Origin of the sequence: Paracoccus sp. S4493 (assembly GCF_000967735.1) — a bacterium.
GTDB classification, from domain to species: Bacteria; Pseudomonadota; Alphaproteobacteria; order Rhodobacterales; family Rhodobacteraceae; genus Paracoccus; species Paracoccus marcusii.
Window position 1 is genome coordinate 1 of sequence record NZ_JXYF01000067.1, and the last position, 54892, is coordinate 54892.

At 67.7% G+C, this 54892-nt stretch carries 60 protein-coding genes (1 of these 60 cut by a window edge); 32 read left to right on the plus strand and 28 right to left on the minus strand.

Going from position 1 to position 54892, the window contains the following annotated elements; all coding sequences use genetic code 11:
- The 5 genes from tolB to ftsH form a co-directional block, all read left to right on the plus strand.
- Positions 1-1250 (plus strand): Tol-Pal system beta propeller repeat protein TolB (gene tolB, locus TW83_RS11100; RefSeq protein WP_045982842.1); only part of this gene is annotated, 1250 nt, incomplete at its 5' end.
- Between the two features lie 10 nt (positions 1251-1260).
- Entirely contained in the window at positions 1261-1857 is a 597-nt protein-coding gene (gene pal / locus TW83_RS11105) for a peptidoglycan-associated lipoprotein Pal (RefSeq protein WP_084697413.1), read from the plus strand.
- Positions 1857-2759 carry a tetratricopeptide repeat protein gene (locus TW83_RS11110; RefSeq protein ID WP_045982843.1) on the plus strand — a complete coding sequence of 301 codons (903 nt, stop codon included), beginning with the start codon at positions 1857-1859 and terminating at the stop codon, positions 2757-2759. Before pal ends, TW83_RS11110 begins: the two co-directional genes overlap by 1 nt.
- Positions 2756-3982 (plus strand): tRNA lysidine(34) synthetase TilS, encoded by a 1227-nt coding sequence (gene tilS, locus TW83_RS11115; RefSeq protein ID WP_052714845.1) that lies wholly within the window; start codon positions 2756-2758, stop codon positions 3980-3982. The genes TW83_RS11110 and tilS overlap by 4 nt, the downstream gene beginning before the upstream one ends.
- A 57-nt stretch (positions 3983-4039) precedes the next feature.
- Positions 4040-5929, plus strand: coding sequence for an ATP-dependent zinc metalloprotease FtsH (gene ftsH, locus TW83_RS11120; RefSeq protein WP_045982844.1), 1890 nt, complete (start codon positions 4040-4042; stop codon positions 5927-5929).
- A 43-nt stretch (positions 5930-5972) separates the two neighbouring features.
- On the opposite strand, the gene TW83_RS11125 is transcribed toward ftsH, so the two are convergent.
- Positions 5973-6401 carry an organic hydroperoxide resistance protein gene (locus tag TW83_RS11125; protein WP_045982845.1) on the minus strand — a complete coding sequence of 143 codons (429 nt, stop codon included), beginning with the start codon at positions 6399-6401 and terminating at the stop codon, positions 5973-5975.
- Between the two features lie 99 nt (positions 6402-6500).
- Between TW83_RS11125 and TW83_RS11130 the strand changes: the two genes are divergently transcribed.
- Genes TW83_RS11130 through folD form a run of 3 tightly spaced genes read left to right on the plus strand, consistent with a single transcriptional unit; the run spans position 6501 to position 8180 of the window.
- Complete coding sequence (locus TW83_RS11130; protein ID WP_164871452.1) at positions 6501-6959, plus strand: MarR family winged helix-turn-helix transcriptional regulator; 459 nt, start codon at positions 6501-6503, stop codon at positions 6957-6959.
- A gap of 46 nt (positions 6960-7005) precedes the next feature.
- Complete coding sequence (locus TW83_RS11135) at positions 7006-7308, plus strand: chorismate mutase (protein WP_045982896.1); 303 nt, start codon at positions 7006-7008, stop codon at positions 7306-7308.
- Positions 7305-8180 carry a bifunctional methylenetetrahydrofolate dehydrogenase/methenyltetrahydrofolate cyclohydrolase FolD gene (gene folD, locus TW83_RS11140; RefSeq protein WP_045982846.1) on the plus strand — a complete coding sequence of 292 codons (876 nt, stop codon included), beginning with the start codon at positions 7305-7307 and terminating at the stop codon, positions 8178-8180. Before TW83_RS11135 ends, folD begins: the two co-directional genes overlap by 4 nt.
- Here the strand turns inward: folD and TW83_RS11145 are convergent.
- From TW83_RS11145 to tldD, 6 genes are all read right to left on the minus strand, one after another.
- The gene (locus TW83_RS11145) at positions 8177-8749 is read right to left on the minus strand and encodes a hypothetical protein (protein ID WP_045982847.1); all 573 of its coding nucleotides are present in this window, start codon (positions 8747-8749) and stop codon (positions 8177-8179) included. The genes folD and TW83_RS11145 overlap by 4 nt on opposite strands.
- Positions 8750-8814: 65 nt before the next feature.
- Positions 8815-9453 carry a 3-oxoacid CoA-transferase subunit B gene (locus tag TW83_RS11150; protein WP_045982848.1) on the minus strand — a complete coding sequence of 213 codons (639 nt, stop codon included), beginning with the start codon at positions 9451-9453 and terminating at the stop codon, positions 8815-8817.
- On the minus strand, positions 9453-10157 hold the full coding sequence (locus TW83_RS11155; RefSeq protein ID WP_045982849.1) for a CoA transferase subunit A: 705 nt from the start codon (positions 10155-10157) through the stop codon (positions 9453-9455). The genes TW83_RS11150 and TW83_RS11155 overlap by 1 nt, the downstream gene beginning before the upstream one ends.
- 99 nt (positions 10158-10256) lie before the next feature.
- Complete coding sequence (topA, locus tag TW83_RS11160) at positions 10257-12974, minus strand: type I DNA topoisomerase (RefSeq protein WP_045982897.1); 2718 nt, start codon at positions 12972-12974, stop codon at positions 10257-10259.
- A 94-nt stretch (positions 12975-13068) separates the two neighbouring features.
- Complete coding sequence (gene dprA / locus TW83_RS11165) at positions 13069-14211, minus strand: DNA-processing protein DprA (RefSeq protein ID WP_045982850.1); 1143 nt, start codon at positions 14209-14211, stop codon at positions 13069-13071.
- 67 nt (positions 14212-14278) lie between these two features.
- A complete protein-coding gene (gene tldD / locus TW83_RS11170; RefSeq protein ID WP_045982851.1) occupies positions 14279-15700 on the minus strand; it encodes a metalloprotease TldD in 1422 nt (473 codons plus the stop codon).
- 208 nt (positions 15701-15908) lie between these two features.
- Here tldD and coxB point away from each other — a divergent pair, with 208 nt between their 5' ends.
- The 10 genes from coxB to TW83_RS11220 all read left to right on the plus strand — a co-directional run bounded on the left by coxB (position 15909) and on the right by TW83_RS11220 (position 24860).
- A complete protein-coding gene (gene coxB, locus TW83_RS11175; protein ID WP_084697408.1) occupies positions 15909-16814 on the plus strand; it encodes a cytochrome c oxidase subunit II in 906 nt (301 codons plus the stop codon).
- An 80-nt stretch (positions 16815-16894) separates the two neighbouring features.
- Positions 16895-17812: a heme o synthase gene (gene cyoE / locus TW83_RS11180; protein ID WP_045982852.1), complete on the plus strand. Its 918-nt coding sequence runs from the start codon at positions 16895-16897 to the stop codon at positions 17810-17812.
- Positions 17812-18042 (plus strand): hypothetical protein, encoded by a 231-nt coding sequence (locus tag TW83_RS11185; protein WP_045982853.1) that lies wholly within the window; start codon positions 17812-17814, stop codon positions 18040-18042. The genes cyoE and TW83_RS11185 overlap by 1 nt, the downstream gene beginning before the upstream one ends.
- The gene (locus tag TW83_RS11190; protein ID WP_045982854.1) at positions 18039-18611 is read left to right on the plus strand and encodes a cytochrome c oxidase assembly protein; all 573 of its coding nucleotides are present in this window, start codon (positions 18039-18041) and stop codon (positions 18609-18611) included. Before TW83_RS11185 ends, TW83_RS11190 begins: the two co-directional genes overlap by 4 nt.
- 34 nt (positions 18612-18645) lie before the next feature.
- A complete protein-coding gene (locus tag TW83_RS11195) occupies positions 18646-19473 on the plus strand; it encodes a cytochrome c oxidase subunit 3 (RefSeq protein ID WP_045982855.1) in 828 nt (275 codons plus the stop codon).
- Positions 19474-19552: 79 nt separating this feature from the next.
- Positions 19553-20224, plus strand: a complete 672-nt coding sequence (locus TW83_RS11200) for an SURF1 family protein (protein ID WP_045982856.1) — start codon at positions 19553-19555, stop codon at positions 20222-20224.
- A 10-nt stretch (positions 20225-20234) separates the two neighbouring features.
- A complete protein-coding gene (gene thrC, locus TW83_RS11205; RefSeq protein ID WP_045982857.1) occupies positions 20235-21611 on the plus strand; it encodes a threonine synthase in 1377 nt (458 codons plus the stop codon).
- Entirely contained in the window at positions 21608-22882 is a 1275-nt protein-coding gene (locus TW83_RS11210) for a pitrilysin family protein (RefSeq protein ID WP_084693890.1), read from the plus strand. Before thrC ends, TW83_RS11210 begins: the two co-directional genes overlap by 4 nt.
- Positions 22882-23463, plus strand: coding sequence for a GNAT family protein (locus TW83_RS11215; protein ID WP_045982900.1), 582 nt, complete (start codon positions 22882-22884; stop codon positions 23461-23463). Before TW83_RS11210 ends, TW83_RS11215 begins: the two co-directional genes overlap by 1 nt.
- Positions 23463-24860 carry an FAD-binding oxidoreductase gene (locus TW83_RS11220; protein WP_045982858.1) on the plus strand — a complete coding sequence of 466 codons (1398 nt, stop codon included), beginning with the start codon at positions 23463-23465 and terminating at the stop codon, positions 24858-24860. The genes TW83_RS11215 and TW83_RS11220 overlap by 1 nt, the downstream gene beginning before the upstream one ends.
- Here TW83_RS11220 and TW83_RS11225 read toward each other — a convergent pair.
- Both TW83_RS11225 and TW83_RS11230 read right to left on the minus strand, forming a co-directional pair.
- The gene (locus TW83_RS11225; protein ID WP_045982859.1) at positions 24857-25390 is read right to left on the minus strand and encodes an adenine phosphoribosyltransferase; all 534 of its coding nucleotides are present in this window, start codon (positions 25388-25390) and stop codon (positions 24857-24859) included. The genes TW83_RS11220 and TW83_RS11225 overlap by 4 nt on opposite strands.
- Positions 25387-25989, minus strand: coding sequence for a flavin reductase family protein (locus TW83_RS11230; protein WP_045982860.1), 603 nt, complete (start codon positions 25987-25989; stop codon positions 25387-25389). The genes TW83_RS11225 and TW83_RS11230 overlap by 4 nt, the downstream gene beginning before the upstream one ends.
- Positions 25990-26101: 112 nt before the next feature.
- Between TW83_RS11230 and TW83_RS11235 the strand changes: the two genes are divergently transcribed.
- Positions 26102-26698: an N-acetyltransferase gene (locus TW83_RS11235; protein WP_084697410.1), complete on the plus strand. Its 597-nt coding sequence runs from the start codon at positions 26102-26104 to the stop codon at positions 26696-26698.
- The gene (locus tag TW83_RS11240; protein WP_045982861.1) at positions 26658-27449 is read left to right on the plus strand and encodes an EcsC family protein; all 792 of its coding nucleotides are present in this window, start codon (positions 26658-26660) and stop codon (positions 27447-27449) included. The genes TW83_RS11235 and TW83_RS11240 overlap by 41 nt, the downstream gene beginning before the upstream one ends.
- A gap of 48 nt (positions 27450-27497) precedes the next feature.
- Here the strand turns inward: TW83_RS11240 and TW83_RS11245 are convergent, their stop codons facing one another.
- Positions 27498-29030 carry an AAA family ATPase gene (locus TW83_RS11245; protein ID WP_045982862.1) on the minus strand — a complete coding sequence of 511 codons (1533 nt, stop codon included), beginning with the start codon at positions 29028-29030 and terminating at the stop codon, positions 27498-27500.
- A 98-nt stretch (positions 29031-29128) separates the two neighbouring features.
- Here TW83_RS11245 and TW83_RS11250 point away from each other — a divergent pair, with 98 nt between their 5' ends.
- A complete protein-coding gene (locus tag TW83_RS11250; protein ID WP_045982863.1) occupies positions 29129-29335 on the plus strand; it encodes a hypothetical protein in 207 nt (68 codons plus the stop codon).
- Between the two features lie 66 nt (positions 29336-29401).
- Here TW83_RS11250 and ccrA read toward each other — a convergent pair whose 3' ends face one another.
- Positions 29402-30691 carry a crotonyl-CoA carboxylase/reductase gene (gene ccrA, locus TW83_RS11255; protein WP_045982864.1) on the minus strand — a complete coding sequence of 430 codons (1290 nt, stop codon included), beginning with the start codon at positions 30689-30691 and terminating at the stop codon, positions 29402-29404.
- Between the two features lie 208 nt (positions 30692-30899).
- Between ccrA and TW83_RS11260 the strand changes: the two genes are divergently transcribed.
- Both TW83_RS11260 and TW83_RS11265 read left to right on the plus strand, forming a co-directional pair.
- Positions 30900-32858 (plus strand): protein meaA, encoded by a 1959-nt coding sequence (locus tag TW83_RS11260; protein ID WP_045982902.1) that lies wholly within the window; start codon positions 30900-30902, stop codon positions 32856-32858.
- A gap of 85 nt (positions 32859-32943) precedes the next feature.
- Positions 32944-33867 carry an acyltransferase gene (locus TW83_RS11265; RefSeq protein ID WP_045982865.1) on the plus strand — a complete coding sequence of 308 codons (924 nt, stop codon included), beginning with the start codon at positions 32944-32946 and terminating at the stop codon, positions 33865-33867.
- Between the two features lie 60 nt (positions 33868-33927).
- On the opposite strand, the gene rpmE is transcribed toward TW83_RS11265, so the two are convergent.
- The 10 genes from rpmE to TW83_RS11315 all read right to left on the minus strand — a co-directional run bounded on the left by rpmE (position 33928) and on the right by TW83_RS11315 (position 39909).
- Positions 33928-34149, minus strand: a complete 222-nt coding sequence (rpmE, locus tag TW83_RS11270) for a 50S ribosomal protein L31 (protein ID WP_042249018.1) — start codon at positions 34147-34149, stop codon at positions 33928-33930.
- A gap of 14 nt (positions 34150-34163) precedes the next feature.
- On the minus strand, positions 34164-34547 hold the full coding sequence (gene rplS / locus TW83_RS11275) for a 50S ribosomal protein L19 (protein ID WP_045982866.1): 384 nt from the start codon (positions 34545-34547) through the stop codon (positions 34164-34166).
- A complete protein-coding gene (trmD, locus tag TW83_RS11280) occupies positions 34544-35431 on the minus strand; it encodes a tRNA (guanosine(37)-N1)-methyltransferase TrmD (protein ID WP_045982867.1) in 888 nt (295 codons plus the stop codon). The genes rplS and trmD overlap by 4 nt, the downstream gene beginning before the upstream one ends.
- Positions 35428-35928, minus strand: coding sequence for a ribosome maturation factor RimM (gene rimM / locus TW83_RS11285; protein WP_045982868.1), 501 nt, complete (start codon positions 35926-35928; stop codon positions 35428-35430). Before rimM ends, trmD begins: the two co-directional genes overlap by 4 nt.
- Before the next feature lie 51 nt (positions 35929-35979).
- Entirely contained in the window at positions 35980-36336 is a 357-nt protein-coding gene (gene rpsP, locus TW83_RS11290) for a 30S ribosomal protein S16 (protein ID WP_045982869.1), read from the minus strand.
- A 28-nt stretch (positions 36337-36364) separates the two neighbouring features.
- Positions 36365-36661: a chorismate mutase gene (locus TW83_RS11295; RefSeq protein WP_042249024.1), complete on the minus strand. Its 297-nt coding sequence runs from the start codon at positions 36659-36661 to the stop codon at positions 36365-36367.
- Positions 36658-37194 carry a GNAT family N-acetyltransferase gene (locus TW83_RS11300; protein WP_045982870.1) on the minus strand — a complete coding sequence of 179 codons (537 nt, stop codon included), beginning with the start codon at positions 37192-37194 and terminating at the stop codon, positions 36658-36660. Before TW83_RS11300 ends, TW83_RS11295 begins: the two co-directional genes overlap by 4 nt.
- Positions 37191-38687: a signal recognition particle protein gene (gene ffh, locus TW83_RS11305; protein ID WP_045982871.1), complete on the minus strand. Its 1497-nt coding sequence runs from the start codon at positions 38685-38687 to the stop codon at positions 37191-37193. Before ffh ends, TW83_RS11300 begins: the two co-directional genes overlap by 4 nt.
- Positions 38688-38850: 163 nt before the next feature.
- Positions 38851-39249 (minus strand): TonB C-terminal domain-containing protein, encoded by a 399-nt coding sequence (locus TW83_RS11310; protein WP_157001513.1) that lies wholly within the window; start codon positions 39247-39249, stop codon positions 38851-38853.
- 72 nt (positions 39250-39321) lie between these two features.
- On the minus strand, positions 39322-39909 hold the full coding sequence (locus tag TW83_RS11315; protein ID WP_045982873.1) for an NAD(P)H-dependent oxidoreductase: 588 nt from the start codon (positions 39907-39909) through the stop codon (positions 39322-39324).
- A gap of 101 nt (positions 39910-40010) precedes the next feature.
- Here TW83_RS11315 and TW83_RS11320 point away from each other — a divergent pair, with 101 nt between their 5' ends.
- From TW83_RS11320 to TW83_RS11330, 3 genes are all read left to right on the plus strand, one after another.
- The gene (locus tag TW83_RS11320; protein WP_045982903.1) at positions 40011-40856 is read left to right on the plus strand and encodes a LysR family transcriptional regulator; all 846 of its coding nucleotides are present in this window, start codon (positions 40011-40013) and stop codon (positions 40854-40856) included.
- 88 nt (positions 40857-40944) lie between these two features.
- On the plus strand, positions 40945-41838 hold the full coding sequence (locus TW83_RS11325) for a DMT family transporter (RefSeq protein ID WP_045982874.1): 894 nt from the start codon (positions 40945-40947) through the stop codon (positions 41836-41838).
- Between the two features lie 73 nt (positions 41839-41911).
- Positions 41912-42682 carry a division plane positioning ATPase MipZ gene (locus tag TW83_RS11330; protein WP_045982875.1) on the plus strand — a complete coding sequence of 257 codons (771 nt, stop codon included), beginning with the start codon at positions 41912-41914 and terminating at the stop codon, positions 42680-42682.
- Positions 42683-42735: 53 nt separating this feature from the next.
- Here TW83_RS11330 and TW83_RS11335 read toward each other — a convergent pair whose 3' ends face one another.
- The 7 genes from TW83_RS11335 to TW83_RS11365 all read right to left on the minus strand — a co-directional run bounded on the left by TW83_RS11335 (position 42736) and on the right by TW83_RS11365 (position 48828).
- Positions 42736-44070, minus strand: coding sequence for a pyruvate dehydrogenase complex dihydrolipoamide acetyltransferase (locus TW83_RS11335; protein ID WP_045982876.1), 1335 nt, complete (start codon positions 44068-44070; stop codon positions 42736-42738).
- A 12-nt stretch (positions 44071-44082) separates the two neighbouring features.
- A complete protein-coding gene (locus TW83_RS11340) occupies positions 44083-45462 on the minus strand; it encodes a pyruvate dehydrogenase complex E1 component subunit beta (protein ID WP_045982877.1) in 1380 nt (459 codons plus the stop codon).
- Between the two features lie 13 nt (positions 45463-45475).
- Entirely contained in the window at positions 45476-46510 is a 1035-nt protein-coding gene (gene pdhA, locus TW83_RS11345; RefSeq protein WP_045982878.1) for a pyruvate dehydrogenase (acetyl-transferring) E1 component subunit alpha, read from the minus strand.
- An 84-nt stretch (positions 46511-46594) separates the two neighbouring features.
- On the minus strand, positions 46595-46888 hold the full coding sequence (locus tag TW83_RS11350) for a septum formation initiator family protein (protein ID WP_045982879.1): 294 nt from the start codon (positions 46886-46888) through the stop codon (positions 46595-46597).
- A 61-nt stretch (positions 46889-46949) separates the two neighbouring features.
- Positions 46950-47729, minus strand: coding sequence for a 23S rRNA (adenine(2030)-N(6))-methyltransferase RlmJ (rlmJ, locus tag TW83_RS11355; RefSeq protein ID WP_045982880.1), 780 nt, complete (start codon positions 47727-47729; stop codon positions 46950-46952).
- A 39-nt stretch (positions 47730-47768) separates the two neighbouring features.
- On the minus strand, positions 47769-47984 hold the full coding sequence (locus TW83_RS11360; RefSeq protein WP_045982881.1) for a DUF2945 domain-containing protein: 216 nt from the start codon (positions 47982-47984) through the stop codon (positions 47769-47771).
- Positions 47985-48600: 616 nt separating this feature from the next.
- Positions 48601-48828, minus strand: coding sequence for a DUF1127 domain-containing protein (locus TW83_RS11365; RefSeq protein WP_045982882.1), 228 nt, complete (start codon positions 48826-48828; stop codon positions 48601-48603).
- Positions 48829-49166: 338 nt separating this feature from the next.
- Here TW83_RS11365 and TW83_RS11370 point away from each other — a divergent pair, with 338 nt between their 5' ends.
- From TW83_RS11370 to TW83_RS11395, 6 genes are all read left to right on the plus strand, one after another.
- Positions 49167-50258 carry an Mrp/NBP35 family ATP-binding protein gene (locus TW83_RS11370; protein ID WP_045982883.1) on the plus strand — a complete coding sequence of 364 codons (1092 nt, stop codon included), beginning with the start codon at positions 49167-49169 and terminating at the stop codon, positions 50256-50258.
- Between the two features lie 630 nt (positions 50259-50888).
- Positions 50889-51401 carry a division/cell wall cluster transcriptional repressor MraZ gene (locus TW83_RS11375; RefSeq protein ID WP_045982884.1) on the plus strand — a complete coding sequence of 171 codons (513 nt, stop codon included), beginning with the start codon at positions 50889-50891 and terminating at the stop codon, positions 51399-51401.
- A 3-nt stretch (positions 51402-51404) separates the two neighbouring features.
- Entirely contained in the window at positions 51405-52367 is a 963-nt protein-coding gene (rsmH, locus tag TW83_RS11380) for a 16S rRNA (cytosine(1402)-N(4))-methyltransferase RsmH (protein WP_045982885.1), read from the plus strand.
- On the plus strand, positions 52367-52726 hold the full coding sequence (locus TW83_RS11385; RefSeq protein ID WP_045982886.1) for a cell division protein FtsL: 360 nt from the start codon (positions 52367-52369) through the stop codon (positions 52724-52726). Before rsmH ends, TW83_RS11385 begins: the two co-directional genes overlap by 1 nt.
- Positions 52723-54552 carry a penicillin-binding protein 2 gene (locus TW83_RS11390; RefSeq protein WP_045982887.1) on the plus strand — a complete coding sequence of 610 codons (1830 nt, stop codon included), beginning with the start codon at positions 52723-52725 and terminating at the stop codon, positions 54550-54552. The genes TW83_RS11385 and TW83_RS11390 overlap by 4 nt, the downstream gene beginning before the upstream one ends.
- Positions 54549-54892: the beginning of a UDP-N-acetylmuramoyl-L-alanyl-D-glutamate--2,6-diaminopimelate ligase gene (locus TW83_RS11395; protein WP_204245745.1), read on the plus strand. It continues 1156 nt past the right edge of the window; 344 of the gene's 1500 nt are visible here — the first part of the coding sequence; the start codon lies at positions 54549-54551; the stop codon falls past the right edge of the window. Before TW83_RS11390 ends, TW83_RS11395 begins: the two co-directional genes overlap by 4 nt.

The following is a 54892-nucleotide window of genomic DNA, read 5'->3' on the forward strand; positions in this document are numbered from 1 at the left end:
TGGCGCAGGACACCCCCCTGCGCATCGAGATCACCGACGGCGTGATAGAGCCGATGTCGATCGCCATCCCGGCCTTTCATGGCGATGCCGAGATCGCGGCCCGCATCCGTCAGGTCGTGGCGGACGACCTGACCGGCACCGGCCTGTTCAGCGAGATCCCCGTCGAGACGCATGTCGCCCGCCCCGCCAGCTTTACCGAGGCCGTCAGCTATGACGACTGGCGGGCGGTGAACGCGCAGGCGCTGGTCTCGGCCGAGGTGCGGCAGATGGGCGACAACATCAGCGTGGGCTTTCGGCTGTTCGACGTCGTGTCGGGCCAGCCGCAGGGCGACGGGATGCAGTTCGACGCCCGTGCCGCCGACTGGCGCCGCGCGGCCCACAAGATCGCCGACCAGATCTATTCCCGGCTGACCGGCGAAAAGCCCTATTTCGACAGCCGCGTGGCCTTCGTCCAGGAAACCGGCCCCAAAAGCGCACGGATCAAGCGGATCGGCGTGATGGATTACGACGGCGCGAACATCCTGTGGATGACCGACAGCTCGTCTCTGGTGCTGGCGCCGAAATTCTCGCCCGACGGGCGGCGGCTGCTGTTCACCAGCTATGACAGCGGCTTTCCCCAGATCCAGCTGATGGACGTGGCCACCGTCAGCGCCCGGCCGCTGACCCGCGATGCCAGCACGATGGCGTTTGCGCCGACCTTCAGCCCGGACGGGCGGTGGGTCGCGTATTCGCGCGAACAGGGCGGCAATACCGACATCTGGCTGATGGACGTGGCCACCGGCGCCCAACGCGCGCTGACCAATTCGCCGGCCATCGACACCTCTCCGGGGTTCAGCCCGGACGGGCAGCGCATCGTGTTCGAAAGCGACCGGTCCGGCGCGCCGCAGCTGTACATCATGGGGCTGGACGGGGCCGAGCCGTCGCGCATCAGCTTTGGGGACGGGCGTTACGGCACGCCCACTTGGTCGCCCAAGGGGGACCTGATCGCGTTCACCAAGCAGATCGGCGAACGCTTTCACATCGGCACCATGCGCACCGACGGATCGTCCGAACGCATGCTGACCGAAAGCTTCCTGGACGAGGGCCCGACCTGGGCCCCGAACGGTCGGGTGGTGATGTTCACGCGCGCCACCCCCGGCGGAAACGGCCAGCCGCGTCTGCATTCGGTGGACATCACCGGGCGCAACATGCGACCGATGAATCTTGACTTTGCCGCCTCGGACCCGTCCTGGGGTCCCCTGTTGCCATGAGGATGAGATGATGAACGCCGCGACCAAGCCTGTCCTGCTGGCCGCCCTTCTGGGGCTGGCGGCCTGTGCCCAGCCCGCGCCGACGGTGGCGCCGCCCGTGGTCGACCCCTATGCCAGCACGGGCGGGGGCGCGGTGTTCCAGGGCGATCTGGCCGGCGGCGTCCTGGGCGCCGAGGCGACGGCCCAGTATTTCCGCGGCACGGTCGGCGACACGGTCCTGTTTCCCGCCGACCAGACGACCCTGACCCCCGAGGCGCGGACCATCCTGGCGGCGCAGGCCGCCTGGCTGACGCGCCACACCGCCTTTACCGCCGTGGTCCAGGGCCATGCCGAGGAGACGGGCACCCGCGAATACAACCTTGCGCTTGGCGCACGGCGGGCCAGTGCGGTGCAGGAATACCTGGTCGCGCAGGGCGTGGCCCCGGGCCGCATCCGTACGCTGTCCTTCGGCAAGGAGCGTCCCGCAGCGACCTGTTCGGACGAGGGCTGCTATGCCCAGAACCGCCGTGCCGTCACCGTCGTGACCGAAGCCGCACCCCCCGCCGTGGCGATGGCCCCCGTGGCAAGCGCCGCCCCTGCCGGGGGCGTTGTCGGGGCAGGCATGTGATGCGGCTGATCCCCGCGCTGATCCTGGCCCTGACGCTTGGGGCGCCTGTTCAGGCCGCCCCCGACGCCGCGACGCTGGCCGACATGCGTCAGCAGGTCACGCAGCTGCGCAGTCAGCTGCAGGGATTGCGGGGCGAACTGGTCGCGTCGGGCGCCGCCGGGTTCCAGGCGGCGGGCGGGGCCAGCGCCATCGACCGCATGAACGCGATGGAGGCGCAGCTGATGCGCCTGACGAACCAGGCCGAACAGCTGCAAAATCGCATCAACCGCATCGCGGGCGACAGCGAACGGCGCCTGTCCGACCTGGAATTCCGCCTGTGCGAGGCCGAACCCGGCTGCGATCTGTCGGCGCTGACCGTGCCGCAGGCGCAGGCGGGGCTCAGCCCGCAGCTGGCGCCCTCGGCCCCGGCGGATGGCGGGGCGGGGCAGCCGGCCTCCACCGCGGCCGAGCAGACCGATTTCGACGCGGCTCGCGCCGCGATGGACGCCGGCGATCACGCCCGCGCGGCGCAGATGTTCGCCGATGTCGCGGAAACCCATGCCGGCGGTCCCCTGACCGCCGAGGCGCTGTTCCTGCGCGGTCAGGCGCTGGATCTGGCCGGCCAGCCGCGCGATGCTGCAGCCGCTTGGCTGGAGGGGTTCGCCGCCGATCCGGACGGCGCACGGGCGGGCGAGAGCCTGCTGGGCATCGCTCGCGTGATCGAGGCGCAGGGTGACGCGACCGCCGCCTGCCTGTACCTGGCAGAGATTCCCGCCCGATTTCCCGGCAGCCCGCAGGCCGTCGAGGCCGAGGGCCACGTGACCCGCCTTGGCTGCGGCGTCAGCGATCTGGGCGTTCTGGACCCGCTGCTCGATCCGTCTATGGACCCCGAAGCGGCGGCCGATCTGGCCGAATATCCGTGATCCGCGACCCCGGCGCCCGCATCAGGTCCGTCCTGGACCGGCTGGCGGGGGACCTGCCGGCGCTTGGACTGGCGGTGTCGGGGGGCGGTGATTCCATAGCCCTGATGCATGTGGCCGCCGAATGGGCGCAGGGGCGGCGCGTCATGGTCGCCACCGTCGATCACGGCCTGCGCGAGGGCAGCGCGGCCGAGGCCGAGGAGGTCGCCCGCGCCGCGCGTGCCCTGGGCCTGTCGCATGCGGTGCTGCTGTGGCGGCGCGACACGCAGGTCGGCAACCTGATGGCGCAGGCCCGCGATGCGCGGCTGCGGCTGCTGTCGGGCTGGGCGCGGCGCAACGACCTGCCGGCGGTGGCGCTTGGCCACACGGCCGACGATCTGGCCGAGACCCTGCTGATGCGCCTGGCGCGCGGGTCCGGCGTGGATGGGCTGTCGGCGATGGCGGAATGGCGCGACGCGTTCGACATGCGCTGGCTGCGGCCGATGCTGGGCACCGGGCGGGCGGAGCTGCGCGACTGGCTGACGGCGCGAGACATCACTTGGATCGACGATCCGACGAACGACAATGCCGACTATGACCGCATCCGGGCACGTCAGGCCATCGCGGCCCTGGGGCTGGAGGTGTCGGGCCTAGCCCGATCCGCCGCCCATATTGCCGAAGCGCGCGACGCGCTGGCCGATTACGCGGCCCTGCTGAGCGCCGATGCCAAGGTCGATCGCGGCAGCCTGATCCTGTCGCGCGGCCCCCTGCGCGACGCGCCGCCAGAGATCCGGCGCCGCATTCTGGTCGCCGCATGCCGGTGGGTAACGGGCGCCGACTATCCGCCGCGCCGCGCGACGCTGGTCCACGCGCTGGAGGCGATGCTGGCGCAGGGGCGGGTGACGCTGGACGGGGCGATGATCTCTCCGACGGGCGGGGGGCTGCGGGTCACGCGTGAGGCCGCGGCCGCGCTGCGCACCGGCCCAACGCCCGACCAGGTCTGGGACCGTCGGTGGCGGGTGCGCGGTCTTGCCCCCGGCCAGACGATCGCGGCCTTGGGGACCGAGCCGCTGGCCCGCCTGCCGTGGCGCGATTCGGGCCTGCTGCGTGACGAGGCTGCGGCCAGCCCCGGCATCTGGCAGGACGGACGGCTGATCGCCGCGCCGCTGCTGCGCGACCACCCCGGAATCACCCTGATTCCGGTCCGGGGCGCGGCAGATTTCCGCAGGTTGGTGAAGGCGCATTGAACCTGTCGCGATAATCCCTATTTTCAAGTCAAACCGCATTCCGTCGGAGGACCCGTATTGGGCAATGCTCGCAACTTCGCCTTCTGGGTGGTTCTGTTCCTGATGATCCTCGCGCTGTTCAATCTGTTCAGCGACGGGTCGGGCACCATGAACAGCCGCCAGATCAGCTATTCCGACTTCATCGAACGGGTGCAGAACGACCAGGTCAGCGCCGTCACGATCGACGGAGAGGACGTGGCCATCACCGGTACCAACGGCGAACAGTACGCGACCGTGCGCCCGATGGGCGAGGATATCAGCGACCGGCTGATCCAGCAGGGCGTGGACGTGCGCGTGGTCAAGCAGCAAAGCAGCGGCTTCATGTCGATGCTGGGCGTCTGGCTGCCGTTCATTCTGCTGATCGGGGTGTGGATCTTCTTCATGAATCGCATGCAAGGCGGCGGCAAGGGCGGCGCGATGGGCTTTGGCAAGTCCAAGGCCAAGCTGCTGACCGAAAAGCACGGTCGCGTGACCTTTGACGACGTCGCGGGCATCGACGAAGCCAAGGAGGAGCTTGAGGAGATCGTCGAGTTCCTGCGCAACCCGCAGAAATTCAGCCGCCTTGGCGGCAAGATCCCCAAGGGCGCGCTGCTGGTGGGCCCTCCGGGCACTGGTAAGACGCTGCTGGCGCGGGCCATCGCGGGCGAGGCGGGCGTGCCGTTCTTCACCATCTCGGGGTCGGACTTCGTCGAGATGTTCGTGGGCGTCGGTGCCAGCCGCGTGCGCGACATGTTCGAGCAGGCCAAGAAATCGGCCCCCTGCATCCTGTTCATCGACGAGATCGACGCCGTGGGTCGCGCCCGTGGCGTGGGCATCGGCGGCGGCAACGATGAGCGCGAACAGACACTGAACCAGCTGCTGGTCGAAATGGACGGCTTCGAGGCAAACGAAGGCATCATCATCATCGCCGCGACCAACCGCAAGGACGTGCTGGACCCCGCACTGCTGCGTCCGGGCCGGTTCGACCGCACGATCCACGTGCCGAACCCGGACATCAAGGGCCGCGAGCGGATCCTGTCGGTTCATGCGCGCAAGGTCCCGGTCGGACCGGATGTCGACCTGCGCCTGATCGCGCGCGGTACGCCCGGCTTTTCGGGCGCGGACCTGATGAACCTGGTGAACGAGGCTGCCCTTGGTGCAGCCCGGATCGGACGCCGTTTTGTCAGCATGGCTGATTTTGAGAATGCCAAGGACAAGGTGATGCTGGGTGTCGAGCGTCGCAGCCTGGTCCTGACGCCCGAGCAGAAGGAAAAGACCGCCTATCACGAAGCCGGCCACGCCGTCGTAGGCCTGTCGCTGCCGAAATGCGATCCGGTCTACAAGGCCACGATCATCCCGCGCGGCGGCGCCTTGGGCATGGTCGTCAGCCTGCCCGAGATGGACCGCCTGAACTTCCACAAGGACGAGGCCAAGCAGAAGATCGCCATGACCATGGCCGGCAAGGCCGCCGAGATCATCAAGTACGGCGAGGAGGGCGTCTCGAACGGCCCCGCCGGAGACATCCAGCAGGCCAGCGCACTGGCCCGGGCGATGGTGATGCGGTGGGGCATGTCCGACAAGGTCGGCGCAGTCGACTATGCCGAGGCGCATGAGGGCTATAACGGCAGTACCGGCGGCTTCTCGGTGTCGGCCTCGACCAAGGAACTGATCGAGCAGGAGGTCCGCGACCTGATCGAGGAGGGCTATCAGGAAGCCCGCCGCATCCTGCTGGAGAAGGAGGTCGAGTTCGAGCGCATGGCCAAGGGCCTGCTGGAATACGAGACCCTGACCGGAGAGGAGATCGCCCGCATCCTGCGCGGTGATGCGATTGGCGGGGATGACGACGACACCCCGGCCAGCGTGATCCCCTCGGTCACGGCCATCCCGCGAACAAAGCCCGCGCCGGGTGGCGACCCCGCCCCTGCCTGAGACGACAAAACCCCGGTCCGATGGACCGGGGTTTCTTCTTGGATCACACCAGGGTCGGCGTGATGGTCAGCGTGCCGGCCGTGGCATGCGAATAGGGACAGACCTTGTGACCGCCCTCGATCAGGTCCTGCGCCACGGCGGGGTCCAGGCCGGGCAGGGACACGGCGATCTGGACGTCCAGCCCGAAGCCCGGATCGCTGCGGGTGCCGATGCCGACGCTGACATTGACCGCCGCATCATCCGGCACCTTGACCTTTTGCGACGCAGCGTAATGGCGCATCGCGCCCATGAAGCAGGCGGCGTAGCCGAGCGCGAACAGCTTTTCCGGGTTCAGCCCGTCGCCGCCGGGACCGCCCAATTCCTTCGGAACGACCAGGTCGATGGCCGAAGTGCCGTCATTTAAGGCGGTTTTGCCGTCACGGCCGCCCCCGGTGGCCGTCGCGGCGGTCCGATAGAGGATCTTTTCCGGCATGGCATTTCCTTTCTTCGATAATAGATAGCGCACTATATAAATTAACCCTTCGAAATTGCAACAGTTGCGGACTGCCCTTTGTGCAATTACACCATGTTCATGAGCGATGATCCCGCCTTGTCCAGCCTGTCGCCTTTCGAACAGATGCTGTGCTTTGACGTTTATGCCGTCAATCTTGCCTTTGGGCGGATCTACAAGCCGTTGCTGGACCCGCTTGGGCTGACCTATCCGCAGTTTCTGGTGATGATGGCGTTGTGGGCCAACGATCATCAGTCCGTCGGCGGCATCGGCGACAGCCTTGGGCTGGACAGCAGCACCCTGACCCCGCTGATCAAGCGGCTGGAGGCGGCGAACCTGGTCACCCGACAGCGTGATTCGCGCGACGAACGCCGGGTGATCGTGTCGCTGTCCCCGCAGGGCGCCGACCTGCAAAGTCAGTCCGAACGCGTCATCGCCTGCGTGACCGGCAATACCGGCCTGGATGACCGGACCGCCCAGGCACTGCGCGAACAGCTGCGCCGCCTGCGACATCAGCTGCAGCAGAGCCCGCAGGGCTAGGCTGGGCCTTGCGATTTTGCGCGCGACGGTGCATGGGACGGACAACATGACCCGGACCTGTGACATTCCCGACATGCCCGCGCTGCGGGCCCAGATCGACCAGCTGGACGAACAGCTGATGGCGTTGCTGGCGCGACGCCATGCGCTGATCGACCGCGCCGCGCAGATCAAGGCAGGCAACGGCATGCCCGCGCGCATCGACGCCCGCGTCGAGGAGGTCGTGGCGAATGTCCGCCGCCACGCCGAGGGTCACGGTCTGGACCCCCAGCTGTACGACCGCCTGTGGCGGCAGCTGATCGAGGCCGCCATCGCCCAGGAAGAACGCCAGCTGAACAAGGACCGCCCATGACCGCCCAGACCCTTGACGGCAAGGCCTTTGCCGCCCGCCTGCGCGCCCGGATCGCCACGCAGGTCGCCGATCTTGCAGGGCAGGGCATCGTGCCCGGCCTGGCCGTCGTCCTGGTGGGCGAGGATCCGGCCAGCCAGGTTTATGTCCGGTCCAAGGGGCGCATGACGCGAGAGGTCGGCATGACCTCGTTCGAACACCGGCTGCCGGCATCGACGGATCAGGACACGCTGATGGCGCTGATCGCCAAGCTGAACGCCGATCCGGCCGTGAACGGCATCCTGGTCCAGCTGCCCCTGCCCAAGGGCATGGACGAGGCGGCGGTCATCAACGCCATCCTGCCCGAAAAGGACGTGGACGGGTTCCACATCCTGAACGTCGGGCGCCTGGCCACCGGGCAGAAGGCGATGGTGCCCTGCACGCCGCTTGGCTGCCTGATGCTGCTGCGCGACCATCTGGGGTCGCTGGCCGGCCGAAATGCGGTGGTCATCGGGCGCAGCAATATCGTGGGCAAGCCCATGGCGCAGCTGCTGCTGCGCGACAGCGCGACCGTGACGGTGGCGCATTCGCGCACGACCGATCTGGCCGCGCTGTGCCGTCAGGCCGACATCCTGGTGGCCGCCGTCGGGCGGCCGCATTTCGTGCAGGGCGACTGGATCAAGCCGGGCGCCACCGTCATCGACGTGGGCATCAACCGGACCGATGACGGACTGGTGGGCGATGTCGACTTTGCCGCGGCAGTGCAGGTGGCCGGTGCGATCACCCCGGTTCCCGGGGGCGTGGGGCCGATGACCATCGCCTGCCTGCTGGCCAACACGCTGACCGCGACCGCGCGCAGCCACGGCCTGCCCGACCCCGAGGGGCTGACCCCCTAGGCGGCCATCCGCGCCGACAGCCGAAGCGCATGGGCCGGCTGTGTCGCGGCCACCGGCAGCACCGGGTCATAGGCGGCGCGGATCAGCGCCGCCAGCGCGGCGGATGGCGTCACCTCGGTAGAAAAGGTCAGCGCGGATTGCATCGTGATGCGTTCCGCAAGGGCCGCTGGATGCGCGTCGGCCAGCGCGCCCCCCATCCTGACGAAGGTCAGGCAGGCGCGGATGCCGCCCGCCTCGTCAAAGCGGAACAGCCGGTACTGGTCGGCGCCCTGGCCCGCCAGACGGTCCGGCAGGCCGGGAAGACCCGTCAGCCGGTCCAGATCGGGCACCCCGGCCAGTTCGGACCAGTCCCGCACGAAGAACAGCATCAGGTTCGCGCCGGTTTCGGGGTCGGTGTCGACCACCGGGTGGCGCGCATGTGCAAAGCCCGCACGGATCGCGGCGCGAAAGATGTCCAGGCTGTCATCGGCCAGGCCGAACACCACGGGCGCCACCGGGCGGCCCCACCGCGCGCACAGGAAGCTGCCGTCGGGGCGGGTGAACAGGGTCTCTATCGCGGCGGGGTCCATGGCGTCTTTCCTGGGCATGAGAACGGGGGGCGAATGCCCCCCGGTCGGTGGTCGGTGCGAATAGGTCAGACCAGCGTGGCCTGAGTCGCGGCGCGGATCTCGTCCTCGGTGATGCCGTCGGCCAGCTGGACGATGCGCAGCCCGCCGGGCACCACGTCCAGAACGCCCATGTTGGTGATGATCCGGTCGACCACAGCCTTGCCGGTCAGCGGCAGGGTGCAGGATTTTAGCACCTTGGACTCGCCCGCCTTGTTGGTGTGGTCCATGACCACGATCACGCGGCCCACGCCCGCGACCAGGTCCATCGCGCCGCCCATGCCCTTGACCAGCTTGCCGGGGATCATCCAGTTGGCCAGATCGCCCTCCTCCGAGACCTCCATCGCGCCCAGGATCGCCGCGGCGATCTTGCCGCCGCGGATCATGCCAAAGCTGGTGGCGCTGTCGAAATAGCTGGTGCGGGACAGTTCGGTGATGGTCTGCTTGCCGGCGTTGATCAGGTCGGGATCCTCGTCGCCCTCTAACGGGAAGGGGCCCATGCCCAGCATGCCGTTCTCGGACTGGAGCGTGATGTCCTTGTCGCCGACATAGTTCGCGACCAGGGTCGGGATGCCGATCCCCAGATTGACGTACCAGCCGTCTTCCAGCTCCTCGGCCGCGCGGGCGGCCATCTGGTTGCGGTCCCAGCCTTTTGCTGCCTCGGTCATCACACGGCCTCCTTCTTCCGGGTGGTGCGCTGTTCGATGCGCTTTTCGTGCGACCCCTGGATGATCCGGTGGACATAGATGCCGGGCAGGTGGATCAGGTCGGGGTCCAGGCTGCCGCGCGGGACGATCTCCTCGACCTCGGCGACGCAGACGCGGCCGCACATCGCGGCGGGCGGGTTGAAGTTGCGCGCGGTCTTGCGGAACACCAGATTGCCGGTGTCGTCGGCTTTCCAGGCCTTGACGATGGACAATTCGGCCACGATCCCGCGTTCCAGGATGTAATCCTGGCCGTCGAAATTCTTGACCTCCTTGCCCTCGGCGATGACGGTGCCGACGCCGGTCTTGGTATAGAAGCCCGGGATGCCGGCGCCGCCCGCACGCATGCGTTCGGCCAGGGTGCCCTGCGGGTTGAACTCCAGCTCAAGCTCTCCGGACAGGTACTGGCGCATGAATTCGGCGTTCTCGCCGACATAGCTGCTGATCATCTTCCTGATCTGACGCGTGTCCAGCAGCTTGCCCAGGCCGAACCCGTCCACGCCGCAATTGTTGCTGGCGATGGTCAGATCCTTGACCTTGGATTCGACCAGGGCGTCGATCAGCAGCTCGGGGATGCCGCACAGGCCGAACCCCCCTGCCGCGATGAACATCCCGTCATGCAAAAGCCCGTCCAGAGCCTCGCCCGCAGTGGCATAGACCTTTTTCATCGGTCCTCCCGTCCTTGATCCCGTTATCGGCCCAAGTTGTTGCGTGCGCTGGCGCAAGTGTCAATCGCGGGGGCGGCGTGTTAGCGCCGCCACCCGGTCCTACTCGGCCTCGGGCTTGGCCGCGGCCTTTTTCGCGGCAGGCTTCTTGGCCGCGGGCTTCTTTGCCGCCGGTTTCTTGGCGGCGGGCTTCTTGGCGGCTGCCTTGGGCGCGGCCTTCTTGGCGGCCGGTTTCTTGGCCTTGGACGGCGATTTCGCAGCCTTGGCCGCGATCAGCTCCAGCGCCTGTTCGACGGTCAGATCCTCGGGGGTGACGTCGCGGGGCAGGGTCGCATTGACCTTGGCCCATTTGACATAGGGGCCGTACTTGCCGCCCAGGATCTGGATCGGACCACCGTCCGGATGCTCTCCCAGCTCGCGCAGCGGTGCGGCCGCTGCGGCGCGGCCGCGGGTCTGCTTGGCGGCCAACACCTCGACCGCGCGGTTCATGCCGATGGTGAAGACCTCGTCGACATCGGCGATGTTGGCGTATTTCGACCCGTGCTTCACATAGGGGCCAAAGCGGCCGATCCCGGCCTCGATCAGCACCCCGTCCTCGGGGTGGGGACCGACGGGGCGGGGCAGGGCCAGCAGCTGCACGGCTTGGTCCAGGTCCAGGGTCGCGACCTCCCATCCCTTCGGGATCGACGCGCGGGGGGGCTTGGGGGCCTCCTCGGTCGCCTCGCCGCGCTGGACATAGGGACCGAAACGCCCGGTCTTGAGGCTGATCTGATCGCCCGCATCCTCTCCAAGCACGCGGTCGCCGATGGGCGCCTCTCCGTCCGGGGCGGACAGGGGGCGGGTATAGCGGCATTCCGGATAGTTGGTGCAGCCGATGAAGGCCCCACCCGACCGCGCGGTCTTGAGGTTCAGGCGGCCCTGACCGCACAGCGGGCATTCGCGCGGATCGCCCCCATCCGCCCGCGGCGGATAGAGATGCGGGGCCAACGCGTCGTCGATCGCCTCCAGCACCTCGGTGATGCGCAGCTCGGACGTGCCCTCCAGTGCTTTGGAGAAGTCTTTCCAGAAGCGGCTCAGAACCTCGCGCCACAGGCGGTCGCCAGCGCTGATCTCGTCCAGCTCGTTCTCCAGATCGGCGGTGAAGTCATAGCTGACGTAACGCGGGAAATACTTCAGCAGGAAGATCGTGACCAACCGGCCCTTGTCCTCGGCGATCAGGCGGTTCTTGTCCTTGCGGACATATTCGCGGTCCTGGATCGTGGTGACGATGCTTGCATAGGTCGACGGGCGTCCGATGCCCAGCTCCTCCATCCGCTTGACCAGCGTGGCCTCGGTATAGCGCGGCGGGGGCTGGGTGAAATGCTGTCGCGCTGCGGCCTGGGCCTTGTCGCTGACCAAGAGGCCCGGCCCGGCCTTCAGCCCCGCGGGGGCCGCGACCGTGTCGCCGCCCTTCTCGCGGGCCTTGGCCAGTTCGTCGTCGAAAGCGTCGGCGACCAGACGCGCGGCCTCGCCCTCGGTGATCGCGGGCAGGCGGGCGCTGTCCTCTCCGTCGTCGTCGTCGCGACCCTGGTCATAGACGCGCAGGAAGCCGTCGAACAGCATCACCTGGCCGGTGGCGCGCAGGCCGACCTGGTCGTCGGGGCTGGCGATCTCGACCGTGGTCCGCTCCATCCGGGCGGCCTCCATCTGGCTGGCGATGGTCCGCTTCCAGATCAGGTCGTACAGCTTGCGCTGATCGTCCGCGGTGATCTTCAGCTTGTCCGGCGACAGCATCATGTCGGTCGGCCGGATGCACTCATGCGCCTCCTGCGCGTTCTTGGCCTTGTTCTTGTACATGCGCGGCGATTTCGGCAGGTACTTGTCGCCGAACTTGGCCTTGATCGCGTCGCGGGCGGCCATCACGGCCTCGGGGGCCATGTCGATGCCGTCGGTTCGCATGTAGGTGATCAGCCCGGCCTCGTACAGGCGCTGCGCCGCCGACATGCAGGCCTTGGCGCCCATGCCCATCTTGCGGCTGGCCTCCTGCTGCAGGGTCGAGGTCATGAAGGGCGGCCAGGGGTTGCGGCTGGCGGGCTTGGCTGCGACCGATGCGACCCTCAGGTCGCGGCTTGCCACCGCGCTCAGCGCCATCGCGGCCTGATCGGCGGCGGCCAGGTCGAACCGGTCCAGCTTCTTGCCGGCCAGCGACACCAGCGTGGCGTCGTATTCGTCGCCCCCTGGGGTCGCCAGGCGGGCATGGACGGACCAGTATTCGCGCGCCTTAAAGGCCTCGATCTCCATCTCGCGGTCGACGATCAGGCGCAGGCAGACGGACTGGACCCGGCCCGCCGACTTTGCGCCCGGCAACTTGCGCCACAGGACCGGCGACAGCTTGAACCCCACCAGATAATCCAGCGCGCGGCGCGCCAGATAGGCGTCGACCAGCGGCTGGTCGATCTGGCGCGGCTTGGCCATCGCCTCGGTCACGGCGGTCTTGGTGATGGCGTTGAAGGTCACGCGGCTGACCGCGCTGCCCTTCTTCAAGGCCGGGGCCAGCGCCTCTAGCAGGTGCCAGCTGATCGCCTCGCCCTCGCGGTCGGGGTCGGTGGCCAGAATCAGCGTCTGGTCGTCCTTCAGCGCGTCCTTGATCGCCTTGAGGTGCTTGCGGCTGTCGGCCGCGACCTCCCATTTCATGTCGAAATCATGGTCGGTGTCGACACTGCCGTCCTTGGGCGGCAGGTCGCGGACATGGCCGAAGCTGGCCAGAACCCGATAGTCGGAACCCAGGTATTTCTCGATGGTCTTGGCCTTGGCCGGGGATTCGACGACGACGACGGGCATGATGACCTCGGACAACTGCAATGGGGCGGCAAGATGGGTGCCGGGCGGGGCAGTGTCAACGGGGGGTGACAGCACAAGACCGCAAGACGGGGGGTCAGGACAGCGCCAGACGCCCCCCGGCCAGCCGCGTGACGCGGCCCTGCAGTTCCAGCGACAGGATCACCGCACTGGCCGTCGCCGCCGGCACGCCCAGGTCGCGGATCAGGTCGTTCTCCTCGGTCGGAGAGGGGGACAGGCGCTGCAGGATGCGGCTTTCCAGCTGGATCGGACCGCCCTGGTCACGCGGCGGGGGCGGCAGGGGGTCGGGTGCGGCCATGACGACGGGCGACGGCGCGGGCAGGGGCCGGGTCTGCGCCAGCGCGTCGGCCACGTCCGCGGCGCTGCGCACCAGCGTCGCCCCGTCGCGGATCAGCGCGTTGCAGCCCGCCGCCCGTGCATCCATCGGATGTCCGGGCACGGCCATGACCTCTCGTCCCTGGTCCAGCGCGTTCCGGGCGGTGATCAGAGTGCCGGACCGTTGTGCGGCCTCGATCACCACGACGCCCTGTGACAGGCCTGACACGATGCGGTTGCGGGTCGGGAAATGTCGCGCCGCCGGTTCCGTGCCGGGCGGCTGTTCGGACATCAGCACGCCGCATTCGGCGATCTGCGCGGCCAGATCGGCATTTTCGGCCGGATAGATGACGTCGACGCCCCCGGCCATCACGGCGATGGTCCCAGTGGGCAGGGCCGCGGCATGGGCGGCGGTATCGACACCGCGCGCCAGCCCGGCGGCCACAGTGAACCCGGCCTCTCCCAGCCCGGCGGCCATGCCGCGCGCCATGCGCAGCCCCAGGGACGATGCGTTGCGCGCCCCGATCACCGCCATCACGTCGCGCGACAGCCAGGCCGGATCGCCCCGGACCCACAGGATCGCGGGGGCGCCGTCGATCTGGCGCAGGCTGTCGGGATAATCGGCGCTGTCATGGCGGACCAGCCGCGCCCCCGCCCGCCGACCGGCGGCCAGTTCGGCCGCGGCGACGCCTTCGGGGCAGACGGCATAGTCGGCAATGCCGGACTGGGCCGCGATCCCGGGCAGCGCCTCCAGCGCGGCGCGGGCACTGCCATGTTCGGCGATCAGGCGGTGGAACGTGGTGGGGCCCACGCGGCGCGACCGGATCAGCCGCAGCACGGACAGGTCGTCGTCGACGGCCGAGGCGGGCAGGCCGAAACGGGCAGGGGCAAGGCCGATGGTCATGGGGCACCTTCTGCAGGACAGCCCCAGGATAGCCCCGTGGTGGTTAACAATCGGTTAGCGCGCGCCCTCAGGCGGCCGAGCCGCCGACCGTCAGGCCGCCGATCATCAGCGTGGGCTGGCCCACGCCGACGGGCACCCATTGCCCCTGCTTGCCGCAATTGCCGATGCCGGGGTCCAGCGCCATGTCGTTTCCGATGGCGCGCACCTGCTGCAGCGCGGTCGCCCCGTCGCCGATCAGCGTCGCGCCCCGAATCGGGTCGCCGACGACACCGTTCCGGACGCGATAGGCCTCGGTGCAGCTGAAGACGAACTTGCCGTTGGTGATGTCGACCTGGCCGCCGCCGAAGCCCACGGCATAGATGCCGTCCCGGAGGTCGGCCAGGATCGCGGCCGGGTCCGCATCGCCGCCGGGCATGTAGGTGTTGGTCATGCGCGGCATGGGCACATGGGCAAAGCTCTCGCGCCGCCCGTTGCCGGTGGGGGCGACCCCCATCAGCCGCGCGTTCTGGCGGTCCTGCATGTAGCCCGTCAGGATGCCGTCCTCGATCAGCACGTTGCGGGCGGGGGGCGTGCCCTCGTCGTCGATGTTGATGCTGCCGCGGCGGCCCGCGATGGTGCCGTCATCGACCACCGTCACGCCCGGCGCGGCCACGCGCTGCCCCATGAGGCCCGCGAAGGCCGAGGCCTTCTTGCGGTTGAAATCCCCCTCCAGCCCGTGGCCCACCGCCTCGTGCAGCAGGATGCCGGGCCAGCCCGGCCCCAGCACGACGTCCATCACCCCCGCCGGCGCGGGGATCGACCGCAGGTTGACCAGGGCGATGCGCAGCGCCTCGTGGACCAGCCCCTGCCAATGGTCGGGGGCCATCAGCTGTTCCAGCCCGTGACGACCCCCGCCGCCCGCGCTGCCGCTTTCGCGGCGGTCGTTGTTCTCGACGATCACCGCGACGTTCAGGCGCGCCATGGGGCGGATGTCGGTGGCAAGTCCGCCCTCGGGGCGCAGGATGGCGATCTCCTGCAGGCTGCTGCCCATGGAGATGGTCACCTGCACCACCCGCGGGTCCAGCGCGCGGGCAAAGGCGTCGATCTCGCGCAGCAGCGCGATGCGGCGGGCGGTCGAGATGCCCTCGGCCGGGTCGATCGCAGGATAGAGGTTCACCGGCTCCATCGCGGGGTGCATCGCGGCCGTTCCGCCGCCGCGGCCCACGGCCAGGCGCGCGGTCTCGGCCGCGCGGCGCAGCGCGGCCTCGGAGATGTCGGTCGAATGGGCATAGCCCGTGACCTCGCCCAGAACCGCGCGCAGGCCGAAGCCGCGCCCGGCCATGAAGCTGGAATTGCGCAGCCGGCCATCGTCGAAGACCAGCGATTCCTGCTGGCTGCGTTCCAGGAACAGCTCTCCGTCATCGGCGCCGGCCACCGCATCGCGCAGGATCCGCAGCGCGCCGTCCCGGTCCAGATCGGTCGAGAACGGGTCGAAGGACGGACGGGTCATGGCGGATCTCCTGGCGGTTGGCGGGCGGGGACGGGCCCTTGGACGGGCGCGGCAGGGGGTCGCGTTTCCTTCGGGCGGGGAAATGCTGTAGGTATGTCTTGCCCGTAAGGGCGAGATATGGTCATAGAACGGTCACTGTGAAAGGAAAAGGGGCAGCCTCCCGGCAGCCCCTGCGGTCATTGGGGCCGGGCCACTGCAACGGGATGGAATGATGGCAAAAGCGATGATGGGCCGTGCATTCGCGGCAGCGACAGGGTTCGCGACGGCGGGCATGTTGGCCGGGACTGCGATGGCACAGGACGTGCTGGGCGATCTGCCCACGATCGGCAAGCCGGTCGCAAGGGGCATGGGCTTTCAGCCGGCGTCCACGGAACTGGCGCGCGATCAGCAATGGCTGGACCATTTCGTGCTGATCATCATCACGGTCGTGACGGTCTTCGTCTGCCTTCTGCTGCTGTTCGTGATCTTCCGGTTCAACGCCAAGGCGAACCCGGTGCCCGCGAAATACACCCACAACACCCCGCTGGAGATCGGCTGGACCCTGGTCCCGGTGCTGATCCTGGTGGCCATCGGCGCCTTCTCCCTACCGATCCTGTTCCGCAGCCAGGAGATGCCGGAAAATCCCGATGTCGTGATCAAGGCCACCGGCCACCAGTGGTACTGGTCCTATGAATATCCCGACAACGGCATCGCATTCGATTCGCTGATGCTGCCCGAGGAGGAGCTGGCCGAGAACGGCTATGCCCCCGACGAATATCTGCTGGCGACCGATACCACGGTGGTCGTGCCCGTCGGCCAGACCGTGCTGCTGCAGGTGACCGCCAGCGACGTGATCCATTCCTGGACCATCCCGGCCTTTGCTGTGAAGCAGGACGCCGTTCCGGGCCGCATCGCCCAGGCCTGGTTCAACGTCGAGCAGGAAGGCACCTATTTCGGCCAGTGCAGCGAGCTGTGCGGCATCAACCACGCCTACATGCCGATCGTCGTCAAGGCCGTCAGCCCCGAAGTCTATGCGGCTTGGGTCGCCGAGCAGGGCGGCACCATGGGTGACGAACCCGCAGCGACCGCCAGCCTGGACGGGGCGGCCAAGGTCGACCTGGCCCGCGCCGACTGAGGTCGGACCCACCCAGGCCCGTGGCGGCATCCTGCCGGCACGGCCAAGGAACAGAGCAAGGAACAGAGATTGCAGGCGCGATGACCGATATAAACGCATATGACGCCGCCCCCGAGGGCGAGTTCCGCGATTACGTCGCGCTGTTGAAGCCGCGTGTGATGTCGCTGGTCGTGTTCACCGCCTTTGTCGGTCTGTTCGTCGCCCCCGTCGACGTGCATCCCTTCATCGCTTTCTGTTCGGTGCTGTTCATCGCCTTGGGCGGCGGCGCCTCGGGCGCGCTGAACATGTGGTATGACCGCGACATCGACGCGATCATGAACCGCACGCAAAGCCGCCCCATCCCGTCGGGCCGGGTCGAGCACAGCGCGGCCCTGGGCCTGGGGCTGGTCCTGTCGATAATCTCGGTCATGATGCTGGGCCTGGTGGCGAACTGGTTCGCGGCCGGGTTCCTGGCCTTCACCATCTTCTTCTATGCCGTCGTTTATACGGTCTGGCTCAAGCGCTGGACGCCCCAGAACATCGTCATCGGCGGCGCCGCGGGCGCCTTTCCCCCTATGATCGGATGGGCCTGCGCGACGGGCGGGATCAGCATCGAATCGCTTCTGATGTTCGCCTTGGTCTTCTTCTGGACGCCGCCCCATTTCTGGGCGCTGGCGCTGTTCATGAAGGAGGACTATCACAACGCGGGTGTCCCGATGCTGACCGTGACCCACGGTCGCCGCGCCGCACGTCGCCACATCTTCGCCTATACGCTGGTCCTGGCACCCTTTGCGCTGTGGCTGGGCGTGACCTCGGTCGGCGGGCCGCTCTACATGGCGGTTGCGGTCGTGCTGAACGCGGCCTTCATCCGCGGCGGCTGGCAGGTTCTGCACCGCGACGAGGACGCCGCGATCGCCGACGGTTATCTGGTCGAACGGCGCGTCTTCAAGCTGTCGCTCTATTACCTGTTCCTGCATTTCCTGGCCCTGCTGGTGCAGAGCTGGATGGGAGGCTGGTGATGGCGCTGCGCACCGAACACGAGATCCACCGTCGCCGCCGGTCCCGCAACGTGGGGCTGGGCATCGTGCTGCTGGGCTTTGTCGCGCTGGTCTTTGGCCTAACGGTGGTCAAGGTCCAGGAGGGCGGCCTGGTCGAGGGTTTCGATCACCAGCCGCGCGTGTCGCTGACCCCGATGGAACCGCAGGCCCCGGCGCAGGGCCAGGCCCCCGTGCAGGAGGTGACCCAATGAAACGTCTGAGCCCCGAGGGCCGCACCGTTGCGATGCTGCTGGGCGTCGTCGTCACGATGGGCGCGCTGGCCTGGGCCGCCGTGCCCTTCTATGACTGGTTCTGCCGGGTGACCGGGTTCGGCGGCACCACGCAGGTGTCCGAGACCGCATCGGACCAGATCCTGGACGAGGTCGTGCGCGTCCGGTTCGACGCCAACACCGATTCCAACCTGGAATGGACCTTCCGCCCGATGCAGGCCCGCATGGACCTGAAGATCGGCGAAAGCGGACTGGCCTTCTACGAGGCCGTGAACAATTCCGACGTGCCGCTGACCGGAACGGCCAGCTACAACGTCGCCCCCGAGGTCTCGGGCTATTACTTCATCAAGGTCGAGTGCTTCTGCTTCACCGAGCAGACGCTGCAGCCGGGTGAACGGGTCGAGATGCCGGTCAGCTTCTACGTGGACCCCGAGCTGGTGGACGACCGCGACGCCGGTCATGTCCGCGACATCACGCTGTCCTATACCTTCCATCGGACCGAGCCGCGCAGCGCTGCGCTTGACAGCGGCGCGGCCGACACCATCAACTAAGACGAATACACGAGGGAGCCGACGGGGATCCGACATGGCGCACGCAAAGAACCACGACTATCACATCCTACCGGCCTCGGTCTGGCCGTTCCTGACCGCGATCGCGGTCTTCGTCATGCTGTTCGGCGCCGTGGCCTGGATGTCCGGAGAGGTGACCGTCATGGGCGTGCCGGTGACCGGCCCCTGGATGTTCGCGATCGGCCTGGTCGGCACCTTCTACGTGGCCTTCGCCTGGTGGGCTGACATGGTGCGCGAGGCCGAGCAGGGCGACCACACCCCGGTGGTCCGCATCGGCCTGCAATACGGCTTCATCCTGTTCGTGATGTCCGAGGCGATGCTGTTCGTGTCGCTGTTCTGGAACTTCATCAAGCACGCGATGTACCCGATGGGCGAGAACAGCCCCATCACCGACGGCGTCTGGCCGCCGCAGGGCATCGAGACCTTCGACCCCTGGCACCTGCCGTTCATCAACACGCTGATCCTGCTTCTGTCGGGCGTGGCCGTGACCTGGGCGCACCATGCCTGGGCGCATGAGGGTGACCGCCGCACCACCATCAACGGCCTGGCGATCGCCGTGGTCCTGGGCCTGGTCTTCACCGGCCTGCAGGCCTACGAATACAGCCACGCGGCCTTTGGTCTGGCCGACACGGCCTATGCGGCGGCCTTCTACATCGCGACGGGTTTCCACGGCCTGCACGTGATCATCGGGACGATCTTCCTGGCCGTCTGCCTGCTGCGCTTCCAGAAGGGCCAGATGACCAAGGACCAGCATCTGGGGTTCGAGGCCGCCGCCTGGTACTGGCACTTCGTCGACGTGATCTGGCTGGTGCTGTTCGCCGTCATCTATGTCTGGGGCAGCTGATCCCCGACGGTGACCGTTCAAGGCGCGCGGGGCGATCGTCCCGCGCGTTTTTCGTTGTCCTTGCCCCCCGGAGCGCCCCATGCGCCGCTATCTGTTTCCCCTGATCCTCGGCGTCGTCGGCTGTGCCGTCCTGATCTACCTGGGGCTGTGGCAGCTGGACCGCCGCGCCTGGAAGGAGGACATGCTGGCAGACATCACCGCGGGCATTCAGGCCGACCCCGTGCCCTTGCCGGACGCGATCGACCCGTCGATGAAATACCTGCCGGTGACGGTCAGCGGCACCACCACCGGGGCCGAGATCGACGTGCTGTCCCACACCCGCGAACAGGGCGCCGGCTATCAGATCGTGTCGCGCTTCGTCACCGATGACGGCCGCGCGATCCTGCTGGACCGGGGCTTCGTCCCGCAGGAGGCGCGGCGCATCGACCGGCCCCCCGTCCGCCTGCAGGTGACGGGAAACCTGCACTGGCCGCAGGATGCCAGCAGTTCTACCCCGGCGCCGAACATGGACGAGAACATCTGGTTCGCCCGCGACGTGGACGCGATGGCCCTGACGCTGGACACGCTGCCCGTGCTGGTCGTGGCCAGCGCCGTCGAGGGCGACAACCAGGGCGCCCGTCCCCTGCCGGTGGCCATCGAGGGGATTCCCAACAACCACCTGTCCTATGCGGTGCAGTGGTTCCTGATCGCGGCCACCTGGGCGGTGATGACACTGGCGCTGATCTGGCGTATCAGGCAGCGCAGCTACTGAAGGATTTCCGATGCGTTACGTCTCGACGCGGGGCCAGGCCCCGGTGCTGAATTTCGAACAGGCCATGCTGTCGGGGCTGGCGCGCGACGGTGGCCTGTACCTGCCCGAGACGATCCCGGCCTTCGAGGGGCTGGAGCAGCTGGACGGCCTGTCATACGAGGAGGTGGCGTTCCGCGTAGTGCGCCCCTTCACCGGCGACAGCTTCAGCGATGACGAACTGCGCGGCGCCATCGACCGCGCCTATGCGCGCATCAGCCACGATGCCCGCGCGCCGCTGGTGCAGCTGGCCCCCGGGCACCACCTGCTGGAGCTGTTCCACGGGCCCACGCTGGCGTTCAAGGATTTCGCGATGCAATTGATCGCGCAGCTGTTCCAGATCGCCCTGACGCGGTCGGGCCAGCGGATCACGATCGTGGGCGCGACCTCCGGCGACACCGGATCGGCCGCGATCGAGGCCTTCCGCGGCATCGACAACGTGGACGTGTTCATCATGTATCCGCATGGCCGCGTGTCCGAGGTCCAGCGCCGCCAGATGACCACGCCCCCCGCCGCAAACGTCCATGCGCTGGCCGTGACCGGGCATTTCGACGACTGCCAGGCGCGGCTCAAGGACCTGTTTAACGACCATGCCTTCCGCGACGGGGTGGGGCTTGCGGGCGTGAACAGCATCAACTGGGCCCGCGTCGTGGCGCAGATCGTCTATTACTTCACCGCGACCGCGTCGCTTGGCATGCGGCCCACCGATTTCTGCGTGCCGACGGGCAATTTCGGCGACATCTTCGCGGGCTCTATCGCGCGACAGATGGGCCTGCCGATCCGCCGCCTGATCGTCGCCACGAACCAGAACGACATCCTGCACCGTGCGCTGTCCAGCGGCGAATACCGCATGGGCGCGGTCGAGCCCTCGATCAGCCCGTCGATGGACATCCAGGTCAGCTCGAACTTCGAACGCGCGCTGTATCTGGCCTACGGCCAGGACGCGGGCGCGATCCGGCAACTGATGGAGGAGCTGAAACAGGGCGGCTTTGCGATCAGCCAAGGCGCGCTGGAGACCCTGCGCGAGCAATACGCCTCGGGCCGCGTGTCCGAGGAAGAGACGCTGGAGACGATCCGCGCCATGCGCGAGCGGACCGGAGAGATCCTTTGCCCGCACAGCGCCGTGGGCGTCGCCGTGGCCGAACGCCATCTGGAGCCCGGCGTGCCGATGGTCACGCTTGCCACCGCCCATCCGGCCAAGTTCCCCGACGCGGTGGAACGCGCCATCGGGGTCCGCCCCGGCCTGCCGCCGCATATGGCGGACCTGTTCGACCTGCCCGAGCGCCTGACCCGGGTTGAAAACAACGTGGACGCGCTTAAGTCCCTGATCCTTGAACGGAGGACCGCGTGAGCCAAGACCCCACCCCGCGCCTGACAACGCTGCCCAACGGGCTGCGCATCGTGACCCGGCAGATGCCCGGCCTGCATTCGGCGGCCTTGGGCATCTGGGTCAGTGCGGGCGGCAGGAACGAGCGCGCCGACCAGAACGGCATCGCGCATTTCCTGGAGCACATGGCCTTCAAGGGCACCGCGACCCGCAGCGCGCTGCAGATCGCCGAGGCGATCGAGGATGTGGGCGGCTATATCAACGCCTATACTTCGCGCGATGCGACGGCCTATTACGTCCGGGTGCTGGAGGATGACGTCGATCTGGCCTTCGACGTGATCAGCGATATCGTCCTGAACCCCGTCTTTGACGAGCGCGAGATCGAGGTCGAGCGTGGCGTGATCCTGCAGGAGATCGGGCAGTCGCTGGACACGCCCGACGACATCATCTTCGACTGGCTGCAGGAGGCCGCCTATCCGGACCAGCCGATGGGCCGCACCATCCTGGGCCCCGCCGAACGCGTCAGCAGCTTTGGCCGCGCCGATCTGGCCGGTTTCGTGACCGAGAATTACGGCCCCGGCCAGATGGTCGTGGCCGCCGCGGGATCTGTCGATCACGACCGCATCGTGCGGTTGGCCGAAAAGGTGCTGGGCCATATCGTGCCGCGTCCTCAGGGTCCGCGCGAACAGGCCCGCTGGCAGGGGCTGGAGAGCCGGACCGTCAAGCCGCTGGAGCAGGCGCATTTCGCGCTGGCGCTGGAGGGGCCGGGCTATCTGGCGCCCGATTTCTATGCCGCCCAGATCTTCTCCTCCGCCCTTGGCGGGGGGATGTCGTCGCGGCTGTTCCAGAAGATCCGCGAGGAACGCGGGCTGTGCTATACAATTTTTGCGCAGTCGGGTTTCCATGACGACACGGGGATGCTGACCATCTATGCCGGCACCGGCGCCGAGGATCTGGGCGATCTGGCGACCCTGACCATCGACGAGGTCCGTCGTGCGGCCGACGACATGTCCGAGGCCGAGATCGCCCGCGCCAAGGCGCAGCTGCGGGCGGGACTGTTGATGGGGCTGGAAAGCCCGTCGGGTCAGGCCGAGCGCATGGCGCGCAGCCTGGCGATCTGGGGCCGCGTCCCTGATCCGGCCGAGGTTGCCGAACGCATCGCCGCGGTCACCGCCGCGGACGTGCGCGCGCATGCCGAGGCGCTGCTGGCCAATGCCCGCCCGGCGTTGGCGCTTTATGGTCCGGTGGACGGTGCGCCGTCGCGCGAGGCCCTGGCCGAACGGCTCGCCGCATGATTCTGGCGCGGCGCCGTGCCTTTCGGCTGGATGCCGAACGCATCGCGCTGCGCCTGCCATTGCATTCCGATTTCAGCGCGTGGCGGACGCTGCGCGATGACAGCCGCGCCTTTCTGACCCCGTGGGAGCCGGTCTGGTCCCCTGACCATCTGTCACGCAAGAGCTTCACCAACCGCGTCTATTGGGCGGCCCGCTCTGCCAGGGCGGGGACCGCCTATCCCCTGTTTCTGGTCCATCGCGACGGCACGTTGCTGGGCGCGATCACGCTGGACAACATCCGCCGCGGCCCCGCGCAATCGGGCACCATCGGATACTGGATCGGGCAGGAGCATGCCCGACATGGCTATATGCGCGAGGCGATCGGGGCGCTGGTGCATCACGCCTTCACCGCGCTGGACCTGAGCCGGATCGAGGCCGCCTGCCTGCCCGAGAATGCCGCATCGCGGGGCGTGCTGGAACGGTCGGGCTTCAAGTACGAGGGCGTGGCCCAGAGCTATCTGCAGATCGACGGTCGCTGGCGCAACCATGTGCTCTACGCCAACCTGCGCAGTGACCGGCGCGGAAAGACCGAGGTGCGCTGATGCTGATCCCCGCCGACAAGACCCTGGCCGCGGCCCTGCCCGCGGGCGTGCTGCGCGACCCGTCCCCCGCCTATACCGAGGAACCGCGGGGCCGGTATCACGGGCAGGCGGGCCTGGTCGCGGCGCCCCGCGACACGCAGGAATGCGCCGCGATCATCCGCGCCTGTGCAGAGGCGCGCGTCCCGGTGGTGCCGCGCGGTGGGGGCACCGGGCTGGTCGGGGGGCAGGTGATGACGGACGGTCCCGCGCCCCTAATCCTGTCGATGGAGCGGATGACAGCGATTCGCGACACCTTTGCCGAGGAAGGGGTGATGATCGCCGAATCGGGCGTGACGCTGCAGGCGGCGCGGCAGGCGGCGGCGGGTGTGGGACGGCAGTTCCCGCTGTCGCTGGCCTCGCAGGGCTCAGCCCAGATCGGTGGCGTGCTGTCGACCAATGCGGGGGGCGTGAACGTTTTGCGATACGGCAATGCCCGCGCGCTGTGCCTGGGTCTGGAGGCGGTGCTTCCCGACGGGTCGGTGATGCACGACCTGAAGCGCCTGCGGAAGGACAACACTGGATACGACCTGCGCGACCTGCTGATCGGGGCCGAGGGGACGTTGGGCATCATCACCGCCGCGTCGCTGGTCCTGGCGCCGGTGCCTGCAGAGACCGGGGTCGCGATGCTGATCGTGGACAGCCCCGCCGCCGCCCTGTCGCTGCTGTCACTGGCGCAGGCCCGCATGGCGGGCGGCGTCACGGCCTTCGAACTGATCTCGGGCCAGAGCCTGCATTTCCTGGACGCGGCCTTTCCTGACATGCGCCAGCCGTTCGACACGCGGCCCGACTGGCTGGTTCTGATCGAGGTCGGCCTGCCCGCGGGCCTGTCGGCCGACGCGGCGCTGGAGGGGCTGTTCACCGCGGGGACCGAGGCCGGTCTGGTCCATGACGGCGTCATCGCGCAATCGGGCCAGCAGGGCGCGGACCTGTGGGCGCTGCGCGAGCATATCCCGCTGGCCAACCGGCACATCGGCGCGATCGCCAGTCATGACATCAGTCTGCCTCTGTCCGAGGTCGCCCGCTTCATCGACGATGCCAGGGCCTGGCTGGCGGGGCAGGGGGACATGCGCGTCAACTGCTTCGGCCATCTGGGCGACGGCAACCTGCATTACAACCTGTTCCCGGCGGCGGGCCGCACTCGCGACGACTACGAAACCATCCGCCGCGACCTTTCGCGCAGGCTGCACGAAATGGCCGTGGCGCGTGGCGGGTCGTTCTCGGCCGAACATGGCGTGGGGCGGCTCAAGGCCGCCGATCTGGCGCGGTGGGGCGATCCGGCGCGGCTGGCGGCGATGCGGGCGATCAAGGGGGCGCTGGACCCCCTTGGCATCATGAACCCCGGCGCGGTGCTGGCCTAGGCGCCTTCGAAGTCGCAGAGTGCGTGGACCGGCATGTCCATGCCCTCCAGCACCTTGCGCCCGCCCAGTTCGGGCAGGTCGATGACGAAGGCGCAGCCGATGACCTCGGCGCCAAGACGACGGCACAGCGTGATCGCCGCCGCCGCCGTGCCGCCGGTGGCCAGCAGGTCGTCCACGATCAGGACCTTTTCGCCGGGCTTCAGCGCGTCGTCATGGATCTCCATGATCGCCTCGCCATATTCCAGCTGATAGGCCTCGGAGATGACGGTGCCGGGCAGCTTGCCCTTCTTGCGGATCGGCACGAAGCCGGTCGACAGCTGATGCGCCACCGCGCCGCCCAGGATGAAGCCGCGCGCCTCCAGCCCCACCACCTTGTCGATACGGGTCCCGGCATAGGCGTGCAGGATCTGGTCCACCGCCATGCGGAACCCGCGCGCATCCGCGAACAGCGTGGTCACGTCGCGGAAGATGATCCCCTCATGCGGGAAATCATGGATGGAGCGGACATAGTCCTTGACGGTGCGGCTCATGCAGGGCGGTCCATTTCGAAAAGATCGGTCACCGCGGCATAATCCTTGTATCCCAGACGCGCAATCCAGCCGCCCGCGGCACGCGGATCGAACCGCCCGTCCACGACGCAATCGTCGCGCATGTGGATGCCGGTCACCACGCCGAAGACGGCAAAGTTCGCCTGACCGGCCAGCGGCACGATCTGGGTCATGCGGCATTCCAGCGCCGCCGCGGCGCCCGCCACGCGCGGACAGTCGATGGTGGTGCAATCGGCGGCCTCGATCCCGGCGGCCGCGAATTCGCTGGCCCCCGCGGGCAGGGGGGCCGATGTCGCGTTGACCGCGTCGCGCAGATCGCCCGTGGCGATGTTCACGCAGAAGACGCCCGTCTCGATGATCTGGGCCACGCTGTCCTTGGTGCCGGGGCGGTCGCCCTTGGCGCCGGTCGAGGCGAACATCACCTGCGGCGGGACATAGGCCACGGCGTTGAAGAAGGAATAGGGCGCCAGGTTGTCGCCCTGCGACCCGCGGGTCGAGATCCAGCCGATCGGGCGGGGGGCGATGATCGCGTTGAAGGGATTGTGCGGCAGGCCGTGTCCGGCTTCGGGGCGATAGAACATGGGCGGCCTCCTTGTGGGTTCGGGCGCCAACCTGCCCCGCTTTTTCGCGCGACGCAATGTTTCGCCCGCCTTGCACCCGTGCTAAACGCCCGCCCGACAGCAAGGAGGCGCGATGTACGAGATCTGCCCCGAGACGCCCGCCGACGAACCCGAGGTCGAGGGCCTGTACGATTTGTGCTTTGCGCCGGGTCGCACCGCGCTGTCGTCCTATCGCCTGCGCGACGGGGTGCCGCGGGTGGCCGAACTGTGCCTTGTGCTGCGCGATGCGGGCGGCACGCTGATGGCCGCGATCCGGTTCTGGCCGGTGCGCGTGGACGACCGGCCAGTGCTGCTGCTGGGGCCCATCGCCGTGCACCCCACCGCGCAGGGAGAGGGTCTGGGCGGGCTACTGATGCGCGACAGCCTGACGCGCGCGCGCCGGATGGGGTTCGACCGGGTCCTGCTGGTGGGCGACGCGCCCTATTACAGCCGTTTCGGCTTTCAGCGCCTTGACGATGTGGTGATGCCGCCGCCCACGAACCCCGACCGGGTGCTGGGGCTGGAACTTCGGCCGGATGCATGGGTTAACGTGGCAGGCCCCGTCCAGCAAGAGACCCGGCCCCCTGCAGACCCGCCCGCGCCGGACCCCACGGCTTGCACCCAGGTCGACCCTCCGAAAAGGCCCGCTGATGACAGAACCGAAACCCCTCGTCCTTCCCCCCATCACTGATCCGGCGCTGCACGCCCAGATCGATCGTCTGGCGTTGCGCTATCTGGAGGCCGGGGGTCTGGGGATGCAGATCATGTCCCGCATCGGCAACGGCGCCGAAGGGCTGATCGAACGCCTGCCGGGTTTCGTGCGGTCGCGGCTGGACAGCGTCACGCGGGCCGCGCTGACGCGGGCGTTTGGTGCCGCCAGCCAGTCGCGCAAGGTGGTGCGGGACCGGGGCGATTGGTTCAACCGCATGGCCTCGACCGTCAGCGGTGCGGCGGGCGGGGTCGGCGGTTTCGCGGGCGCGCTGGTGGAACTGCCGTTCACGGTCACGCTGCTGCTGCGCGCCATGCTGGACATCGCCGCCGAACACGGCCTCGATCCCGAAAGCGAGGAAGTGCGCCTGGAATGCCTGCGCATTTTCGCCGCCGCGGGTCCGATGGCCGATGACGACCAGACTGACCTGGGCATGCTGGCCGCACGCTTGTCGGTGACCGGCCAGACGGTGCAGAGCATGGTCAGCAAGGTCGCCCCGCGCCTGTCCGTCTCGCTTGGGCAGAAGATGGCGGCGCAGGCGGCGCCGGTTTTCGGCGCGGTGGTCGGCGCGTCCATCAACTATACCTTTGCCCGCTACTATCAGGAACTGGCCCGCGTCCATTTCGGCGTCATGCGCCTGTCCCATGAAACCGGCATTCCGCAGGAGGCCCTGACCGAAGCGCTGCGCCTGTCCATCCAGCGCCAGACGCCCCCCGACCGATCATCGCGTTGACCGCGGGGGGGCCGGGGGGCGGCAGCCCCCCGGTGTCGCGGGACGCAATCACGCTTCCTCGGCGTCCAGTGCCAAGGGCGCGGACGGGGCCGCCAGATCGTCCGTCGTCAACGGCCCTGCGGGACGCGCCAGCCGTGCCTTGGTCACCCAGTACAGCCGCTCCTGCGCCCGGGTGATGGCGACATAGGTCAGCCGCTTCCACAGCTGGACGCCAGCCTCGGACCGGTTCGACCAGGCGGCGGCGCTGATGTCGGGGCCGAACACCTGCACCTCGGGCCACTGGCTGCCCTGCGCCTTGTGGATCGTGACCGCCGCCCCGTGCAGAAAAGCCGCGCCCATCCGCGCCGCAAAGGGGATGAAGGGTTCGTCCTCGTCCGGCATCTCGATCTTGACGATGCTGGCGGCCGACAGGCGCGGGTCCTCGGCCCCGATCACGTGCAGGCGCGAAAAGCCCGGCTTGCGGCCCGGCCCCAGATAGACCACTTGCGCGCCCTTGATCAGGCCGCGCGCCTCCAGATCGATCCGCTTCTTGCGATGCTTCAGCGGCAGCTCCAGCCCGTCGCAGATCAGCGGCTCTCCGGGCAGCAGCGCGTCCCCTGGCGCGCCGAAGGCCGTGCGAAATGCATGGATCAGCCGGATGCGCGTCGCGTTGCGCCAGACCAGGACCGGGCTGCGCGCCATCAGGTCGCTTTCCACCCGCTCGGCCCAGACCACGCGGTCGTCCTTGCGCGCCGCATCGCGGATCATCTGCTCGAAATCGTCAAAGCCCAGCTGATCGTCGGCCAAAGCATGGGCCAGGTCCAGGATCGGGTTGTCGTCGGCCTGGCGGTGAATGCGGCTCAGCATCAGGCGCTGCGCCGGCGCCAGCTTGTCAAACACCATCTCTCCGGACTGGCCGACCGGGGCCAGCTGGGCAGGGTCGCCGAACAGGACCAGCACGGGAAAGATCTCGCGCAGGTCCTCGAACTGCTTCTCGTCCAGCATCGAGGCCTCGTCGATCAGCCCGACGTCCAGCCCCTCCTCGCGCCTGGTCCAGCCGCGGATGAAATCCGAGCCGCGCAACCCGGCCGTGGCCAGCGCCCCGGGGATCGAGGCATGCTGGTCATAGAATGCCTTGGCCCGGTCCAGCGCCGTGTCCGACAGTTCCGCGATGACCGGGCGTTCGGCCGCCCCGGTCAGCCATTCGGCGATCTTCTCGTATTGCGGATCATAGACCGGGGTGTACAGGATCCGGTGGATCGTCGTGGCCGGCACGCCGCGCATGCGCAGAACGAACGCCGCCTTGTTCGTCGGCGCCAGGATGGCGACGCTACGCCGGTCCTTGCGGCGCCGCCCTTCGTAATCAGGGCTGATCAGTTCGACCCCCGCCTCCAGCAGGGCCTTGGTGATCTGCGACAGCATCAGCGTCTTGCCCGATCCGGCCTTGCCGATGACCGCCATGACGCGACCTTTTCCCGACTGTGGCGGATGCAGTTCCTCTGCAATGATGTCGATGCCTGCCGCGCCGAAGGTTTCGGCCAGCGCGTCCCAGGCATCGGCCTGATCGGGCGAAAGGGTCGGGGCGGGGACGGGACTGTTCATGCCAGACCCTTAGCCTGCCTTCGCGGCCAAGGCAAAGCGCCGCGCAACTTTTCCGCCCCGGGCACCGTGCCTGCGGGCACCCCAACAGGAGAGACGCGATGATCGAACTGTTCTTCGTCACCTGCCTGCTCGCCGACCCACAGCGCTGCAGCGATCACAGCCTGCTGTTCGAGGAACGGAACGGCCTGTTCACCTGCATGCTGCAGAGCCAGTCCGAGCTGGCGAAATGGGTGGCCACCCATCCGACCGAACAGGTTCGCGAATGGAAATGCCGCCGTGCCGGAGAGGGGGACCGCAAGGTCTGACCCCATGCACTGCCGCGCGGGGGGTCCGGGGGGCGGCAGGCCCCCCGGCACGTCGCGGGACGCCGGTCAGCGCCGGCCGGCCTCCAGCGCATCCTCAAAGGTGCGCAGCCCGGTCCGCGGCGATTGGACCAGCACCGCCATGTTGCCGGGCTTGTGCTGGTTGCGCAGCATCATCATGTGCGCGGCCGGGATCTCGGCCCAGGGGAAAACCTCGGACATGCAGGGGTCCAGGCGGCGTTCCAGCATCAGCTTGTTCGCGGCGCTGGCCTGCTTCAGATGCGCGAAATGCGATCCCTGGATGCGCTTCTGATGCATCCACAGGTACCGCACGTCGAAGGTGCAGTTGAACCCGGTCGTGCCTGCGCAGATCACCACCATCCCGCCCTTCTTGCAAACCAGCGTGCTGACCGGGAAAGTCGCCTCGCCGGGATGCTCAAAGACGATGTCGACATTGTTGCCCTTGCCGGTGATGTCCCAGATCGCCGCGCCGAACTTGCGCGCCTCGTTGAACCACTCCTTGTATTCCGGCGTGTTCACCGTGGGCAGCTGCCCCCAGCAGCGGAATTCCTTGCGGTTGATGACCCCTTTCGCGCCCAGCCCCATGACGAAGTCGCGCTTGTCCTCCTCGGAGATCACCCCGATGGCGTTGCCGCCCGCCGCGTTGATCAGCTGGATCGCATAGGAGCCGAGGCCCCCCGACGCGCCCCAGACCAGCACGTTCATGCCCGGCTTCAGCTCATGCGGCTCGTGCCCGAACAGCATCCGGTACGCCGTGGCCAGCGTCAGCGTATAGCAGGCCGATTCCTCCCAGGTCAGGTGGCGCGGCCGGGGCATCAGCTGTTGGGCCTGCACGCGGGTGAACTGGGCAAAGCTGCCGTCCGGCGTCTCGTATCCCCAGATCCGCTGCGTGGGCGAGAACATCGGATCGCCGCCGTTGCAATGCTCGTCGTCGCCGTCGTCCTGGTTGCAGTGGATGACGACCTCGTCCCCGACCTTCCACCGCTTGACCTTTTCGCCCACCGCCCAGACGATCCCCGACGCATCCGATCCGGCGATATGATAGGGCTGCTTGTGCACGTCGAACATGCTGATCGGCTTGCCCAGGCCCGCCCATATCCCGTTGTAGTTTACGCCCGCCGCCATCACCAGGACCAGAACCTCGTTGCTGTCGATGGCGGGGGTGTCCACGACCTCCAGCTGCATGGCCTGATCGGGCTCTCCCTGCCGTTCGCGGCGGATCGCCCAGGCATGCATGCGCGCAGGCACATGGCCCAGGGGGGGCATCTCGCCCACGGCGTACAGGTCTTTGACCGGGGCGTCGTAAGGCGCGATCGGGGTGGGTGCGTCGAGAGCCATCGTCTTTCTCCTGTCCTGTGCCGCAGTGCAGAATCACCGGGCCGATTTGCCCTGTCCTACGATATGAAAAGCAACAATGCAACTATCAGACACCATTGTACGCAATAATATGTCGGAATGATTAGAAATGCGCCGCACTGCGGCGAATTGACGGCGCATCTTTGTGTCTGTATCGATACTAAAGATGACATTTTCTTGCGAGGGCATGATGGCCGACAAGGACAAACCCTGGCTGTTCCGCACCTATGCGGGCCATTCCACGGCGGCGAAATCCAATGCGCTGTACCGGACGAACCTGTCGCGCGGACAGACCGGCCTGTCGGTGGCCTTCGACCTGCCCACGCAGACCGGTTACGACAGCGATCATATCCTGGCGCGCGGAGAGGTCGGCAAGGTCGGCGTCCCCGTCTGCCATCTGGGCGACATGCGCGCACTGTTCGACCAGATCCCGCTGGAGCAGATGAACACCTCGATGACGATCAACGCGACCGCGCCGTGGCTTCTGTCGCTGTACATCGCCGTGGCCGAGGAGCAGGGGGCCGATGTCAGCCGCCTGCAGGGCACCGTCCAGAACGACCTGATCAAGGAATACCTGTCGCGCGGTACCTATATCTGTCCACCCGCGCCGTCGCTGGCGATGATCACCGACATCGCTGCCTATACGCGGCAGCACCTGCCGAAATGGAACCCGATGAACGTCTGCAGCTATCACCTGCAGGAGGCCGGGGCGACGCCGGAACAGGAGCTGGCCTATGCGCTGGCCACCGCCGTGGCCGTGCTGGACGATCTGCGGGACAAGGTGCCCGCCGACAGCTTTCCCGAGATGGTCGGGCGGATCAGCTTCTTCGTGAACGCGGGCATCCGCTTCGTCACCGAGCTGTGCAAGATGCGCGCCTTTACCGAGCTGTGGGACGAGATCACCCGCGACCGCTATGGCATCGCGGATGAGAAATATCGTCGGTTCCGCTATGGCGTGCAGGTCAACAGCCTTGGCCTGACCGAGCAGCAGCCCGAGAACAACGTCTATCGCATCCTGCTGGAGATGCTGGCTGTCACGCTGTCCAAGAACGCCCGTGCCCGTGCGGTGCAGCTGCCCGCCTGGAACGAGGCCCTGGGCCTGCCGCGGCCCTGGGATCAGCAATGGTCCCTGCGGATGCAGCAGATCCTGGCCTATGAGACCGACCTGCTGGAATATGGCGACCTGTTCGACGGCAATCCGGTGATCGCCGCCAAGGTCGAAACCCTCAAGCAGGGCGCTCGGGACGAATTGGCGCTGCTGGACCAGATGGGCGGCGCGATCGCGGCCATCGACTACATGAAGGCGCGGCTGGTCGAATCGAACGCGGCCCGCCTTGGCCGGATCGAGACGAACGAGACGGTCGTGGTCGGCGTCAACCGCTGGCAGCAGGCCGAGCCTTCGCCGCTGACGGCGGGCGATGGCGGCATCATGGTCGTCGACCCCGCGGTCGAGGCCGATCAGGTCGGCCGCCTGGCCGCCTGGCGCGCGGAACGCGACGCAAGCGCGGTCGAGGCGGCGCTGGCCGCGCTGCGCCGCGCCGCGCAGTCGGGCGCGAATATCATGGGGCCGTCCATCGCCGCCGCCCGCGCGGGCGTCACCACCGGCGAATGGGCGGGCGTGATGCGCGCGGTGCATGGCGAATACCGCGGCCCGACGGGGGTGTCGCAGGCGCCCTCGAACCGCACCGAGGGGCTGGAGGAGATCCGGGACGCGGTCGATGCGGTCAGCGCCCGGCTGGGGCGGCGGCTGAAGTTCCTGGTGGGCAAGCCGGGCCTGGACGGCCATTCGAACGGCGCCGAACAGATCGCCTTCCGCGCCCGCGACTGCGGCATGGACATCACCTATGAGGGCATCCGCCTGACCCCGGAGGAGATCGTCGCCCGCGCCCGCGAACAGGACGTCCATGTCGTCGGCCTGTCGATCCTGTCGGGCAGCCACCTGCCGCTGATCGAGGATCTGATGGCCCGCATGCAGGCCGCCGGAATGGGCCATGTGCCGGTGATCGTCGGCGGCATCATTCCCGACGACGACGCCGCGCGCCTGACGGCGATGGGCGTGGCGCGGGTCTATACGCCCAAGGATTTCCAGCTGAACACGATCATGATGGACATCGTCGGGCTGGTCGCGCCGGGCGCCGCTGCCGCGTGACCGGGCAGGGCGCAGATAACGCGCCCCGTGGGTGAACCGGACGGGCCTTTGGCCGTTGACAGGGCTGCACGACAAAGGCCGGCCCATGACATCCCAGACCCGGCGCAACAGCGCCATCGACCCGTTGCGCATCCTTCTGGCATTGACGGTCATCGCCCTGCATAGCGGATTTCCCGAGGCCGCGCCGCCGCTGGTCAAGCAGGTGCTGTTCAACGGCCTCTATCGTCTGGCGGTGCCGGTCTTCGCCTTGATCTCGGGGTACTTCTTCCTGTCGGCCATGCGCGGCGGGCGCAGTGGGCCGTATCTGCGCCGCATCCTGGCGTTGTACCTGCTGTGGATGACGATCTATCTGCCGATCTATGGTCCGGACCTGACCGGGGCGGGGCATGCGCTGCAGACACTTGTCTTCGGCTATTTCCATCTGTGGTTCCTGCCGGGCCTGCTGGTATCGGCGGTGATGGTCATAGTGCTGCGCCGACCGATGCGGATCGCCGTCGCGGCGGCGCTTCTGGCGGGTACGGGGCTGGCCCTGCAACTGCTGGTCCTGACCGGGCAGGCAAATATCCAGCTGGACCATTATCGCAACGGGGTCTTCACCATCTTTCCGTTCTTCGCGCTTGGCGTTCTGCTGGCGCATGGCTGGGGTGCGGGGCTGCGGCGGTGGGCCATGCCGTTGGCCGGTCTGGCGCTGCTGGCGGTGATGGGGGAAAGCCTGGTCTGGCGGGTGATCGCGGGCGGGGGCTGGGGCGTCGACATGATGCTGTCGCTGCTGGCGGCGGCGCCGCTGCTGTTCCTGGCTGCGCAGCAGGTGCAGGGGGCGTGGGACGGCAAGCGCGCGGCCAGCACCGCGGCCTTCGTCTATTTCGTGCATGTCATGATCATGATCTGCGCCAGCCGGTTCGGACTGGAGGGGGACACCAAGGCGCTGACCGTCATGGCGGTCTGCCTGGCCTTGGCCACCTGGCTGGGGATGGCAGAGCGCCGCCGCGTGCTGGCGTTTTTCACCTGACCCCGGAATGCGAAACGCCGCCCCGAGGGGCGGCGTCTGCAACGTCGATCGTGGCGCGGATCAGAAACCCAGGCCCGCGTATTTCGACTTGAACTTGGTCACGCGGCCGCCGGCATCCATCAGGCGCGACGAACCACCGGTCCAGGCCGGGTGCGAGGTCGGGTCGATGTCCAGCGACATGCTGTCGCCCTCGGCGCCCCAGGTCGAACGGGTCTGGTAGGTGGTCCCGTCCGTCATCTTGACCGAGATCGTGTGGTAATCGGGGTGAATCTCTTTTTTCATGGCGTGACCTCTGCTCAGGCTTTCGCGTCCGACAGCGGACGGTAGTTGGTCTTCTCGACGATACGGGCCGACTTGCCGCGACGATCGCGCAGATAGTACAGCTTGGCGCGACGGACCTTGCCGCGACGGACGACCTCGATCGTGGCGATGTTGGTCGAATACAGCGGGAACACGCGCTCCACGCCTTCGCCGAAGCTGATCTTGCGGACCGTGAAGCTGGCCGCGATGTTCGCGCCGCCACGGCGCGAGATGCAGACGCCTTCGTAGTTCTGGACGCGGGTACGGGTACCCTCGGTCACTTTGTAGCCGACGCGGATGGTGTCGCCGGCCTTGAAGTCGGGAATGGACTTGCCAAGCTCGGCGATCTGCTCGGCTTCGAGTTGTGCGATCAGGTTCATCGCTTTGGTTCCTTGTCATGCTCGCGGTACATCCGCGATTGGTCTGATGCGCCCGAGCGCTGTCGGTCCTTAGCCGGGTCCACATGCGTTTCCGCATATGCCCGCCACAGATCGGGGCGGCGTTCTTGTGTCAGCCTTTCGGCCTCACCGGACCGCCATGCGGCGATGGCTGCGTGATTGCCCGACAACAGCACGGGCGGTATCTCGCGGCCATCCCAGAGGGCGGGCTTGGTGAACTGCGGCGCTTCCAGAAGACCCCGGTTGCCGATGGAAAAGGACTCCTCGGCCAGGGAATCATGATTGCCCAGCACGCGCGGTATAAGCCGGACCGTCGCGTCGATCAAGACCTGTGCGGCGATCTCTCCGCCGGTCAGGACATAATCCCCGATGCTGATCTCCTCGATGGCGTGCTTGTCCAGCACGCGCTGGTCGATTCCCTCGAACCGGCCGCAGATCAGCGTGACGCCCGGCCCCTGCGCCAGCGCCCGGGCACGGGCCTGGGTCAGCGGCCTGCCGCGCGGCGACATGTAAAGGACGGGCAGGGTCGGCCCCGGTCCTGCCTGCGCCTCGGTCAGGGCCGCGTCAAGCACGTCCGCGCGGATGACCATGCCGGCCCCGCCGCCCGCGGGCGTGTCGTCGACATTGCGGTGCCGGCCCATGCCGAAATCGCGCAGGCCGATGGTGCGCAGGTTCCACAAGCCCTGCGCCAGCGCCTTGCCGGTCAGGGACAGGCCCAGGATGCCGGGAAAGGCCTCGGGGAACAGCGTGACGATCCGCGCGGTCCATGCGCCCGCCACCTGCGGTTCCGCCATCAGCTCGCGCGGGCGCAGGCTGGGACGGGCGGTCAGGCGGCCATGCGACTTGGGACTGGGCGCGTCGCTCATTCGTCGTCGCCGGGCGGGTCCACCACGATGCGACGCGCGGCCAGATCGACGGTCGGCACAACGGCACGGGTAAAGGGCAGCATCAGCACCTGCGTGCCACCCACCACCTCGATGATGTCGCCCGCGCCGTGATCGTACAGCGCACGCACCCGGCCCAGGGATTTGCCGCCGGTATTGACGACCTCAAGCCCGATCAGGTCGGCGTGATAGAATTCGTCATCCGGCAGCGCGGGCAGGGCACTGCGCGGGGCCCACAGGGTCACGCCGCGTAGGGCGTCGGCATCCTCCTTGGTGGCGATGCCCTTGATGCGCGCACCCAGGGCCCCCGTCACCTCGCGCGTCAGCGACACCTCGAACCGGCGGGTGCCGTCCTCGGACGTCAGGGGGGAATAGGTCGCGATATCGGCAGGGTCCGAGCAGAAGCTTTTCAGCCGCACCTCTCCGTGGACCCCGAAAGCCCCCGCGATGGCGCCGACGCAGATGCGGTCTTCGGTCATGTCACACCCTTGCAATAAAGGACTGGCGGGGTTTCCCCCGCCAGCGTCAGATCATTCGGCTTCGGCGGGCGCCGCGGCCTTCTTGGCGCGCTCGTCGGCGCGGGCCTTGGCTTTCTTGCCGGGCTCTGCCTTCTTCATGTTCTTACGCTCGGCCTTTTCCTTGACGCCCGCGGCTTCCAGGAAGCGTGCGACGCGATCGGTCGGCTGCGCGCCGTGGCTTAGCCAGTACTGGATGCGCTCGACGTCCATCTTGACGCGGTCTTCGCTGTCCTTGGCCAGCAGCGGGTTGTAGGTGCCCAGCTTCTCGATGAAGCGGCCGTCGCGCGGCATGCGCGAATCCGACGCGACGATGGCATAGTGCGGGCGCTTCTTGCTGCCACCACGGGCCAGGCGGATCTTCATGGACATCAGATAGTCTCCTTGGGTTGTCGTCCGGTCAGGACTGATAATGTTCGTGGTGCCGAATGACTTCGGCGATCACGAAGGTCAGGAATTTGCGCGCGAATTCCGGGTCGAGATCGGCCTCGCGCGCGAGGCGTTCCAGGCGTTCGATCTGGCTTGCCTCGCGCGAGGGATCGGACGGCGGAAGGTCGTGCCGGGCCTTCAGGCGGCCGACGGACTGGGTGTGCTTGAAGCGTTCGGCCAGCGTATAGACCAGGATGGCGTCAAGCCGGTCGATGCTGGCACGGTGGTCGCGCAGCAGGTCGGCCGCGCGGGTGGTTGCGTCGGTCATGCGGCCTCCGGGCTGTGACGATAGACGAGGCAGGGCTTGTCGAAGACCGGCTGCCGCGCGCCGCGGTCGCGCACCGCGCCAAGCCGTTCGGCCAGCGCGATCGACCGGGCATTGTCCGGGTCGATATAGCTGACGGCCGTGGTCCAGCCCAGGTCGCGGAACGCATGCGCGCGCACCGCACGGGCGGCCTCGGCGACATAGCCGCGGCCTTCGGCGGCCTGCGACCAAACGGTCCAGCCCAGCTCATGCTCGGGCCAGCCGTCGGGGTACCACGGGCCGGTCATGCCCAAGGGCGTATCATCGCCCTTGAGGCAGAACACGAACATCCCGAAGCCGCGCATCACCCAATGGCCGGTCAGGTGGCCGAAGGCCCGCCAATAGGCGCCGGGCTTGGGTTCGGGCGAACCGCCGCCCACGAACTGCGCGCGATCCGACTGATAGAAGCTGCGCCAATGCGGCCAGTCGCTGCCCAGGGGCGCGCGCAGGGTCAGCCGTTCCGTCTCCAGAACCGGGGTGGGGGACAGCGTGATCATTTCTTGCCGAACAATCCGCCCAAGCCGGCAGGCAGGCCCGCGCGGCCCAACTGCCCGCCCAGGCCCTTGGGATCGGCCAGCATCTTCTGGGCCTCGGCCATCTTGGCGGGGTCCAGGTTCTCCATGTCGGGCAGGCCGCCGCCCTTGCCGGTCATGGCGCGCATGGCCTGCTTCATCAGCCCGCCCTTGCCCATCTTGCCCAGCTTCTTCATCGTGTCGGCCATCTGCTTCTGCATCTTCAGCAGCTTGTTCAGATCCGACACGTCCAGACCTGCGCCCGCAGCGATGCGCTTTTTCCGGCTGGCCTGCAGCAGGTCGGGATTGGCCCGTTCCTTCTTGGTCATCGAATTGATCAGGGCGATCTGGTGGCGGACGACCTTGTCGTCATAGCCCGCGGCCTCGGCCTGCTTGGCCATCTTGGCCATCCCGGGCATCATCCCCATGACCGAGGACATGCCGCCCATCTTCTGCATCTGCTCCAGCTGGCCGCGCAGGTCGTTCATGTTGAAGAGGCCCTTCTGGAACCGCTTCATCATGCGTTCGGCCTGCTCGACCTCCAGGACCTGCTGGGCCTTCTCGACCAGGGCCACGATATCGCCCATGCCCAGGATGCGGCCCGCGACGCGGCTGGCATCGAACGTCTCCAGGGCGTCCATCTTTTCGCCCAGACCCACGAAGCGGATCGGCTTGCCGGTCACCGCGCGCATCGACAGCGCCGCGCCGCCGCGCCCGTCGCCATCCATCCGGGTCAGCACCACGCCGGTGACGCCGACCTTGGCGTCGAATTCGGTCGCGACGTTCACGGCGTCCTGGCCGGTCAGGCCGTCGACGACCAGCAGCGTCTCTCGCGGGTTCGCGATGTCGCGGACCTGCTGGACCTGGGTCATCAGCGCCTCGTCGATATGCAGGCGGCCGGCGGTGTCCAGCATCACCACGTCATAGCCGCCAAGCGAGGCCTGCGTCTTGGCGCGCTGCGCGATCTGCACGGCGGTCTGGCCCATCACGATGGGCAGCGTGTCGACGCCGATCTGCTGGCCCAGGATGGCCAGCTGCTCCATCGCGGCGGGGCGGTTGGTGTCCAGGGAGGCCATCAGCACGCGCTTCTTCTCGCGGTCCTTCAGGCGCAGGGCCAGTTTCGCGGTCGTGGTGGTCTTGCCCGAACCCTGCAGGCCGACCATCAGGATGGCGGCGGGCGGGTTGTCGATGCGCAGCGCCTCGGGGGCGTCGTCGCCCTGCAGGACCTTGATCAGCTCGTCATGGACGATCTTGACGACCTGCTGGCCGGGGCTGACCGATTTCGTGACCGCAGCGCCGGTGGCCTTGGCCGTGACGGCCTTGACGAAGTTGCGCGCCACCGGCAGCGAGACGTCCGCCTCCAGCAGGGCCACGCGCACCTCGCGCATGGCGGCGGTGACGTCCTCCTCGGACAGGGCGCCCTGCTTGGTCAGCCGATCGAAGACGCCGCCCAGGCGATCGGAAAGGTTCTCGAACATGGCCGGGCCTCCTATGGCTCCAAATCGGTTTAGCCCCCGTGGGCGCAACGCGCTGACGGGGGGCGATCCCCGCATCTGGCGCAGGGACCGGAAGGCTGTGCTTCCGGGAATCCGTGGTCTTGTACAGGGCAGGGGGGTTCCTGTCAACGCAGGCCCGGTCGGATCACGGGGTCGCGACGTTGACCGGCAGAACGAAGCTGGCGCTGCCGCGCGGCATGTCGTCCGTGAAGGGCGGCATCCGGGGCATGTCCACGATGCTGTTGCGCAGGGCATGATCCATCAGCGGGTTGCCCGAGGACTGCGTGGTCCGCACATCGATAATCATGCCGTCCTGGGCCACGACGATGACGAATTGGGCGGCGTTGGTCGCGCTGACGGTCGCCGCTTGCAGAAGGGCCACATGGCTTTGGCGGGCGGCATTGTCGCGCAGCAGCTTGGTCCATTCGATCATGTCACGGGGGCGGTGCGTGGCGATTTCGTTGATCGGGGTCTGCGCCACGACCGGGGTGTAAAAAACCGCCAGCCCTGTCAGCAGGGCGGCGGTCGCAATCGTGAAACGCATGGCGGCAATGTCCCAGAAGGATGCAATGCCGCCATATGAGGATGGGGTGAAGCTGCGCAACAGCGCAGCCGGTCAGGCCGCGATCTGCTCCAGCGCCTGTTGTGCGCGTGCCATGCCGGCCTCGCGGTCCATGGCAAGGCCGTCGGCGGCCACGAAGGTCACGTCGGTGATGCCCAGGAACCCCAGCATGTGGCGCAGATAGCCCGACGCGTGGTCCAGGTCCGAACCCATCGGCGTGCCGGCGGCGGTATAGGCCACGAAGGCGCGCTTGCCCGTCAGCAGGCCCTCGGGGCCCTCGGCGGTATAGCGGAAGCTGACACCGGCGCGGGCGATCTGGTCCAGCCATGTCTTCAGCTGCGACGGCAGGAAGAAGTTGTAGACCGGCAGCCCGATCACCAGCGTGTCGGCGGCCTGAACCTCGGCCAGCAGCGCGTTCGAGGTGTCGAGCTGCGCCTGCTGCTGCGGGGTCGGATCGTCGGTGCCCACGCGCACAGCCTTGAACCATGCGGTGTCGATGGCGGGGACGCCCGTGCTGAGATCGCGATAGGTCACCGTCGCGTCGGGATTGGCAGCGGTCAGGCGGGCCAGGATGTCGGCGGTCAGCTGGCGCGAGACCGAGGCGTCGGCGGTGATGGCGCTGTCGAGATGCAGGATGTTCATGGCAAGCTCCCAGAGAGTTGTTTCTGCGTTGCAGCAGATTTAGGTCTATGCACCTGCGAACGTAAGGGGGATAACTGCGCATTCACTGTGCGGGGATGCACATGCAGATCGAATCGTGGGACGATATCCGCGTGGCACTGGCCGTGGCGCGCACCGGAACGGTCAGCGGGGCGGCCGCCGATCTTGGCGTGCACCACGCCACGGTGATCCGCCGCATCGACGCGCTGGAATCGGCCCTGCGCGCCCGGCTGTTCCAACGCCACACCCGCGGCTATGCCCTGACCGAGGCCGGCCGCACCCTGCTGGATGCGGCAGGGGCCGCGGATGAACGCTTTGCCCAGATGGCCGCGCAGATCGCCGGCGCCGGAGAGCGGATCGAGGGAGAGCTGGTCGTGACCTCGCTGCCGGAACTGGTGGATCTGGTCATGCCGCGGCTGATCGCGCTGATGGCGCGCCATCCCGACCTGCGCCTGACCTATGCCACGGACGCGCGCCTGTTCCGGCTGGGCGCCGGAGAGGCGCATGTGGCCATCCGCGGCGGGGCCGAACCGACCGAGCCCGACTATGTCGTGCGTGCGATGGGGCGGATGGGGCATGTGATGTATGCCGCGGCCTCGTACCTGGACCGGCACGGGCCGGTCGACGATCCGCGCGACCACCGTTTTGCCCTGCCAGGACCAGAGGCGCGCGGCGCGCCTTACATGCGCTGGCTGCAGGACCGCATCGGCCCCGAGAACATCCTGGTCACCGCCAACGAGGCCACCGCGCGCGAGGCGGTGATCCGCGCCGGGCTGGCGGTCGGTGCCTTGCCCGACAGCCTGGCGCATGGCCTTCTGCCCGCGCTGAGCCTGCCGGAATGGGATTCCAACCTGTGGCTGGTCACCCATGTCGATCTGCATCGCACCCCGAAGGTCCAGGCCGCGCTGGCGGCGATGCGCGACGGCTGAGCCCTTTCCCTCGGCCCCGGCTTGGGGCAGCGTGCGCCGCAGGAGGACCCATGACCCATTCCCGCCCGTTGCCAGACCGGACCGTCCGATGATCACCGCGCGGATGAGCGCATCCGACTGGGGCCTTCTGCTGCTGCTGTCACTGATCTGGGGCGGGTCATTCTTTCTGATCGCGCTGATCGTGGGGCATATGCCGGTCCTGTGGGTGGTGGCGCTGCGCGTGATGATCGCGGCCGCCGTCCTGTGGGCCATCGTGCTGGCGACCGGGCGGGCGCTGCCGCGGGGCGCGGGCCTCTGGGGCGCGTTCCTGGTCATGGGCGTGCTGAACAATGCCATCCCGTTCGGGCTGATCGTCTGGGCGCAGGGGTTCATCCCGGCAGGGCTGGCGTCCATCCTGAACGCGACGACGCCGTTGTTCACGGTGCTGGTCTCGACCCTGGTGCTGGCGGATGAGCGCGCGGGGCTGATGCGCCTGGCCGGGGTCGCCCTGGGCCTGGGCGGTGTCGCAGCGATGATCGGCGTGGACGAACTGGCGGGTCACGGCCATGGCGTGCTGCCGCAACTGGCGATGCTGGGCGCCGCGATCAGCTATGCCTGGGCCGCGGCCTTTGGACGGCGGTTTCGTGCGCAGGGCGTCGACCCGCTGGTCACGGCGGCGGGCATGGTGACGGGCACCAGCGTCGTGCTGCTGCCGCTGGCATTGGCGCATGACGGGCTGCCGCCGGCGGCGCCTGCCCAGGTCTGGCTGGCGATCAGCCTGCTGGGGCTGGTCTGCACGGGGCTGGCCTATGTGCTGTTCTTTCGCATCCTGGGCCGGGCGGGGGCCACGAACATCTCTCTGGTGACGTTCCTGGTACCGGTGTCGGCAATCCTGCTGGGCTGGCTGTTCCTGGACGAGGTTCTGGGCCTGCCGCAGCTGCTGGGCATGGCGGTCATCGGGCTTGGGCTGGCGATGATCGACGGGCGGCTGCTGCGGCGCTAGGGCTGCCGGGGCGGCTTTCCATCCGGCGGCGCGGTCGCTAGGTTTCCTGTCGGGACAGGACAAGAGGCTGCTTGTGGCGCATATCATCGTGGTCGGAAACGAAAAGGGCGGCTCGGGCAAGTCGACCACCTCGATGCATGTGGCGACCGCGCTGGCGCGGATGGGGCACCGGGTCGGTGGGCTGGACCTGGACGTCCGCCAGCGCAGCTTTGGCCGCTATCTGGAGAATCGCGCCGCCTTCCTGGTGCGCAAGGGGCTGGACCTGCCCATGCCCGTGCTGGCGCCGCTGGGCGAGGGCGCCGATCCCCTGACGCCCGCCCTGCGGCAACTGGAGGAGACGTGCGACTTCATCCTGCTGGATTGCCCCGGGTCGCACACCAAGCTGAGCCAGATGGCGCATACGGTCGCCGACACGCTGATCACGCCCCTGAACGACAGTTTCGTCGATTTCGACCTGCTGGCGCGCCTGTCGCCCGACGGTGACGTGCTTGGTCCCTCGATCTATGCCGAGATGGTATGGGGCGCACGCCAGCTGCGCGCGCAGGCCGGGGCAGGGCCCATCGACTGGCTGGTGCTGAGAAACCGACTGGGCAGCCAGCAGATGCACAACAAGCGCAAGGTCGGCGGCGCGCTGGCCGACCTGTCCAAGCGGATCGGGTTTCGGGTGGCGCCCGGATTTTCGGAACGCGTGATCTTTCGCGAGCTGTTTCCGAACGGGCTGACCCTGCTGGACCTGAAGGATGTCGGCACCGAGGCCATGAGCATGTCCCAGATCGCCGCGCGGCAGGAGTTGCGCGACCTGATCAACGAATTGCGCCTTCCGGGCGTCACCGTCACGTTCTGACAACGAAAGACGGCGGGCCGATGGCCCGCCGTTCGTTCCGTCCGGTGGCTGGATCAGGCCAGCATGCCCATCGGGTTTTCCAGATGGGCGACGATCGCCTCCAGCAGCTGCGCGCCCATGGCGCCGTCGATCACCCGGTGGTCCACCGACAGCGTCATCGACATGACGTTGCGCACCACGACCTCGCCCTTTTCGACGACCGGGGTGGGGATGCCCGCGCCCACGGCCAGGATCGCGCCATGCGGCGGGTTGATGACCGCGTCGAAGTTCTCGATCCCGAACATGCCCAGGTTGCTGATCGCAAAGCTGCCGCCCTGATATTCGTGCGGGGCCAGCTTCTTCGATTTCGCGCGACCGGCCAGATCCTTCATCTGCGCGGACAGCGCCGACAGGGTCTTCTGATGCGCGTCCTTCAGCACGGGCGTGAACAGCCCGCCCTCGATGGCCACGGCCACGGCGACGTCCGACGGTTTCAGCTTGAGGATGCGATCCCCCGCCCAGACTGCGTTCGCGTCAGGCACCTGCTGCAGCGCCAGCGCGCTGGCCTTGATGATGAAGTCGTTGACCGACAGCTTGACGCCCCGGCCCTCCAGCTGCTTGTTCAGCGTGGCCCGGAACTCCATCAGCGCATCCAGCTTGGCCGACCGGCGCAGGTAGAAATGCGGGATGGTCTGCTTGGCCTCGGACAGGCGGGCGGCGATGGTGCGGCGCATGCCGTCCAGCGCAACCTCCTCGGTCTCGCGGTCGGCATACATCTTCAGCACAGCGTCGGTCGACAGGCCCTTGGGGGCCTGGGCCGGGGCTGCGGCTGCCGCGGGGGCCGCCTTCGCCTCGGGCTGGGCCGCAGCCGCCGCTGCGGGCTTGGCCTCACCTGCCTTGGCGTTCTCGACGTCGGCCTTGACGATGCGGCCACGGGGGCCGCTGCCCTGGATCTGCGACAGGTCCAGACCCTTGTCCTTGGCGATGCGCCGCGCGAGGGGCGAGGCGAAGACCCGGTCGCCCTTGGGTGCGTCGGCCTTGGCATCGCCGGCGACCGGTGCGCCGATCGGGCCGCCATAGCCCTTTTCGGCCGGTTCGGGCTCGGCATCCGCGTTGGGCTTGGGCTCTTCCTTGGCCTTGGGCGCGCTGATGTCGCCCGCCTCCTCGCCGTCCTCCAGCAGGACCGCGATGGCGGTGTTGACCTTGACCGCCGAGGTGCCCTCGGCGATCAGGATCTTGCCGATGCGGCCTTCGTCGACGGCCTCGAACTCCATCGTGGCCTTGTCGGTCTCGATCTCGGCGATGACGTCGCCGGACTTGACCTCGTCGCCTTCCTTGACCAGCCACTTGGCCAGCGTGCCCTCCTCCATCGTCGGGGAGAGGGCGGGCATCAGGATTTCCGTGGGCATCGCGCAGCTCCCTTACTTGTAGGTGACTTTTTTCACGGCTTCGACGATCTCGGCGGGCGTGATCAGCGCGTGCTTTTCCAGATTGGCGGCATAGGGCATCGGCACGTCCTTGCCGGTGCAGTTGATGACGGGCGCGTCCAGATAGTCGAACGCGTTCTCCATCAGATAGGCCGAGATGTGGTTGCCGATGGCGCCCACCGGGAAGCCCTCCTCGACGGTCACGCAGCGGTTGGTCCGCTTGACCGATTCCAGGATCGCGTCATAGTCCAGCGGCCGCAGGGTGCGCAGGTCGATCACGTCGGCCTCGATGCCCTCCTCGGCCAGCTTGGCCGCGGCCTCCAGCGCATGCGCCACACCGATGCCGAAGCTGACCAGCGTCACGTCGTCGCCCGACCGGACCGTGTTGGCCTTGCCGAAGGGAATGGTGAAGTCCTCAAGGTCCGGCACCTCGAAGCTGCGGCCATACAGGATCTCGTTCTCCAGGAAGATGACCGGGTTGTTGTCGCGGATCGCCTGCTTCATCAGGCCCTTCGCGTCGGCGGCCGAATAGGGCATCACGACCTTGAGGCCCGGAATGGCCGCGTACCATGCGGCGTAATCCTGGCTGTGCTGCGCGCCCACGCGGGCGGCGGCGCCGTTCGGGCCGCGGAACACAATCGGACAGCCCATCTGGCCCCCCGACATGTACAGCGTCTTTGCGGCCGAGTTGATGATGTGGTCGATCGCCTGCATGGCGAAGTTGAAGGTCATGAACTCGACGATCGGGCGCAGGCCGGCCAGGGCCGCCCCGGTGCCGATGCCGGCAAAGCCGATCTCGGAGATGGGCGTGTCCACGACGCGGCGGGGGCCGAACCGCTCCAGCAGGCCTTGGCTGATCTTGTAGGCGCCCTGGTATTCGCCCACTTCCTCGCCCATCAGGAAGACGGTCTCGTCGCGGTCCATCTCTTCGGCCATGGCCTCGCGCAGGGCTTCCCGCACGGTCATGGTCTTCATCTTGGTGCCCTCGGGCCAGTCGGGGCTGCGCGGCTTGGGCTGCGGGGTCACGACCTCCTCGATGGCGGATTCGCCGGGCTGGGCGCCGTCATCCTTGTTGGGGGCTTCGGCCGGCTTGGCCTCGGCCTTGGGGGCAGGGGCCGCGTCGGCGTCCTCTCCCTCCTCGACCAGCACCGCGATGGGGGTGTTCACGGCGACGCCTTGGGTGCCCTCGGCCACCAGCAGCTTGCCCATGATCCCCTCGTCGACGGCCTCGAACTCCATCGTGGCCTTGTCGGTCTCGATCTCGGCGATCACGTCGCCGGATTTCACCGCGTCGCCCTCTTTCTTCAGCCATTTCGCCAGCGTGCCTTCCTCCATCGTGGGGGACAGGGCGGGCATCAGGATTTCAATTGCCATGTGACGGTCCCCCTCAGGCGTTCTCTTCGGCGCTGCCCTGGGGCAGTTCGTCGGCATAGATGTCGGTCCACAGCTCGGCCAGGTCGGGCTCGGGGCTGTCCTTGGCGAACTCGGCGGAATCGTTGACGATGTCCTTGATTTCCTTGTCCAGCGCCTTGAGGTCCTCCTCGGTGGCATGCTTGCCGGTCAGCAGCATCTCACGGATGTTCTCGATCGGGTCACGCTCGTCGCGCATCTTCTGGACCTCCTCGCGGGTCCGGTACTTGGCCGGGTCCGACATCGAATGCCCGCGATAGCGATAGGTCATGACCTCCAGGATGTAGGGGCCCTTGCCGGCGCGGCAATGCGCCACGGCCTTTTCGCCCGCCGCCTTGACCGCCAGCACGTCCATGCCGTCGACCTGTTCGCCGGGGATGCCGAAGGCCTCTCCGCGACCGAAGAAGGTGGTCGATTTCGTCGACCGCTTGACCGACATGCCCATGGCATACTGGTTGTTCTCGATCACGAAGACGACCGGCAGGTCCCACAGCTCGGCCATGTTGTAGGTCTCGTAGACCTGGCCCTGGTTCGCCGCGCCATCGCCGAAATAGGTGAAGGTGACGTTGTCGTTGCCCAGATACTTGTCCGCGAAGGCTAGGCCCGCGCCAAGGGGCACCTGCGCGGCGACGATGCCGTGCCCGCCATAGAAATGCTTTTCGCGGCTGAACATGTGCATGCTGCCGCCCTTGCCCTTGGAATAGCCGTCCTGACGCCCGGTCAGCTCGGCCATGACGCCGCGCGCCTCCATCCCGCAGGCCAGCATGTGACCGTGGTCACGATAGCTGGTGATGCGCTTGTCGCCGTCCTTGGCACAGGCCTCCAGACCCACCACGACGGCCTCCTGGCCGATATAGAGGTGACAGAACCCGCCGATCAGGCCCATGCCGTACAGCTGGCCGGCCTTCTCCTCGAATCGGCGGATCAGCAGCATGTCGCGATAGTATTTCAGCAACTCTTCCTTCGACGTGTTCGAAGGAGCCTCCTGCTGGGGGCTTGGTTTTCTGGCCATGCGGCGTGTCCTCCTGGAAGCGTGGCGGATAGTTCAGCGTTAAACTATCCGTAGCGTATCACCGACAGCCGTGCAATCCCGGCCCTACCGCAGCAGGATCTCGTCCGCGCGCAGCAGGCCCAGCACCTCGCGGGCGCGTTCGTCCAAGAGGTCCAGGTCCAGATAATCGTCCGACAGGCGGCGGGTCAGGTTCTGCATGCGGGTCACGTCGGCCTGCAGCAGGTCGCGGGCCTCGCGCAGATCCTCGGTCTCGGCCTGGATCTGGATTCGGCGCAGGATGCCCGACGGGCCCTGCACCGCGGCATAGGCGAAATACAGACCGACCAGGACGGTCAGGACCAAGAACACGGTGGCGCCGATGGACAGACGTTGAGGCATGGCAGGGAATCCTTGTGGCCGGGCCGATCATGGCACAGCGCAATCGGCGGGGGAATCCCCGTCAGGCGCGCTCGCGGAACATCGCCTCGATCTGGCGGGCGTGCTCGGCCAGGCCCCAGGGGGCGTTGAGCACGAACATGCCCGATCCGATCATCGAATGGCCGGGACGGGCAGGGGGAAACGACACCTCGGACAGCAGGGCATCGGGGAGATCGCTGACCAGCTGCGCGGTCATGCCCATGTGGCGGTGATCGGTCAGGATCGGATACCACAGCGCGATGACGCCCACGTTCCACTTGCGCGCGATCAGGCCGATCTGGCGGGGGATCGCGGCATAGTCTGCCTTGACCTCATAGCTGGGGTCGATCAGCAACAGGCCGCGGCGCGGATCGGGCGGACAGACCGCCTGTGCCATCGCGAAGCCGTCCTGCTGGTGCAGGGTGGCAAAGCCCGCCACGCGGCGCAGGGCCTGAAATTCGGCGGGGTGCAGTTCGGCCAGATGGGCCTTGTCCTCGTGGCGCAGGAAATGCCCCGCGATCAGCGGTGAACCGGGATAGGCCTGCGCGCCCCGTAGGTCGCGCACGGCCCGCAGCGCCTGCATCAGCGGGTGATCCTGCGGCAGCCAGTGTTCGACCGTGGCGCGCGCGATGCCCTGCGCGGCCTCCTGCGTCTTCTGCGCCTCGGCGCCGGTCAGGTCATAAAGGCCCCGTCCCGCATGGGTTTCCAGATAGGAAAGCGGCTTGTCCTTGCGGGTCAGGTAGTCCAGCGCGACGGCCAGCAACGCGTGCTTGTGCAGGTCGGCCAGGTTCCCGGCATGATAGGCATGTTGATAGCTGAGCATCCGCCAGCCTTAGCGTGGGCGCACGGCGGGGAAAAGACGTCAATCGGCGCGGCGCAGTTCTGACCGGCCCTTCAGCACCTGGTCCCCGTCTTCCTGTTCGATCAGGTAGGCGGGATCGTCCTTGGATGCGTTTCGGCTGATCTTACTGCCCTTGATTGTCCGTTCGACGTCATCGGTGAAGATGTCCGTGATCTTTCCGGTCGCCTTGTGGCCCGACCAGTCCCATTCCACCTTGGTGCCCTTGCGCAGAATCATGCGGCCTCCGACTGCGTGTCGGGGGCAATGCGTCATGGGGGCGATGGGTTCCGGAGGAAGGGCGCGGCGACCTCCAGGGAGGAGGAGGGAGGTCGCCGCTGAACGCTGGCCCAGGGAGGAGGAGGGGCCGCGTATGGGTCGCGGTTCCGGCCAGGGAGGAGGAGAGGCCATCACCGCTTACGACCGGGCAGGGAGGAGGAGAGCCCGTCGTATCCGTGTGCCGCAATCAGGGCGGCTATGAAGGCGCGGCGACCTCCAGGGAGGAGGAGGGAGGTCGCCGCTGAACGCTGGCCCAGGGAGGAGGAGGGGCCGCGTATGGGGTGCGGTAGGGCCAGGGAGGAGGAGAGGCCGTACCGCGAACGCCGGGTCCGGGAGGGAGGAGGAGAGGACCGGGCGTATCAGCGTGCCGCGAATGGGGCGGCTATGAAACTTTTTGCGGCGACCCCTGGGAGGGAGGAGTGGGGCCGCCGCCTGGCACGTGAACCCGGGGAGGAGGATCGGGTTCCAGTGCGTCTTTTGGGCGGCACCCTCCAGGGAGGAGGAGAGGAGGATGCCGCCGGTCCCGGACCCAGGGAGGAGGAGAGGGCCGGGAATGCGATTTCTTGGTGTCCCAGGATTACTGGGCCGAACCCCATGCCGCTTCGTGCGCCAGGCGGGTGATCATCGAGCGGCTGATGCCCAGATCGTCCAGATCGCGGGTGGTCAGGGCATTCAGTTCGCGCACGGTCTGGCGGTAAACGGCGCGGCGGGCGCGGTTTTCCTGCATCCGCTGGATCGCGCTCAGCAGGCGGCCACGCAGGCCGGCGTCGGCGGTGGCGTTGTGTGCTTGGGCGATAACAGCCATGGTCGTATCCTTTCGGTTCATCTCGTCTGCGCCGTTCCCGGATTGGCCCGGCGTTTCGTTGAGTTGAAGATGGCCCCATCGACGGCGTTTCACAACGGATGGTTTCGTAATGCTGCCATGCAGCAATTGCATAGCCAAGGCTGACCTATTGCCTTCTTTAACGATGAATTAACGACATAAAATTGACACGATACATCTGTTAGCGATCACGCCGCGGACGCAAAAATCACCTGTTTGAAAGCGGTTAGCGCCGTGCGGTACGGATTGTCGCAGGGGGTGTTGAGGGTCCCGTCTCTATGCTTCATGCTGCCCGGCGAACAAAGACACAGGTCCCTCACATGCCCGTCACACGCGAAACGATCCTTACGGCAATCTCGGATATTGCCCTTCCGCAGGGAGGGACGCTGGGTCAGGCCGACCTGATCCGCGCGCTGACCATCGACCAAGAGACGGTGCGATTCGTGCTGGAGGTCGAGAATGCGGCCACCGCGCAGGCCGTGGCCCCGGTCGAGGCCGAGGCCCGTGCCCGGCTGGAACGTATCCCCGGTGTGGCCAAGGTCCAGATCGTCATGACCGCCCCCGCCAAGCCCGCGCCGCCCAAGGCCGTATCCGGGCAGGGCGCCGCCCCGTCCCTGAAGATCGGCGGGCATCCCACGCCCCAGGCCGGTCCGCAGGCGATTCCCGGCGTGCGCCACATCATCGCCGTCGGATCCGGCAAGGGCGGTGTCGGGAAATCCACCGTCACCTCGAACCTTGCCGTCGCCTTGGCGCGCGCGGGGCGCAAGGTCGGCCTGCTGGATGCCGACATCTATGGCCCCTCGCAGCCGCGGATGATGGGCGTCTCGGGCCGGCCTGCCAGCCCGGATGGACAGCGGATCGATCCGATGCATGCGCATGGCGTCACCGTCATGTCGATCGGACTGATGCTGAAGGAGGGCGAGGCACTGGTCTGGCGCGGCCCGATGCTGATGGGCGCGCTGCAGCAGCTGCTGCAGCAGGTGAACTGGGGCGAACTGGACGTCCTGCTGATCGACCTGCCGCCCGGCACCGGCGACGTGCAGCTGTCGCTGTGCCAGAAGGCCCCCGTCACGGGTGCGATCATCGTGTCCACGCCGCAGGACGTGGCGCTGCTGGACGCGCGCCGTGCGATCGACATGTTCGGCAAGCTGAAGACACCGGTCCTGGGCCTGGTCGAGAACATGTCGACCTATATCTGTCCCAAATGTGGGCACGAGGCGCATCTGTTCGGCCATGGCGGCGTGGCGGCCGAGGCGGAGGCGCTGAACCTGCCGTTCCTGGGCGCCCTGCCGCTGGAGCTGGAGGTCCGGCTGGCTGGCGATTCGGGACGACCCGTGGCCTTGGGCGACGGTGCCGTGTCCGAGGCCTATGCCCGCCTGGCCGACCGTCTGGTGCAGGGCGGCATCGCCTGATCTGCGCGAAATCCGGGCCTGCTTTGGGAATGCACGGGACGGTCGCGAAATTGCGGGAAGTGAGGCTCAAATGGCCTCTCGATTTCGTGATCGTCCGTGATCTGTTCCAAAAGTTTTGCAACGCTGCCCGGATTTTCGACTTGCAGGGCTCTGAACTGTGGTGAAATGGACCCAGTGACCGGCAAAATGCGTTTGTTACTCGCCTTCTAGATGTAGTGTGGCTTTCGCGTCACGCCACCAAACTTTGCCGCATCACTGCCGCTTCTGCAGCATTTTTTGATTCGGGCTTAGGCAAAAGCTGCGGCGGAATGCGGCTGGTGGCCCAAGAATACCGTTGCTTCCCATGAATTCCCATGTCACAACCGGATCACGAAAACGGGCAGTTCAAGGGGCGCCAAGACCCCGGACAGGCGAAGCAGACTTCATACAGGCAACCGTTTTCCAACATAGCCGGCCCGCGTCCGCGAGCAGCACCTCCCCCAGGTGGCGTGCGACGGGTCGGCAACCAACCCCGCAAAGGGGCCCGGGTAAATCGGGAACGAGGGCGGCGGATCGGGCAGTGGCAGCGGCCCGATCCGCCCTTTCTCTTTCGGACGTCCCGAAAGAGCAGGACAGTGAGGGCGGGCCCAGGTGGCGCGGAAGTTCAGAGGCACCGAAACCGTCAAGGTCGATGGCAAGGGTCGGATGTCGATCCCGGCCCGGCTGCGCCGCGTGTTCGATGCCGGCGACCCGTCATTCTCGGGGACGAACACCGGGCGCACGCAGCTGGTGGCGGTCTATGGCCCCGACTGGTGGAACTGGCTGGAGCTGTACACCATCGAGGCCATCGAGCAGATCGACGAGCAGATCGACCGCCTGACCCGCGGCAGCCAGGAGCGCCGCTGGCTGGAGCTGCTGATGAACGGACAGTCTACCGACCTTGAGATCGACCGCGAGGGCCGCCTGGTCCTGCCCGCAAAGCTGCGCGACAGGCTGGGCTTTGCCGACGGGACCGAGACGATCTTTGAATCGCGCGGCGACTACATCCAGGTCTATCACCCCGAATCGCGTCCCAAGGACGTGCAGGCGCTGGAGGATTTCGCGGCCAGCAAGGGCCCCGAGTTCGACCCCCGCGCCTTCCTGCAGCAATCCTCCGAGGGCTAGGGCATGGCGGATCCGCATATTCCGGTCCTGCTGGCGCCGCTGCTGCGCGCGACCGCACCCATCGGGGGCGTCTGGCTGGACGGCACGTTCGGCGCGGGCGGCTATGCCCGTGGCCTGCTGGATGCGGGGGCCGACCTGGTCATCGGCGTCGACCGCGATCCGTCGGTGTTTCGCATGGCCGAGGCATGGCGCGGCCAGTACGGCGACCGCCTGCGCCTGGTCGAAGGCACGTTTTCGGACATGGACGTCCTGGCCGGTCAGCCGCTGGACGGGGTGGTGCTGGACCTTGGCGTCAGCTCGATGCAGCTGGACCAGGCGGATCGCGGGTTCTCGTTCATGCGGGACGGGCCGCTGGACATGCGGATGGGCGGCGACGTGCCGTCCGCCGCGGACCTTCTGAACAGCGCCGAGGAATCGGACATCGCCGACGTGCTGTATCATTACGGAGAGGAGCGCGCCGCGCGCCGCATCGCGCGCGCCATCGTGGCCGCGCGCCCGCTGACCCGGACCACGCAGCTGACCCAGGTGGTAACCGGCTGCCTGCCGCGCGCCAAGCCGGGGCAGAGCCATCCCGCGACGCGCAGCTTTCAGGCGATCCGCATCTGGGTGAACGACGAGTTCGGTCAGCTGGTCGCGGGCCTGTCGGCCGCCGAACGCGCGTTGAAGCCGGGCGGCCAGCTGGCCGTCGTCAGCTTTCATTCGCTGGAGGACCGGATCGTCAAGCGCTTCATGCAGGCGCGGTCCGATGCGGGCGGCGGCGGCAACCGGTATGCGCCGGTCACGCAGGTCGTGGAGCCCGCCTTCCGCCTGCCCTTCCGCCGTGCGATCGGTCCCGACCCCGAGGAGCTGGACGTGAACCCGCGCGCGCGTTCAGCCTTGCTGCGCGTGGCCGTGCGGACCGACGCCGCAGCGGGCGAGGTCGATGCCCGGTCGCTGGCCATGCCGCATCTTCCGGGAGCTGCGTGATGCGGTCGTTGACCTGTCTGGCCTGCGTGCTGATGCTGATGGGACTGGCCTTCTGGGCCTATCGCGAGAACTATGCCACCCAGGCCGCCATCGGAGAGATGTCCCAGGTCCAGCGCCAGATCGCGGGCCTGCGCGAGGAGCTGGGCGTGCTGCGTGCCGAATGGGCCTTCCTGAACCGCCCCGACCGCCTGCGCCAGCTGGTCGACCTGAACTTCGACCGGCTGGAACTGGGTCCGGTCGAATCGGGGCAGTTCCTGGACCTGGACCACATCGACTATCCCAAGCCGCCCCCGCCGTCGGCCGACATGGTCACCGACCTTCTGCCCGAAACCGATCCTGCCGAGGAGCCTCAGCCATGATCCGCACCCCCCTGCGCCCCCTGGCCCGCATCCTGAGAGCGCGCGAGCGCGGCGAGAACCCCGACGACATCGAGGCCGAGAACCGCCGCCGCCGCCACGAACAGATCCAGGACCGCGCCCGCAGGCGCGCCGAAGGTCGGCTGATCGTCATGGCGGGCTGTTTCATGCTGGCCTTCGGCACGGTCGCGGTGCGCATGGGGACGCTCGCCTCCAGCGCGGCGGCAGAACCGCGCGCGCAGGTGCTGTCGTCGCAGATCATCTCTCAGCGGGCGGACATCACCGACCGGCGGGGCAGGGTGCTGGCCACGAACCTGCTGACCCATTCGGTCTATGCCCATCCCCACCAGATGGTCGATCCCATCGGCACCGCGCAGGGCCTGGCCGAGATCTTTCCCGACCTGGACGTGCAGCGCCTGACCCGCGACTTCACCGGCAACCGCAAGTTCATGTGGATCAAGCGCAAGATCAGCCCCGAGCAGATGCAGGCCGTCCACGACCTGGGCGAGCCCGGCCTGCTGTTCGGCCCGCGAGAGATGCGCATCTATCCGAATGCCGACCTGGCCAGCCACATCCTGGGCGGGTCCGGCTTCGGCAGCGAAGGCGTGAACAGCGCCGAGGTCATCGGCGTCGCAGGCGTCGAGAAGGCGTTCGACGCCTGGCTGCGCGATCCCGGCAACGAGGGGGCGCCGCTGGCCCTGTCCATCGATCTGACGCTGCAGCAGGCGATGGAGGACGTGCTGGCCTCGGGCATGAACGTCATGAACGCAAAGGGCGCGACTGGCATCCTGATGGAGGTCGAGACCGGAGAGATCCTGGCCATGGCCAGCCTGCCCGATTTCGACCCCAATGACCGCCCACGCCCGCTGCTGACCGGAGAGCCGTCGGACAGTCCGCTGTTCAACCGCGCCGTCCAGGGCCAGTACGAGCTGGGTTCGACCTTCAAGATCTTCCCGGTCGCGCAGGCGCTGGACCTGGGGCTGGTCAACCCCGCGTCGGGCATCAATGCTGCAGCACCCATGCGGATCGGCCGGTTCCTGATCAACGATTTCCACAATTATGGCAAGGAACTGAGCGTGACGGACGTCATCGTGAAGTCCTCGAACGTGGGAACGGTGCGCATCGCGCAGCTGATCGGGCCCGAGCGGCAGAAGGATTTCCTGGAAAAGCTTGGCCTGTTCGTGCCGACCTCCATCGAGATGGTCGAAGCCCCCACCGGTCAGCCGCTGGTGCCCACGCGCTGGCCCGCCGTCACCGCGGCCACGGTCAGTTTCGGCCATGGGCTGGCGGCCAGCCCGCTGCACCTGGCGGCCGCCTATGCGACGATCGCGAATGGCGGCAAGCGCGTGACACCCACGCTGGTGCATGGACGACAACGCCCCGAGGGTGAACAGGTGCTGTCGCCCCGTGCCGCCGCGATGGCTGTCGACATGTTGCGCCAGGTCGTCACCCGCGGCACCGCCCGCCAGGCCGAGGTGCCGGGATACGAGGTCGCCGGCAAGACCGGTTCGGCGGACAAGCCCAGGGCCGCAGGCGGGTACTACGAGAACAAGATCATCGCGACCTTTGCGTCGGTTTTTCCGGCCAGTGATCCGAAATACGTCCTGATCACCATGCTGGACGAGCCGTCAACGACCATCAACGGGACTGCGGTGCGTACCGCAGGTCATACCGTCGCGCCCGTCGCCGCGGAAATGGTCCGCCGCATCGGCCCGCTGCTGGGGCTGGAGCCGATCACCGACGAAATCCTGCCGACGATCACCGCGCGCTTCGAACCGCGTGTTGAACCCGACGAGGAGGCTGCGGTAAGGCTCGTCGCAAATCAATGACGGGTGGGACTGTGGACAAGGACGACGTGACGCTGTCGCAGCTGGGGCTGCGCGCCCCCGGTGGGCGTGACCCGCGGATCACGGGGCTGTCCATCGACAGCCGCACGGTCAAGCCCGGGCACCTGTTCGCGGCCCTGCCGGGATCGGCCGTCCATGGCGGCGAATTCATCCAGTACGCGCTGCGCATGCAGGCCGCCGCCGTCCTGACCGACCGCCAGGGCGCCGAGATCGCCGCCGACGTTCTGTCAGGCTGGGACGGGGCGTTGATCGTGGCCGAGGATCCGCGCGCAGCCCTGGCCGGCGCGGCGTCGCTGTGGTTCGCCGATCAGCCCGCCCATGT

Bases quoted from the DNA above. Each gene is read 5' to 3' on its own strand.
- pal (WP_084697413.1), top strand. From the start codon at position 1,261: ATGAACGCCGCGACCAAGCCTGTCCTGCTGGCCGCCCTTCTGGGGCTG.
- TW83_RS11110 (WP_045982843.1), top strand. From the start codon at position 1,857: ATGCGGCTGATCCCCGCGCTGATCCTGGCCCTGACGCTTGGGGCGCCT.
- TW83_RS11125 (WP_045982845.1), bottom strand. From the start codon at position 6,401: ATGCCGGAAAAGATCCTCTATCGGACCGCCGCGACGGCCACCGGGGGC.
- TW83_RS11130 (WP_164871452.1), top strand. From the start codon at position 6,501: ATGAGCGATGATCCCGCCTTGTCCAGCCTGTCGCCTTTCGAACAGATG.
- TW83_RS11135 (WP_045982896.1), top strand. From the start codon at position 7,006: ATGACCCGGACCTGTGACATTCCCGACATGCCCGCGCTGCGGGCCCAG.
- folD (WP_045982846.1), top strand. From the start codon at position 7,305: ATGACCGCCCAGACCCTTGACGGCAAGGCCTTTGCCGCCCGCCTGCGC.
- TW83_RS11145 (WP_045982847.1), bottom strand. From the start codon at position 8,749: ATGGACCCCGCCGCGATAGAGACCCTGTTCACCCGCCCCGACGGCAGC.
- TW83_RS11150 (WP_045982848.1), bottom strand. From the start codon at position 9,453: ATGACCGAGGCAGCAAAAGGCTGGGACCGCAACCAGATGGCCGCCCGC.
- TW83_RS11155 (WP_045982849.1), bottom strand. From the start codon at position 10,157: ATGAAAAAGGTCTATGCCACTGCGGGCGAGGCTCTGGACGGGCTTTTG.
- topA (WP_045982897.1), bottom strand. From the start codon at position 12,974: ATGCCCGTCGTCGTCGTCGAATCCCCGGCCAAGGCCAAGACCATCGAG.
- dprA (WP_045982850.1), bottom strand. From the start codon at position 14,211: ATGACCATCGGCCTTGCCCCTGCCCGTTTCGGCCTGCCCGCCTCGGCC.
- tldD (WP_045982851.1), bottom strand. From the start codon at position 15,700: ATGACCCGTCCGTCCTTCGACCCGTTCTCGACCGATCTGGACCGGGAC.
- coxB (WP_084697408.1), top strand. From the start codon at position 15,909: ATGATGGCAAAAGCGATGATGGGCCGTGCATTCGCGGCAGCGACAGGG.
- cyoE (WP_045982852.1), top strand. From the start codon at position 16,895: ATGACCGATATAAACGCATATGACGCCGCCCCCGAGGGCGAGTTCCGC.
- TW83_RS11185 (WP_045982853.1), top strand. From the start codon at position 17,812: ATGGCGCTGCGCACCGAACACGAGATCCACCGTCGCCGCCGGTCCCGC.
- TW83_RS11190 (WP_045982854.1), top strand. From the start codon at position 18,039: ATGAAACGTCTGAGCCCCGAGGGCCGCACCGTTGCGATGCTGCTGGGC.
- TW83_RS11195 (WP_045982855.1), top strand. From the start codon at position 18,646: ATGGCGCACGCAAAGAACCACGACTATCACATCCTACCGGCCTCGGTC.
- TW83_RS11200 (WP_045982856.1), top strand. From the start codon at position 19,553: ATGCGCCGCTATCTGTTTCCCCTGATCCTCGGCGTCGTCGGCTGTGCC.
- thrC (WP_045982857.1), top strand. From the start codon at position 20,235: ATGCGTTACGTCTCGACGCGGGGCCAGGCCCCGGTGCTGAATTTCGAA.
- TW83_RS11220 (WP_045982858.1), top strand. From the start codon at position 23,463: ATGCTGATCCCCGCCGACAAGACCCTGGCCGCGGCCCTGCCCGCGGGC.
- TW83_RS11225 (WP_045982859.1), bottom strand. From the start codon at position 25,390: ATGAGCCGCACCGTCAAGGACTATGTCCGCTCCATCCATGATTTCCCG.
- TW83_RS11230 (WP_045982860.1), bottom strand. From the start codon at position 25,989: ATGTTCTATCGCCCCGAAGCCGGACACGGCCTGCCGCACAATCCCTTC.
- TW83_RS11235 (WP_084697410.1), top strand. From the start codon at position 26,102: ATGTACGAGATCTGCCCCGAGACGCCCGCCGACGAACCCGAGGTCGAG.
- TW83_RS11240 (WP_045982861.1), top strand. From the start codon at position 26,658: ATGACAGAACCGAAACCCCTCGTCCTTCCCCCCATCACTGATCCGGCG.
- TW83_RS11245 (WP_045982862.1), bottom strand. From the start codon at position 29,030: ATGAACAGTCCCGTCCCCGCCCCGACCCTTTCGCCCGATCAGGCCGAT.
- TW83_RS11250 (WP_045982863.1), top strand. From the start codon at position 29,129: ATGATCGAACTGTTCTTCGTCACCTGCCTGCTCGCCGACCCACAGCGC.
- ccrA (WP_045982864.1), bottom strand. From the start codon at position 30,691: ATGGCTCTCGACGCACCCACCCCGATCGCGCCTTACGACGCCCCGGTC.
- TW83_RS11260 (WP_045982902.1), top strand. From the start codon at position 30,900: ATGGCCGACAAGGACAAACCCTGGCTGTTCCGCACCTATGCGGGCCAT.
- TW83_RS11265 (WP_045982865.1), top strand. From the start codon at position 32,944: ATGACATCCCAGACCCGGCGCAACAGCGCCATCGACCCGTTGCGCATC.
- rpmE (WP_042249018.1), bottom strand. From the start codon at position 34,149: ATGAAAAAAGAGATTCACCCCGATTACCACACGATCTCGGTCAAGATG.
- rplS (WP_045982866.1), bottom strand. From the start codon at position 34,547: ATGAACCTGATCGCACAACTCGAAGCCGAGCAGATCGCCGAGCTTGGC.
- trmD (WP_045982867.1), bottom strand. From the start codon at position 35,431: ATGAGCGACGCGCCCAGTCCCAAGTCGCATGGCCGCCTGACCGCCCGT.
- rimM (WP_045982868.1), bottom strand. From the start codon at position 35,928: ATGACCGAAGACCGCATCTGCGTCGGCGCCATCGCGGGGGCTTTCGGG.
- rpsP (WP_045982869.1), bottom strand. From the start codon at position 36,336: ATGTCCATGAAGATCCGCCTGGCCCGTGGTGGCAGCAAGAAGCGCCCG.
- TW83_RS11295 (WP_042249024.1), bottom strand. From the start codon at position 36,661: ATGACCGACGCAACCACCCGCGCGGCCGACCTGCTGCGCGACCACCGT.
- TW83_RS11300 (WP_045982870.1), bottom strand. From the start codon at position 37,194: ATGATCACGCTGTCCCCCACCCCGGTTCTGGAGACGGAACGGCTGACC.
- ffh (WP_045982871.1), bottom strand. From the start codon at position 38,687: ATGTTCGAGAACCTTTCCGATCGCCTGGGCGGCGTCTTCGATCGGCTG.
- TW83_RS11310 (WP_157001513.1), bottom strand. From the start codon at position 39,249: ATGCGTTTCACGATTGCGACCGCCGCCCTGCTGACAGGGCTGGCGGTT.
- TW83_RS11315 (WP_045982873.1), bottom strand. From the start codon at position 39,909: ATGAACATCCTGCATCTCGACAGCGCCATCACCGCCGACGCCTCGGTC.
- TW83_RS11320 (WP_045982903.1), top strand. From the start codon at position 40,011: ATGCAGATCGAATCGTGGGACGATATCCGCGTGGCACTGGCCGTGGCG.
- TW83_RS11325 (WP_045982874.1), top strand. From the start codon at position 40,945: ATGATCACCGCGCGGATGAGCGCATCCGACTGGGGCCTTCTGCTGCTG.
- TW83_RS11335 (WP_045982876.1), bottom strand. From the start codon at position 44,070: ATGCCCACGGAAATCCTGATGCCCGCCCTCTCCCCGACGATGGAGGAG.
- TW83_RS11340 (WP_045982877.1), bottom strand. From the start codon at position 45,462: ATGGCAATTGAAATCCTGATGCCCGCCCTGTCCCCCACGATGGAGGAA.
- pdhA (WP_045982878.1), bottom strand. From the start codon at position 46,510: ATGGCCAGAAAACCAAGCCCCCAGCAGGAGGCTCCTTCGAACACGTCG.
- TW83_RS11350 (WP_045982879.1), bottom strand. From the start codon at position 46,888: ATGCCTCAACGTCTGTCCATCGGCGCCACCGTGTTCTTGGTCCTGACC.
- rlmJ (WP_045982880.1), bottom strand. From the start codon at position 47,729: ATGCTCAGCTATCAACATGCCTATCATGCCGGGAACCTGGCCGACCTG.
- TW83_RS11360 (WP_045982881.1), bottom strand. From the start codon at position 47,984: ATGATTCTGCGCAAGGGCACCAAGGTGGAATGGGACTGGTCGGGCCAC.
- TW83_RS11365 (WP_045982882.1), bottom strand. From the start codon at position 48,828: ATGGCTGTTATCGCCCAAGCACACAACGCCACCGCCGACGCCGGCCTG.
- TW83_RS11370 (WP_045982883.1), top strand. From the start codon at position 49,167: ATGCCCGTCACACGCGAAACGATCCTTACGGCAATCTCGGATATTGCC.
- rsmH (WP_045982885.1), top strand. From the start codon at position 51,405: ATGGCGGATCCGCATATTCCGGTCCTGCTGGCGCCGCTGCTGCGCGCG.
- TW83_RS11385 (WP_045982886.1), top strand. From the start codon at position 52,367: ATGCGGTCGTTGACCTGTCTGGCCTGCGTGCTGATGCTGATGGGACTG.
- TW83_RS11390 (WP_045982887.1), top strand. From the start codon at position 52,723: ATGATCCGCACCCCCCTGCGCCCCCTGGCCCGCATCCTGAGAGCGCGC.